The organism is Neorhizobium galegae (assembly GCF_021391675.1).
GTDB lineage: Bacteria > Pseudomonadota > Alphaproteobacteria > Rhizobiales > Rhizobiaceae > Neorhizobium > Neorhizobium galegae_B.
This window is the reverse complement of sequence record NZ_CP090095.1, coordinates 2,141,234-2,197,679: the sequence shown is the minus strand read 5'-3', so window position 1 is coordinate 2,197,679 and position 56,446 is coordinate 2,141,234. Positions and strand designations below refer to the sequence as shown.

Genomic DNA, 56,446 nt, shown 5'->3' with positions numbered 1-56,446 from the left:
GCGCACTGGCAGCCATGGACCGCAAGGACGGAACGGGCGCCCATTGGCACGCGGGCGGTGGCGCGCTGGAAGCCCGCGCCATCGAGATCACTTTCCCGATTTTCGTCCCGGCCTTCGCCTCGAAACCGTCTTCCCATCCCGCAACCTCCCCGTTCTGGCATGGTTCGCTGCCGCGCGCGCCGCCGGCCGGCGTCTGAGATATCGCGCCCCAGGCGCTTGAACGACATCAGCATTCTGCCCTAACCGCTCCAGAGCGTGGCCTGGGCCCAGCAGGATTAAACATATGAGAAATTCTCCATGGTTGGTGGCGAGCTATGCCGTCATCATCATTCTCGGTATTCTGGTCGCACTGCCGAACGTGATTCCCCAGTCGGCGCTCGACCGCATGCCGTCGTGGCTGCCGCATAGCCGCGTGGCACTCGGCCTCGACCTGCGCGGCGGCTCGCATCTCGTGCTCGAGGTGGACCGTCCCGACCTGATCAACGAACGCGTCCAGAGCCTGCTGCAGGACGCCCGCCGCGTGCTGCGCGACAAGAACATCAACACTTCGGCGATCCGCCGGTCCGGCGATACCATCACCGTTGCGGTGCGCGACGCGGCCCAGCGCGCTGCTGCCGTGACGGAACTCCAGACGCTCGCCAACCCGATCGGCCTCGGCACGAGCGTCGGCGGCAGCGATCTCGCGATCACCACGCCGACCGACAACACGATCTCGATCGCCCAGACGGAAGCCGGCATCAACTCGCACATTACCGCAGCTGTCGAGCAGAGCCTTGAAATCATCCGCCAGCGCGTCGACCAGGTCGGCGTCGCCGAGCCGACCATCCAGCGGGTCGGTTCGGACCGCGTCCTCGTGCAGCTTCCGGGCGAGCAGGATCCGTCGCGTCTTCGCCAGCTCCTCGGCTCGACTGCCAAGATGAGTTTCCATCTGCTCGGCCAGCAGGGCGAGGCCGGCGTCACCATGCTCGCCGACGAGCGCGGCAACCAGTATCCGGTCCTCGACCGCGTCGAACTTTCCGGCGACCGCCTGACGGATGCCCGCGCCGCCTTCGACCAGCAGACCAACGAACCCGTCGTCAACTTCCGCTTCGACTCGGCCGGCGCCAACCGCTTCGCGCAGATCACCCAGCAGAATGTCGGCCGTCCCTTCGCGATCGTGCTCGACAACAAGGTTCTCAGCGCGCCGGTTATCCGCACGCCGATCACCGGCGGTTCGGGCCAGATCTCCGGCGGCTTCTCGGTTTCGGAAGCCAACACGCTGTCTGCGCTGCTGCGCGCCGGCGCCCTGCCCGCCAAGCTGACCGTCATCGAGGAGCGCACCGTCGGTGCCGACCTCGGCGCCGATGCCATCGAGATGGGCATTTTCACCGGTATCATCGGTTTCGGCCTGGTCGTCGCCTTCATGCTGTTTCTCTACGGCACCTGGGGCATCCTCGCGAACGTCGCGCTGTTCATCAACGTCATCCTGACCTTCGCCGGCCTGACGCTGATCGGCTCGACGCTGACCTTGCCCGGCATCGCCGGCGTCGTGCTCGGCATCGGCCTTGCGGTGGACGCCAACGTCCTCATCAACGAACGTATCAAGGAAGAGACCCGCAAGGGCCGCAGCGCCTTTGCGGCGATCGACGCGGGCTTCAAGCGCGCCTATTCGACCATCGTCGACAGTAACGTCACCAGCTTGATCGCCACGGTCCTGCTCTTCTGGTTCGGCTCCGGTCCGGTGCGCGGTTTCGCCGTCACCATGGGCCTCGGCATCATGATCTCGATGTTCACGGCCGTGTCCGTTGTTCGCGTCGCGATGGTGTTCATCACCGCCCGCAGGAAGCTGAAGAAGATCGACATCAGGCCGCTGCTGCCGATCAAGCTCGTTCCGGACGGCACCCATATCCACTTCATGAAGGGCCGCTTCCTCGGCATCGGCGTCTCGGTCATCCTGTCGATCGCCTCGGTCGTGCTGTTCTTCACGCCGGGCCTCAACTACGGCGTCGATTTCCGCGGCGGCATCCAGATGGAAGTCACCACCACGCAACAGACCGACCTTGCAGCCTTCCGCTCCGGCCTCGGAGAACTCGGCCTGGGCGAAGTGGCCCTGCAGGAATTCGGTGGCAACAACCGCGTGCTTGTCCGCGTCGAGCGCCAGCCCGGCGGCGAGCAGGCCCAGACGGAAGCCGTCGAGAAGCTGAAGGCGGAGATCACCAAGATCGACCAGACCGCCAAGGTGGAACGCACCGAAGTGGTCGGCCCGAAGGTCAGCGGCGAACTCGCCACCGCAGGCTTCCTGTCGGTCGGCCTCGCCTCGATCGCCATGATGATCTACATCTGGGCGCGGTTCGAATGGCCGTTCGCCGTCGGCGCGATCGCGACGCTCGTCCTCGACGTGACGAAGACGATCGGCTTCTTCGCGCTGACCGGTCTCGACTTCAACCTGACGGCTATCGCGGCGTTGCTGACGCTGGTCGGTTATTCCGTCAACGACAAGGTCGTGGTCTACGACCGCATGCGTGAAAACATGCGGCTCTACAAGAAGATGTCGTTGCGCGACGTCATCGACCTGTCGATCAACGAAACGCTCGCTCGAAGCCTCTATACCTCGGCAACCGCCTTCCTGGCTCTGCTGCCGATGGCGATCTGGGGTGGTAGTGCTGTGGAGAGCTTCGCGGTGCCGATGGTCTTCGGTATCGCAGTCGCAGCACTTTCGTCGGTCTTCATCGCAGCGCCTATCCTGCTCTTCCTTGGCGACTGGCGCACCCGCCACAAGGCGCAGGCCGAAGCCGCCGGTGAAAAGGCGGTCGGCGACGGCGAGCGTCCCAGCCAGGCCTGAGCCTGCTTGGCATGAAACAGAAAGGGGCGGATTTTCATCCGCCCTTTTTCATTTGGCTCGGCTATAGCTCCATCATGTTCGATTTCGCCGCCTATGCAGGACTGTTCTCCGCCGCCTTCATCGCCGCCACGATCTTTCCGATGCAGTCGGAAGCGATCCTGGTCGGGCTTATCCTGGCCGACCGGTATTCGCTCATCGCCCTGCTGCTGGTTGCTTCGGTCGGCAACACGGCGGGCGCTGCGGTCAACTGGCTGCTCGGGCGCGGTGTCGAGCGATTTCGCGACAGCCGCTGGTTTCCGGTCAGCGAGGACAAGCTGGACAAGGCTCAGGCCTGGTATCGAAAATACGGGAAATGGTCGCTGTTGCTGAGCTGGCTGCCGATCGGCGGTGACGCCATCACGGTCGCGGCCGGCGTGCTCAAGGAACCGCTGCCGACCTTCCTGATCCTGGTGTTCATCGGCAAGGCGCTACGCTACGTGGTGCTTGCGGTGGCTACGCTCAGCCTGATCTGATCAGCGCCCCTGCCCCTCGTTGCCGAAATCGGCAAGCGTCTTCCAGAAATCGCCGAAGAACTGATGCGCGAAGGTTTCGAGCGAGGTGCCCGGCGGCTGTTCGTTCCAGAGTTCTCCCCCGCCCGCAAGGCGCCTATGACGACAGCGGCGAGCAGGCGCACGCGCAACCGCTCCTCGTCGCTTCGGCTTCGGGCCTTCAGCGCTTCCGTGAGTTTCAGCTCGAGTTTGGCATATTTGAGCTGGTCGCGGGCCTTCAGCGTCGGCGTGCGACGGATCAGTTCTCCGAGCGCCATCGCTCTTTCGTCGGCTGCCGAGACGATGGCGCTGACGAGGCCGTGCTGCACGGCCTTGACCGCCGGCTCGTCCGCTGGCCTAGACGCGATCGCCGCCATCAGATGGTCGGCAAAGCCGTCCTGCCACGCGAACACGACCTCTTCCTTGGACGGAAAATAGTCGAAGAAACTGCGTTTCGAAACCTCAGCGCGTTCAGCAATTTCCTCAATCGTCGCGGCGTCGAAGCCGCGCTCAAGGAACAGGCTCATCGCCGCTTCCTCGATGCGTTGCCTGGTTTGCCGGCGCTTGAGCTCCCGCCGGCCTTCCTTGGCGCCATCAGTCGTCCTGGTCATTGCATCCGATTTTGTTCAGCCACCCGTTTCGTCGGCATTGTGGACCGAACCGGCTTCTGCCTCGGCACGAGGTCTGGAACGCTCCCGCGTCAGGTCCAACGGTTTGCGGCGGGAAATCCGGTAGACGGCAGCCGGTGGCAGGTTGCGCACGGTGTGGCCGATATGCACGGCCTTCAGGCCCAGCCGGTCGAGGATCGGCCGCGGCACCGGGCAGCGCGGGCCGTAGGTGAACTGATAGAAGGAACCGCCCGGACGAATATAGGTAAAGGCGCCGCCGAGGATCGCGGTAATCTTGCGCGGAGACATGGAGAGCAGCGGCAGGCCGCTGATGACTGCGCCCACCGGTTCGCCCTCGAAAATATCTTCATGGGCGAGCTTTGCCGCGTCCATCTGCAGAACCCGCGCTTCCGGAAACCGCCGCTGCAGGCCGGGAACGAATTCCGGACCGTATTCGATCAGGGTAAGGTCGGATTGGGCAACGCCGCGCGCAAGCAGCGCACGGGTGAACACGCCGGTGCCCGGACCGAGTTCGATGACCGGACCGTCGAGGGGAGCGATCTCCTGGGTCATCAGCCGCGCGAGCGAATCCCCCGAAGGCGCCACCGCCGCAACCCGCAATGGATTGCTGATCCAGGAACGGAAAAAATGCAGGAAATCGGAGAATGCGGCATCTGCTGTCATGGTCAGAGACTCACCGGTTTGAAAATGCAATCGAGTATTCCGCCGACCTTGACAGCCCGCATGGCAATTCCAAGGCATGGGAACCTCCGCTCAAGAAAAATACGCATATCGGCCGCAGAATTGTGCAGTGCAGCGCCTACGCCGTTACATTTAAGAGATATTTGCACCGAGTGCAAGATTTTAACGAGAATTTTGCGTTACGCCCTGGGTTGGGACGGAACGATTTGAAGCCCCTATATTTTTTCGGGAACAACCGGCGCTTGTTCCCATTGAACAATCTCCCGGAAGAAGTCGACAACATCAGGAGGAGTTTATGAAAAAGCCGGTCACTGAATTGGGCGAACAGAAAACGGAACTCCACCGTGTCATGGGACCCGGATTGCTGCTGCTGTTCATCGTCGGGGATATTCTCGGGACGGGCATCTATGCCCTGACAGGCCAGGTGGCCGCGCGGGTCGGAGGGGTGGTCTGGCTGCCCTTTCTGATCGCCTTCGTCGTCGCCCTCCTCACCGCTTTCAGCTATCTCGAACTGGTTACCAAATATCCGCGCGCTGCCGGCGCCGCCCTTTATACCCACAAGGCCTTCGGCATCCACTTCGTCACGTTCCTCGTCGCCTTTGCGGTGATGTCGTCGGGCATCACCTCGGCGGCGACCGCATCGCGCGCCTTCGCCTCCAACTTCGCGACCTCGCTCAGCCTCGATCTCGGCACTTGGGGCGTACCGCTGATCGCGGTCGGTTTCATCGCTCTGGTTGCCGCCATCAATTTTCGGGGCGTCGGGGAAAGCGTCAAGATGAACGTGGTTCTCACCGTCGTGGAACTCACCGGCCTGCTGATCATCATCGGCATCGGCTTCTGGGCGATCGCCGGCGGCCAGGGCGACGTTTCCCGCGCCTGGACCTTTGCGGCGCCCGACAATGGCGGCGTCTTCTGGCCAGTCATCGCAGCAACCACCCTCGCCTTCTTCGCAATGGTCGGCTTCGAGGACTCGGTCAACATGGCCGAGGAATGCAAGGAGCCGAGCCGGATGTTCCCGAAGGTGCTGCTGACCGGTCTGGCGGTAACGGGCCTGATCTACGTCCTGGTGGCGATCTCGGCGATCACGCTGGTACCGGCCAATGAACTCGGCCAGGGCGAAACCCCGCTGCTGAAGGTCGTGCAGGCCGGCGCACCGGGCTTTCCGATCGGCATCTTCGCGGTCATCACCATGTTCGCGGTGGCCAATTCCGCGCTCATCAACATGATGATGGCGAGCCGCCTGATCTATGGCATGAGCCGCGAGGGGGTTCTGCCGCAGGTGCTTGGCAAGGTCCATTCGGGCCGCCGCACGCCCTATATCGCGATCGGCTTCACGTCGCTGCTTGCGGTCGGCCTGATCCTGTTTGCCGGGGGCGTCCCGGCGCTCGGCGGCACCACGGCGCTGCTGCTTCTCTGCGTCTTTGCGATCGCCAACGTCGCAGTGCTGGTCCTGCGCAAGGACACGGTCGAGCACAAGCATTTCCGCACGCCGACCATCCTGCCGGTACTCGGTGCGATCTCCTGTGCCTTCCTCGCCGGCCCCTGGACCGGCCGCGATCCGGTCCAGTATCTGATCGCCGCCTGCCTGCTCGGCCTCGGCGTCGTGCTTTGGCTCGCAACCATCGGCATCATGCGGGCGTCGACCCAGCCTGCTTGAGGCTCAGTCCTTGCGGCGAATCGAAAGCCGTCCGTCCGCGCCGATATGCGGCACCACATCGAGATAGCCGGGTATTTTCGAATGCCCGGTTTCGATCGGATGGGAATGGGTGGCGGTGATGACCATGACGTCGGCCCCTGCCGCCTCGCCCGCCTGGATGCCGGCAGGCACGTCCTCGAATACCAGCACGTCCGACGGGCTGACGCCGAGCCGTTCCGCACCCAGGATGTAACCTTGCGGATTGGGCTTGCCGACGGTGACGTCTTCAGCGGTCACCATGTAGCGCGGCTGCGGAATACCGGCAGCGGCAAGCCGGACCTTAGCGAGCTCGATCGGCGACGACGTGACGATCGCCCAGCGTTCAGGCGGCAGCGCGGAGAGGAATTCCACTGCGCCGGGGATAGACACGACCCCTTCGACATCCTCGATCTCGCCGCGCAGGATGCCCTCGGCTTCAGCGGCCGGATCGACGCCCGGCAGGTTCAGTGCGCTGATCGTGTCGATCCCGCGCTTGCCATGCATGGTCGGCAGGAATGCTTCCACGTCGAAACCCATCTTCGCCGCCCAGCGTCCCCAGACGCGTTCGGCGGATGCGATCGAATTCAGGATCGTGCCGTCCATGTCGAACAGGAAAGCAGCATAGGTTTTTTCGGGAAGGGAGAGGTCGGCGGCGGGAAGAGGCACGGAACGTTCCTTTAGCGTCGGATTCCGACTCGGGGATATGGCCGGAACTGCCGCATTCCGAGTAAATGCAATGATGTCGAAAGGCAATTGCCGGCAAAGAACCGGTGATCTCGTTCGGGCTATTTCGATCGCGAACGCAGGAACTGAGACAGGGCAACGCCGATCGCGATGCCCACGGCAACACCGATGCCGATATTGTCGAAAACGGCTGTCCCGAGCACCGTGCCCAGCCCGACGCCGACGGCTATTCCTGTCGCAATGGTCATCGCGAGACCATTGCGCGCCCAAATGGCGAGAGTTTGTCGTGCATCCTTGTCTTCCCGCATCGAAGCGATAGAACTTGGCGACCAAGCCGGACAAGGAGGGTGTTTTGGCCGATATTTCTGTACGGCATGCGGACCTTGCCGATCGCGGCGTGCTGATCACCGGTGGCGGTTCCGGCATCGGCGCCGCCTTGGTGGAAGGTTTTGCGGCACAGGGTGCCAAGGTCGCCTTCATCGATATTGCGGACGAGCCGAGCCTCGAACTGGTGGAACGTCTCTCCGAGACCGCCCGGCATCCGGTCCTCTACCTGAAAGCCGATCTGCGCAACGTCGCGGAGACGAAAGCCTCCGTCGACAGGGCCGCGCAAGAACTCGGGTCGCTGTCGGTGCTGGTCAACAATGCCGGCTGGGACGACCGCCACGAATTCGAGACGGTGACCGAGGAATACTGGGACAACGCCCAGGCGATCAACATCAAGCAGATGTTCTTCGTCTCCCAGGCGGCGGTCCCGCACCTGCGCGAGGCCGGCGGCGGCGCGATCGTCAATTTCTCCTCGATCGCCTATCTGCTCAACATGGGCGGGCTGCCCGCCTATGCGACAGCCAAGGCCGGGATCATCGGCCTGACGAAGAGCCTCGCCGGAAAGCTCGGGCCGGAAAACATCCGCGTCAACGCCATCCTGCCGGGCATGATCGTCACCGAACGGCAGAAGAAACTCTGGCTGAATGACGACAGCATCACGGCGATGGTCGCGCGCCAGTCCTTGAAGCGGGTGCTGATGGCTGAGGACCTGGTTGGCCCCAGCCTGTTCCTTGCCTCGAATGCATCCGCGGCCATGACGGCCCAGACAATCATTGTCGACGGCGGTGCCCTCTAGACACAAAAATACCGCGCGGGTTCCCGGTGGAAAGAACCCGCGCGGCGCCGGAGGTAGACCTTACTCCGCTGGAGAGAGAGCGGGAGCCGCCTCCTCCGTACCGTGCTGCCGCAGAGGGCGGCTGCCGGTGAGCAAACGTGCCAGCATGTAGAAGACCGGTGTCATGAAGATACCGAAGAACGTCACTCCGATCATGCCGGAGAACACCGCGATACCCATGGCGGAGCGCATTTCCGCACCCGCACCGGTCGAGACGACCAGCGGCACGACACCCATGATGAAGGCCATCGACGTCATCAGGATCGGACGCAGGCGCAGCCGGCTTGCCTCGACCGCCGCCTGGAACGGCGTCCTTCCCTGGAACTCCAGTTCCCGGGCGAATTCCACGATCAGGATCGCGTTCTTCGCCGAGAGACCCACAAGGACCACGAGCCCGATCTGGGTGAAGATGTTGTTGTCTCCACCGGTGAGCCAGACCCCGGTCAAGGCGGCAAGCACACCCATCGGCACGATCATGATGATCGCAATCGGCAGCGTCAGACTTTCATACTGGGCAGCGAGCACGAGATAGACGAGCAGCAGCGCCAGCGGAAAGACCACGATGCTGGAATTGCCGGCGAGGATCTGCTGGTAGGTCAGGTCCGTCCATTCGAACTCGATGCCGGAAGGCAGCGTCTCGTCGAGGATCTTCGTAATCGCAGCCTCTGCCTGGCCGGACGAGAATCCCGGTGCCGGACCGCCATTGATATCGGCGGACAGGAAGCCGTTGTAACGCGTCGTGCGTTCCGGACCGGTCTGGGCATCCACCTTCAGGAGAGCCGAAAGCGGTATCATCTGGCCGGACTGCGAACGGACCTTCAACTGGCCGATATCTTCCGGCTTGGCGCGGAATTGCGCATCCGCCTGCACCCGGACGCTGTAGGTGCGGCCAAACGCGTTGAAGTCGTTGACATAGAGCGAACCCAGATACACCTGCAGCGTTTCGAAGACATCGGTCACCGAGACGCCGAGCTGTTCTGCCTTGGCGCGATCGAGGTCGGCATAGAGCTGTGGCACGTTGATCTGGAAGCTCGAGAAGATGCCGGCGAGTTCCGGCGTCTGGTAGGCCTTGGCGATGACTGCCTTGGCCGCCTCGTCCAGTGCCTGGTTGCCCAGGCCGGCACGATCCTCGATCTGCAGCTTGAACCCGCCCGTCGTTCCGAGGCCGTTGACCGGCGGCGGCGGGAACATGGCGATATAGGCGTCCTGGATGGCGCCGAACTTCTGGTTCAGCTGCATGGCAATCGCACCGCCCGAAAGCTCCGGTGTCTTGCGGTTTTCGAAGTCGTCGAGAACTGCGAAGACGATGCCGGCATTCGAGCCGATCGTGAAACCGTTGATCGACAGGCCCGGGAACGCGATGGCGTGCTCGACACCCGGCTGTTCCAGGGCGATGTCGCTCATCCGCTTGATCACCTCTTCCGTGCGGTCGAGGGTTGCGCCGTCCGGAAGCTGAGCGAAACCGATCAGGTACTGCTTGTCCTGCGCCGGCACGAAGCCGCCCGGCACCGCGTTGAACATGCTGTAGGTCATCGCCACAAGCGCGAAGTAGATGATCATCACCAGGCTCTTGCGGGAAAGCAGCCCGCCGACCGTGCGTCCGTACCCATTCGAGGCGGCCCCGAAGGCACGGTTGAAGCCGCGGAAGAACCAGCCCAGGATCGCGTCCATGAACCGCGTCAGCCAGTCCTTCTTGGCGTGATGGTCCTTCAGCAGAAGGGCTGCCAGCGCCGGCGACAGGGTGAGCGAGTTGATCGCCGAGATGACAGTCGAAATGGCGATCGTCAGCGCGAACTGCCGGTAGAACTGACCGGAGAGGCCGGTGATGAAGGCGAGCGGCACGAAGACCGCGACCAGCACGAGCGCGATTGCGATGATCGGGCCGGAGACTTCCTTCATGGCCTTGTAGGTCGCATCACGCGGACTGAGGCCGTTCTCGATATTGCGTTCGACATTTTCGACCACCACGATTGCGTCGTCGACGACGATACCAATCGCCAGAACCAACCCGAACAGCGTCAGCGCGTTGATCGAGAAGCCGAAGGCGTACATGACCGCAAACGTGCCTATGATCGAGACCGGCACGGCAATCAGCGGAATGATCGACGCCCGCCAGGTCTGCAGGAACAGAATGACAACGATCACGACGAGCGCGATCGCTTCAAGCAAGGTCTCGATGACCTTCTCGATCGAGGCGCGCACGAACTTGGTCGTATCGTAGACAATCTCGTATTTGACGCCTTCCGGCATCACTTTCTGAAGTTCGTCCATCGTCGCACGGACGTTATCGGCGATTTCGATCGCGTTGGAACCGGGTGCTTGAAGGACGGCAACGGCGACGGCCGGCTGGCCATCAAGCAGCGAGCGCAGGGTATAGTCCGCCGCGCCGAGCTCGATACGGGCGACGTCGCGCAACCGCGTGATCTCGCCGTTTTCGCCGCTCTTGACGATGATGTTGCCGAACTCCTCCGGGGTGCGCAGGCGCCCCTGGGCATTCACGTTGAGCTGCAGGTCGACGCCGGGCCGGCTCGGCGATGCGCCGATGATGCCGGCGGCAGCCTGGACGTTTTGGCTACGGATCGCATTCGAGATGTCGCTTGCGGCGAGCGAGTGTTCGGCCGCCTTCTGCGGATCGATCCAGACGCGCATGGAATAGTCGCCGGCGCCGAAGACCTGAACCTGTCCGACGCCCTGGATGCGGGTGAGCCGATCCTTGACGTTCAGCGTCGCATAGTTGCGCAGGTAGGTGATGTCGTAACGATCGGTGTCGGAGACGAGATTGACGACCATGATGAAGTCGGGCGAGCTCTTGACGGTCGTAACCCCAAGCGCACGCACTTCCGCCGGCAGGCGCGGTTCCGCCTGGCTGACGCGGTTCTGCACCAGCTGCTGCGCCTTGTCCGGGTCGGTGCCCAGCTTGAACGTCACAGTCAAGGTCAGCACGCCGTCGGACGTCGCCTGGCTCGACATGTAGAGCATGTCCTCGACGCCGTTCACCTGCTCTTCGAGCGGTGTTGCGACGGTCTCGGCGATGACCGTCGGGTTGGCGCCAGGATAGACGGCACGCACGACGATCGAAGGCGGGACCACATTGGGATATTCGGAAATCGGCAGCGACCGCATGCCGATCAGGCCTGCGACCACGATGAGGATCGACAGCACGGCCGCAAAGACCGGTCTGTCGATGAAAAACCTGGAAATATTCATGTCAAAGCCCTCTCTCCGGGGTTGAACAAGAGGCGAAACGGCCCCGGCTCGCGGCCGACAAGGCCGCAAGCTCCACGAACCGGAACTGGATGAGTGTTGGAAAGCGGCGGACTAACCGCCGCTCAGAGCGTTACTTGTTGGCGACTTTCGCCTCTTCCTGGGGCTGGACAACCGCGCCCGGACGGATGCGCTGCAGGCCATTGACGACGATCCGGTCGCCCGGATTGAGGCCCTTCTCGACGATCCGCATGCCATCGACCGCCGTGCCCAGCTCCACCTGCCGGTACGCAACGGTATTGGCCGCATCGACCACGAAGACGAACTTCTTGTCCTGATCGGTGCCGACGGCCTTTTCGCTGACCATCAGGTGATCCTGCGCCTTCGGCTGGCCCATGCGGACCCGCACGAACTGGCCCGGGATCAGCTTGCCACCCGGATTGTCGAAGACGGCGCGCACACGGATCGTGCCGCTCGAGGCGTTCACCTCGTTGTCGATGAGCTGCAGCTTGCCGCGGATCGGCGTGCCGTTGGCGGCGAGCGTGCTCGCCTCGACCGGCACCTGTTCGATCGCCGGTACGCCGTCCACGAGCGGAAGGTCGGCGAGCGTGCTGGACACCAGGTCTTCACCGGCATCGAAGCTCGCATAGATCGGATCGGAGGAAACCAGCGTCGTCAGCGGGGCGGAGGCGGAACCCGCCGCCACCAGATTGCCGACCGTGATTTCCAACTTGCCGGCCCGGCCTGCGATCGGTGCCCGGATCTCGGTATAGTCGAGATTGAGCTGCGCCGTCTTCAATGCCGCCTTGGCGGACTGGAGATTGGCCAGCGCCTCACTCTGGGCGCTCTGGCGCTGGGCGAGATCGCTCTGAGAGATGGTGTTCTTGGAGACGAGGTTCTTGCCGCGCTCGAGTTCCGTGTTGGCAAGTTCCACCCTCGCCTGCGCCGAAGCCACCTGACCTTCGGCCTGAGCGACCGCCGCCTGGTAGGGCTCCGGGTCAATGCTGACGAGCAGGTCGCCCTGCTTCACCAGTCCGCCTTCGCGGAAATGCACCGACTGGATGGCGCCGGTGATGCGCGGCCGGATCTGGACGCGGTCGACGGCTTCCAACCGCCCGGAAAATTCCTGCCAGGTGGAAACGTTGCGCGGCTCGACGGTGGCGACCGTCACGGGGACGGCCGGAGCAGCAGCAGCCGTCGCAGGCGCGGCATGGGCGCCCTGCGGCAGATCGAGATAAACCGAGGCACCGGCAATCAGTGCAGCCGTGCTCAGTCCAGTGCCCCACAGGGCCCAGCTTTTGATCTTCGAGGTCATCTGTAATCTCCTTACGGCCTTGGGAGTCGGCCGTTATTTACCTTCAAATATGCTATGCTTCGAACTTAATTCTTGGACGAAATCGGTGAATTCGGCGCAGAGCGTCTTCATCCACTTGCCGTCGCCTTCTCTGTAAATGCCCGTCCAGCCGCAGCTGGCCGGGAAAATCTTCCGCCTGACCGAAACGCCGGCCTCACTCAGACGCGCCGCATAACCGAGCGTTTCGTCGCGCAACGGATCGTCTTCCGATGTCACGATGAGAGCCGGCGCGACACCCGAAAGCCGCGAACAGAGGCAGGGTGCCGCATAAGGATGCTGGAACCCGCAATGGGAGCCGAGATAATGGCTCCAGCCCTCGGCCCAGCGTTCGCCCATGCCGATCTCGTCCGCCTTGCGGAAGGATTGCGTCGTCATCATCGGGTCGATCATCGGCGACAGCAGGATCTGGCCGCTCAGTTCGCCCGGCATCAGATCGCGCGCCTTCAGCGCCACGCCGGCCGCGACATTGCCGCCCGCCTCGTCGCCCGCGACGAAAAGCAGAGACTTCGCGCTGCCGAACTGCTTGCGCCGGCCGGCCAGGCATTGAAGCGCCGCAAAAGCGCATTCCATCGCTTGCGGAAACATGTTCTGCGAGACACTGCTGTAATCAGCTTCGAGTACCACGGCCCCCGACTCGGCCAATGCCTTTGCAACTGGCCGTTCGTTTTCGCCGCGCTGCTCATTGAGAAACGCCCCGCCTCGCAGATAAAGTACCAGCGGCGGAGCCTTAGCCTTGGCTGCTCCTTCATAGACACGCATCGGCACAGCCGGCATGGCCGACTTGTCAAATGCGATGTTTTCCCACTGCGCGGTCATTGAAAAATCCTCGGACAAACCCCTAGTAAAAGCGGGGTACTTGCCGTCAATCTTGAACCTGATATTATTATTCGGGTGAAAACACACAAGCTCACGGCATTCGACAACACTATTCCATATTTCGGAACAATGTTGCGACGCAGCAGGAATCAGGACAATGGATCAGCTTTCGGCAATGCGCGTATTCGTCCGCGTCGTGGAAACCGGCAATTTTACCCGGGCTGCAGCGACCCTCAACATGCCGAAAACGACGGTGACCAATCTCGTCCAGAGCCTCGAGAGCCATCTGCGCACGACGCTGCTCAACCGGACGACCCGCAAGGTGATGGTGACGACCGACGGCGCGCTCTATTACGAGCGGGCGATGCAGATAATCTCCGAGCTCGACGAACTCGACGGCAGCATCTCGAATTCGCAGCGGCAGCCGTCCGGGCGGCTGCGGGTGGAAATGGCCGGCGCCTTTGCCGATTTGCTGGTCATTCCGAATTTATGCGATTTCCATACGCGTTTTCCGCAGATCAGGCTCGATATCGGCGTCGGCGACCGGCTGGTCGATTATATCGCCGAAAACGTCGATTGCGCGCTGCGCGCCGGCACCCCGACCGACCAGTCGCTGATTGCCCGCAAGGTCGGCGAGATCAGCATGTCCGCCTATGCGGCACCACTCTACATCCGCAATTTCGGGGCGCCCGAACGCCCGCAGGACCTGCAGGAAGACCATTTGGCCGTCGGTTACCTGAGTGCCCAGTCCGGCCGGGTGAGGTCCCTGGAATTCCATCGCGACGACGAAAACGTGGAAATCACACCCCGTTACGTAGTCTCCGTCAACGATGCCCGGACCTATGTGAACGCGGCCATATCCGGCATGGGCATCGTGCAATCGCCGCGCTTCATGGTGAGGGAGGCGGTGGAGAAGGGCGAACTTGTCGAAGTGCTCTCCGATTGGCGCTGCGGATCCCTGCCCCTCTACATCGTCTATCCACAGACCCGCCACCTCTCCAACAAGGTGCGGGTCTTCGTCGATTGGCTCGCCAAGCTGGTTCAGAACCTCAAGGTCGAGGAAAGCCGCGAGCAGATGCGCAAGGCGAGTTAGCTCTGGCTTGCCAATGAGGCGACGACCGCCCTGATGTCGTTCGGCGCCTTCCTGGATTGGACGCCGTTGTCCCGGCACGGCGTCGTTCGGCGCTCCGACAGCCAAAAAATCATGCCCTCCGCAAAGGAATTTATGCCTGAGCTAGTACGGGGATGATAAAGCGCTCGGACGTTTGTTCGATGAATGGAATACCGACAGCATGACTCGTTGGGGACATGTCACAATCGCTGTTCTGGGAGGAATCGCGGCGGCCCTGCATGTGGGCAAGGTGCCGCCCGCCATCCCCCTGCTGCGCTCCGAGCTCGGGATAGACCTCGTGGCCGCCGGCTGGCTGATGGGGCTTTCAAGCGCTCTCGGCGCCGCCTGCGGCATCCTGATCGGCCGGTTCACCGATTACCTGACCCATCGCCGTGCGATGATCCTCGGTCTTGCCCTTCTGATCGCCGGCAGCCTGATCGGCGCCCTCACCCATTCGGAAACCGTGATCTTCGCCAGCCGCGTGCTCGAAAGCGTCGGCCTCATCATGGTCTCGGTCGCCGCCCCCGGCCTGATTGCTGCTTCAGTCGAGCTGCGCGACACCGGCCTTGCTTTTGCTCTCTGGGGTATCTGGATGCCGGTCGGCGTCGCGGTGATGATGATGATCTCGCCCTTCCTGCTGCCGAGCTTCGGCTGGCAGGGGTCATGGATTTTTGCCGCCATGCTCAGCGTCATCCCGATGGTCGCGCTGCTGACGATGAAGGTGCCGAAGCCGCAGGCTACGGGACATCCGACAACCTCGCTGCTGACAGCCGTCAGCCTCACAGCCTCCCGGCCGATGTCCTGGATACTGTCGGGTATTTTTGCCGCTTACAGCGCCAGCTTCATGTCCGTCTTCGGTTTCCTGCCGACACTGCTGATAGAGGAAATGGGAACAGGCCTGACGGCGGCGTCCATCATGACCGCGCTCGCGGTGCTCGCGAACGGCGTCGGCAACTTGGTCGGCGGCGTATTCGCGCGTTGGGGCGCCCCGCGCTGGGTGCTGATCGCCGGCCCCTGCGTGATGCTGACGCTGACCGCCTTCGTCGTCTTCGGCCATGGCTTTCCGCTCTGGACGCGCTACGGAGCCTCGGTGCTCTACGCGGTGTCTGGCGGCGTCCTGCCGGCCACGATCATGGGGGCACTGCCCGTCTATGCACCGCGCCGCGACCTCGTCGGAACGTTCAGCGGCTTCGTCATGCAGGGGTCCAATATCGGCCAGGTCTTCGGACCCATGCTGCTCGCCTCGATCGTTGCGGCATCCGGCTGGCAGGGCGCGCCGTTCTACATCGCCGCAGCAACGGGCCTCGGCCTAATCCTGGCGCTCTGCCTGCGCCAGACCGAACGCCGCATCGCAGCGACGAGACCGGAAACCGCCAGAACGATGTGAGCCAGAAGGGTCGAGAATGGCTCATCCACCAAGGCGCGGCGAGGAAGCCGGGCTCGATTTGCGGGCTGGCGTGCAAAGTAAAATCGGCTAGTCTCTCCCGGATCAGACAAGCGAGCCCGGCCATGAAACATCACGTCTCCGCCTCCTCCAAAACCTGCGCCTGGGGTTATTTCGACGCCGCCCGCGAGCCGGTGCTGACGATCGACAGCGGCGACACGGTGGTGATCGACACGGTCTCCGGCCCTGCGGAAGTTCTGCCCAAGGAAGGGTTCACCATCCTTCCCGAACATCTCGAAATTCACGAGAACTGCCGGCCGATCATGCAGGGCCATATCCTGACCGGCCCGGTCGCCGTGCGCGGCGCCAGTCCCGGCCAGGTGCTGGAGGTGAAGATCCTCGATGTCGAGCTGCGCCAGGACTGGGGCTATAACGTCATCCGTCCGCTTGCCGGCACGCTCCCTTATGATTTCGAGACGCCGCGGATGATCACCATTCCGCTCGACAAGCAGAGGAATGTCGGCCGCCTGCCCTGGGGTCTCGACCTGCCGCTGGCGCCCTTCTTCGGGGTGATGGGCGTCGCTCCACCGCCGAACTGGGGCCGCATCACCTCGATCATGCCGCGTTCGCACGCCGGCAATATCGACAACAAGGAACTGGTCGCCGGCACCACGCTCTATCTGCCGATCTTCAACGAGGGCGCGCTGTTTTCCTGTGGGGACGGTCATGGTGCCCAGGGCGACGGCGAAGTCTGCATCACCGCGATCGAGACGGCACTGCGCGGCACCTTCCAGCTGACCGTGCGCGGCGATCTCGATTTCGTCTATCCACGGGCTGAAACCCCGACGCATTACATCACCATGGGCATGGATCCGGATCTCGACCAATGCGCCGTCATGGCGCTGCGCGACATGATCGTGCTGCTCGGCGAAAAAGGCGGCCTGTCGCGCGAAGACGCCTATACGCTCTGCAGCCTCGCCGGCGATCTTCGCATCACCCAGACCGTCAACGGCTGCAAGGGCGTGCATATGATGATGGCGAAGAACCTCGTCGAGCGCACCGCCTGAGCTGGTGGTCAGCCGAAAGGCGATTGGCATTGGCGGCGCGGGCCGCCGGCGAAGGGCTGATAGCTGTTGTCCTCGGCCTGGTAGGACCGGTAACGGGCAAAACACCATTCCTCATGGGATCCGGCCGGAACGCCGGCATCGACTGCCTGCGACTGTGCATAGCCCGCCACAGCGTTGTCGGCTCGCTGGTTGGCGCGGGCAGCCGGTGTCTCCGGAAGCGGCTGCAATTCGTCCTGCATCTGCGGGGCTTGCGCCTGGTCGGGAACCGGTGCGGCGGCAACAGTCTCAATCGCGGGCGCGCCCGGTGCCTGGCACTGCCGACGGGGGCCGCCGCTCAAGGGCTGGTAACTATTGTCTTCGATGCGATAGGACTTGTATCGCGCGAAGCACCAGTCCGCCTGGGCGGGATCGACCATGGCTTTCCGCTCTTCGGTCGGCTGCGGCAATATGGGCGGCTGCTGCGGATTGAGAGACCCGGTCACCGTATTGTCAACGGCTCCCCCCGAGTCGGTCTGCTGAACAGCAGGCGTTTCCCGCGTATCGGCTGCAACTGAAGCCGGAGGCGTCGCGGTGGGCAGGCGCTGATAATCCTGGCCGACGGTGTCAACGGCCTTCGGTTTGGAGGTCCACAGATCCGGCGTATCCATATGGGCGAACTTATGGGGTTCAGGTTCGGCGATCACGTTCGCGGTGATGATCACGCCGCTCAGGAACACCAGAACGAGCAGGACAAGGCTGCCCAAAAGCAAGAGGATTGGCTTCATGACCGCTCTCCCATTTCGTTTTGCAGACCAAATGCGGATCAGGCGCCGGAGTTCCCGTCGAGGGAGCAAAAGAAGCAGGATTGGAGATCACGGATGATGACAGGGCGACATGCGCCCCCGTCTTCGTCCAACTCTTCGAAAGAGGAGATGGTGGGTGATGTAGGGCTCGAACCTACGACCCGCTGATTAAGAGTCAGCTGCTCTACCAACTGAGCTAATCACCCAAGAACCATCTGTGCGAGGCGTGCTCGCCAGCGGTGTGAGGGGCGTATAAAGGGGATCGTTCGGCTTGTCCAGCGGCTCGGCTAAAATTATTCGCCCGACCGGGCAAAAAATCCATCGGGCCCCATTTTGCGCCTGATGGAAACCTCTCCGCAGCTCAACAAGCGATGCAAAAACGAAAAGTTTCAAAGTCTTAGTGCGTCACAATATCGCAACCTTCGACAAGACGGCGAAATTCAAAGATAGAGCGTGCCTTCCGCAACCTTGATTGCCTGGCCGCCGATGCGGGCCCTGGCGATCTCTCCCTCCTTCACGTCGATATGCAGATGGATCAACGACGGACGCCCCATCTCCACCCCCTGCTCCACCAGCACCGGGTGATGGCCGTCCGGGAGCGCATCGAAATGCCGGATCGCGCCGGAGAGTGCGGCAACGGCAGCGCCCGTGGCCGGATCCTCGGAAATCCCCATGTCCGGCGAGAACATCCGGGCATGGAACTTTGCCTGATGGTTCACGCCGCTGCGGCAATAGACGTATGCCGATGCAAGCGATCCCTCGACGAACGGCGCTGCCTTTTCCCACAAGGCCGTGTCGAATTCGAGATTCTGGACCGTCGCCAGATTGTGCAACGGGATCATCAGGAAGGGCACGCCGGCACTCCAGATGGAGGCGGCATGGTTCTCGAAACCGATATCCGTCGATTTGACGCTCAGCGCATCGGCCAGCCCCTGCCGGTCGAGCGGAAGCTCGATCTGCACCGGCTTTCTCGGCAGGTCGAACTCGGCAAATCCGGCCTCGCCGGCACGAAGCCGTACGGCGCAGCGCACAGGGCCGACATTTTCCTCCAGCACGCAGACAAGATCCATGTCGGGCTGCCCGGCCCCGGGTCCGGACCCATGATTGAGTTCGGCGAGCGCCACCGCCGTTCCGACGGTCGGATGCCCCGCAAAAGGCAACTCCCGGCCCGGCGTGAAGATGCGCAGACGGGCTGCATAGGCTGCATTCGCGGAAGACTGAACGAACACCGTTTCGGAGAGATTCATCTCCCTGGCGATCGCCTGCATTTTGTCGTCGGCAAGGTCGTCTCCATCGAGAATCACCGCCAGCGGATTGCCAGCAAGTCGTCTGTCGGTGAAGACGTCATAGATGCTGTAGCGACGGGCCAACCACACCTCCCCGTGTTTCGATGGCGCCAAACTGCCCGACCAGTCGGCTCAAAGCAACCCTGTTCAGCGCATCGACCGGCCGAAAAACAGGTCGAGAATCGGGAACATCAACGGGCTGTAGGGATGCGCGCCGCGATCGGCCGAACGGATCGCCACCGCTCCGGCAATCTCCTTTTCCTCGTCATGCACCATATGGTCGGCAATCCGCGCCAGCATCTCCTGCGCCGTAAGGTCGAAGCGATAGAAGCGGAAGCCGACGACCCGGTGCCCGCCGTAGCTGGCGAAGAGTTGCCGGTCCGCCTTCGCTTCGGCAAGGTCGAGGCCGGTTTCCTCCCGAACTTCACGGTACATATTGGCCTCGAGATCGAGCTTGCCGTCGACGATGTCCAGGAGATCGAGCGAGCCGGCGGCGCAATAGACCTGACCCGGATTGGCGGTCCTTTCGCTCATCCGGACGGCGATGATCGCCCCATCGGACGAAACGGGCACGGCAAAGCCGAAGAGATGGAAGGCGCCGGCGGGATCAGGCTGTCTCCGCCACCATAGAAGCGTCGAATAAGGGATGACATGCGCCTCGCCGATGATCACGCCGTCCCGGAACGAAAGCCTGTTCTGCAGCACCATCTGGCCGTTGAAGAGATGTGGATTGGCCGCCGCTTCGCGCGCCCAATTCTCCTCTATCTCGTCCCGGTGCGCGACATAGATGGGATGCGCTCCGGGCAGGACCGAAAGATCGAAAGCCTCGACCTCGAAGACGGTATTTTCGGCGGGCCAGCCACTGATCGTCTGGATGGTCATCGAAGCTCCAGCGACATCACGACGGGGCAGTGGTCCGATGCCTTCGGCCGGTCCCAGCCGATGCGCGGAAACCGTTCCACTTCCTGTCCCGGGGGAAAGACGGTGCGATAAGGTTGGCCGCCGCGGATGATCTCCGGCACGCTCTCGGGGTTGTGCTCAGCGAGCGCCGGCGACAGCCAGATATAGTCGAGCTGGCAGAGATGCTGCTCCTCCGGCCCGCGCGCATGATAGAGCGTCCAGCGATCCATCACCTCGCGGCGCGTAACCGCGTTGACCACGAAGCCGTCGTCGGTGAAGACATTCAGCGCACTCACCTCTTCGCTCCGCGGCTCGAAGAGGTAGCCCTCGCGGCGTGTGCCGATCACTTGCACCTTTTCCTGATAGTCGTTCATGTCCCCGCAGATGGCGAAGTTCTTGTCGGCGGTTCGTCCCTCGCCGAAACGGCGTTCGACGATCTGGCGCACCGCTTTCGCCTCCGCCATGCGGACCGCCATCGTGCCGGTGCGGCCGTCCTGGCCGTCGCGGGCATTGCCCATGGATTTGAAATGCACGACGAACAGCGAGAAGGGCTTGCCCCCGATCGTCAGCTCCAGTTCCAGGCAGTCGCGCTTGAAGATCTTGTCGTGGGCCTGGTTGCTGAGCGCCAGTTCGTCGTTGAAGAGGCCGAGGTCCTGATAGGTCAGCATGGCGTGGCTGCGCACGTCCTGCACCTCGATCTTCTCGCCGCTGCGGGTCTCCTCGCGCATCAGCACGGCGACATCGATGCCACGTGAATCATTGCCCTCGACCAGATATTTCTGGCGGTAGCCGTTGCCGACCATGCGGTAGAGATAGCCGTATTCGAAGGCCTGCAGCGCCGGCATGTTGTCGACCTCCTGCAGGCAGAGGATGTCGGCATCCGCATCGGCGATCGCCAGTGCCGAAAGCTGCCGCGTGTCGTCGGTCTCGGCGATCAGGCGGGCCTGTTCGAGCTGCTGGTAGACGGCCTTGTCCTGCACGTCGTAGAGCCGCAGCACGCGGTCCTGCCGGAGCTGGTTGCGCCAGCCGGAAAAATCGAAGCGCGTCATCAGGTTTTCAATGTTGAAGGTGCCGAGACACAGCGACATGAGAGGGATTCCTTTTCTTGGCGAACAGCATAACCATGGCGACGCCTGGCTACAATCTCCAGGCCGCACGGATGACGATCGACAGACGATCGCCGACCTTGACCGGCTGGCGGCTGAAAGCGCGCAATGCCTGTCCGTCCGGCAGAGCGAGACGCAGCGCATAACGCTCGCCCTCGAACAGCACCGAGAGGACGGTGGCCACCTGTCCTTCCGCCGCGATTTCGACGTCCTGCGGACGGACGAGGATATCGGCACGCGCTTCACCTGCCGGTCCGGTGAGGATCTCCTGCATGGCGGGCCAGTCGAAAAGCCGCCTATCACCGAGCGGTGACGGAAGTGAGAGGATAGCCCCCTGCCCCACGAGGCCGCCGACCAACCGGCCCTCCGGCCGGGCATAGATTTCCTCCGGCGTCGCCACCTGCAGCAGCCGGCCCTCGGACATTACCGCGACGTCGGTCGCAAGCGCCATCGCCTCCGACTGGTCATGGGTGACATAGATCATCGTCGCACCGGATCGGGCGTGAAACTCGCGAAACGTCTCTTCCATCTCCTGGCGCAGGTGCCGGTCGAGATTGGCGAGCGGCTCGTCGAGCAGCACGACGTCCGGTTCGGTAACGAGACAACGGGCGAGCGCCACGCGCTGCCTCTGGCCGCCGGAGAGATCCGCCGGACGGCGGTCCGCGTAGGCCTCGAGGCGGACGGCGGCAAGCGCCTCCCTGACCTTGCGTGCACGTTTCTCGCGCGAAATGCCGCGCACCTTCAAAGGGTAGCCGACATTTTCCGCGACGCTCATATGCGGCCAAAGCGCATAGGACTGAAAGACCATAGCCATGTTGCGATGTTCAGGCGACACCATCTCGCCTGCGTTCGCCAGAACGCGCTCGCCGAGCAGGATCGAGCCGTCGCTTGGCTGTTCGAAGCCGGCGATCATCCGCAGCACCGTCGTCTTGCCGCAGCCGGAGGGCCCAAGCAACGCCAGGAAGCCGCCTTCGCGCACCGTCAGCGACACGTCGTTGACGGCCGCACGGCCGCCGGTGTCGAATGTCTTGGAGAGGCGGTTGAGGATCAGCTTCGCCACGGTACCACACCTTTCGGCAGTCGTTTCGCCATCAGTTCCAGCACCACCATCATCGCGATCACCATGATGACCACGAGGACGGACAGTGCCGCAGCGATGTTGAAACTGCCGCTGTCATCGAGATTGTAGATCAGCACGCCGAGTGTCTGGGTGCCCGCCGACCATAGGAGTGCCGAGACGGTCAGCTCGTTGCAGGCAATCAGGAACACGAGGATCACCGAGGCGCCCGCAGCCGGTGCCACCAGCGGCACGAGAATATCGACGAGCCGGCGCGCGAACCCTGCTCCGGAAAGCCGCGCCGCCTCCTCGAGAGAAGGATCGAGCTGGCGGAAGGCGCTCACCACCGGTTTCAGGCTGACCGCGAAGAAACTTGAGAAATAGGCGATCAGGATGATCCAGATCGTCCCGTAGATCGAGATGCCGATCACCGGAATGGGTGCGGCGAACAGCAGGATGAAGGCAACCGCCAGCACGATGCCCGGCAGCGCATAGGGGATCTCCGCGAGCGCCGAAATGAGGCCCACAAGGCGACTCTTGCTGCGCACCAGGAAATAGCCGGTCAGCACCGTCACCACCAGGAGACCGAAGGCGGTGGCAAGCGACAGCGAGAGGGAATTGGTGAACGCGATGCGCGTCGCCGCCTGGCGCAGGAGGATTTCCTCATAGGCCTTGATGGTGACGGTCGCCGGGCTGAGCCGCACGCCATAGGCAGGTGCCAGCGAACTTGCGACGAGCGCGATCAGCGGCATGGCGAGGATCAGGAAGATGGTCAGCCACAAAAGCAGTTCGGCAAGCCACCGCCACGCGCCGAGCCGGAACACGGCGACCTGCCCCGACAGGCCGATGACGCGATAGTCGCGGCCGCGCAGTACCCGGGCCTCGACCATCAGCCCTATGACCGACAGGATCGCAATCAAGCCGGACAAAACCGAGATGTCCGCGAACGTGCGGGGACCGAAAGCGGCGAATTTGGAATAGATCAGGGTCGGCAATGTATAGATCCCGGCGGGGATGCCAAGGATCGCCGGAATGCCGAAATTGCCGACGCAGGAGACGAAAGCGATGGCCGCACCCGCTGCAAAACCCGGCAGTGACAAGGGCAAGATGACGTCCTTCAACACCTGAAAGGACGACGCGCCGGAAAGCCTCGCCGCCTCCACCGCATCGCGCGGTAGCGCAAGCAGCCCGGCCCGGAGCGACAGGTAGACCAGGGCCGCATTCTGTACGCCGTAGAGCAGCGCGATGCCTCCGATCGAATAGAGCGGCTGCGGTGAACCGAGCGGCGGCGCAAGCCCCAGCGCCTTCAGGAGCGCGCTCGAAGGCCCGGTCATGCCGATCCAGGCAAGCGCCGTCACCTGCGGCGGGATCATCGTCGGCAGCATGAACAGGAAACCGAGAAGAGCCTTGCCTCGGATGTCAAACAGCGTCAGCAGCAGCGCGAAACCGCCGCCCAGGACGACCGCTGCGATCATGCCGAAGAAGGAGGTCGACAGCGTGTCGTAGACCGAGCACCACAGGCCCGGGTCTGACAGCAACTCGCTCGCCCCGCCCCGGAAGGCGGACATGATGCCGGTCGCGGCAAGCCGGCCGAGCGGCAGCACGCTCAGGCAGAAGATCACGGTTACGACAAAAGGAAACAGCCAGCGTGGCTGGCTGTTTCCCTGTTTTTGAGGTCGCGTCATATGGCGCTTATATCAGCCTTTGATGCCGAAGATATCCGCGAAGCCCTTGACGTCCTTCTCGGAGTTCTTGAGCGCATCGGGAGCATTGATCGGCAGGACCTTGATCGTCTCGCGCGCCGGGAAGCCGGCCGGCACGGCCATGCCGTTGCGGGCCGGAATGTAGCCGAGCTTCAGGAAGCCTTCCTGGCCCTTCTGCGAGAGGACGTAGTCGATGAACTTCTTGGCATTGTCCGCATGTTTGGTGGAGGCAAGGATCGCTGCCGGCTCAGTCACCGCGGACACGCCTTCCTTCGGGAAGACGAACTCGACGGGAGCGCCCTTCGCCTTTTCGCGGATCGGCAGGTAATCGACGACGAAGCCGTAGGCCTTCTCGCCCGAAGCAACGGACTTCAGGATCGCGCCGTTGCCGCCGGCGGCTATCGCGCCGTTTGCCTTGAGGTTCTTGTAATAGTCCCAGCCGAGGCTGGGGATGCCGGAGAGCGTCTGTGCGTGGATGAGGGCGGCACCCGAGGCGAGCGGGCTCGGCATGGTGACGAGGCCCTTGGCTTCCGGCTTGGCAAGGTCTGCCCAGCTGGTCGGCTTCATGGCGGCCTGGGTGTTGTAGATGATGCCGGTGGTGATCAGCTTGGTCGAATAATAGAAGCCGTCGGCGTCATAGAGAGCCTTGTCGTAATTGGCGGCTTCCGGGGACTTGTAGGCCATCAGCTGGCCTGCCTGCTTCATGCGCTCGAGCGTCACCGTGTCGGCGATCAGGAGAACGTCGGCCGCCGGATTGCCGGCCTGGATCTCGGCATTGAGCTTGGCCATGATCTGCGGCGTCCCGTCACGCACCCACTGCACGTCGAGCCCCGGATTGGCAGCCTTGAAACCGTCGACGGTCGCCTGGGCGTCCTCGTTCGGCTGGCTGGTATAGAGCACGAGATCGGCGGCCTCAGCGGCGCCGACAATCATGCCAATGGCCACGAGGGCGGTGAAAGCGGAAAGAAGGTTCTTCATCGGAGCATCCTGTTCGAACATAAGCTGGGGACGATAAGCATCCCAGCTTGACAGCCATGTGACAGGCAGGCGGGCAACGCCGATCTTGCGGCGTGTTTTACCAGCGGCGACCGAAATTCGAAGACTAAATTTACTGTGCTCAGATCATTCCGGCACAACAACGGCGCAAAACCCGCCCCTTCAATTGTTTCGCAACCTAATCCTGCCATCCCGTGCACCAGGGTATAGTTCGGGGACACAAGATGAAAAAACGGGAAAACTGGGGCGCGCGACTGCGCTATGGGTTCGACAAGAGCATGGCAGGCGGCGCGATTGCGCTGATCGGCTGGCTGGCGGTGATATCGCTGATCGTCATCATGATAGCAGGCGCGATCCTTGCGGTCACCGGCATTGCGCCGGAGGGCGCCGAACCGCTCGGCTTCGTGGAAGGAACGTGGGAATCGCTGATGCGCACCTTCGACGCCGGCACCATGGGCGGCGACCAGGGTTGGAGCTTCCGCCTGATCATGCTGCTGGTCACGGTGGCCGGCATCTTCGTCTTCTCCGCGTTGATCGGCGTCATCTCGTCCGGCCTCGAGGAAAAGCTGGACGAGCTGCGCAAGGGCCGCTCGCGCGTGCTCGAAACCGAACACACGATCATCCTCAACTGGTCGCCCTCGATCTTCGACGTCATCTCGGAGCTCGTCATCGCCAACCAGAGCCGCCGCAATCCCCGCATCGTCATCATGGCGAACAAGGACAAGGTGGAGATGGAAGACGAGATCGCCACCAAGGTCGCCGATCGCAAGAACACCAAGATCATCTGCCGCAGCGGCGACCCGACCGATCTCTACGACCTCGGCATCGTCAACCCGCAGACCTCGCGGTCGATCATCGTGCTGTCACCGGAAGGTGAAGACGCGGACCCGCAAGTGATCAAGACCGTGCTGGCGCTGGTCAACGATCCGAACCGCCGGGCGGAGAAATACATGATCGCTGCGGAAATCCGCAACGCCGACAATGCCGAAGTGGCAAGGATCGTCGGCGGCGGCGAAATGCAGCTCGTGCTCGCAGACGATCTGATCGCCCGCATCGTCGTCCATACCAGCCGGCAGGCGGGCCTGAGTGCGGTCTATTCCGAACTGCTCGATTTCGACGGCTGCGAGATCTACACGCTCGAACAGCCCGGCCTCGTCGGAAAGTCCTTCGGCAATGCCGTCCTTGCCTACGAGAACAGCACGCTGATCGGCCTCTGCGACAAGGATGGCGCCATCCACCTCAATCCCAACCCCAACCAGGTGATCGTCGCCAGCGATCGCGCGGTCATCATCGCCGAAGACGATGGTGCGATCAAAACCTGGTCCGGCGACATGGGCATCGACAAGAATGCCATCAAGGCGATCGTCAAGCGCATCAAGACTGCGGAGCGCACGCTGATCCTCGGCTGGAACCGCCGCGGCCCGATCATCGCCACCGAGCTTGCCCGCTACGTGGCGCCCGGCTCGCGGCTGACGATCGCCGCCGACACGCCGGAATTCGAAGGGGAAGTCGCAGCGCTCAACCTCGACAAAGCCCTGCTTGTCGTCGATCACCGCGTGATCGACACCAGCAGCCGCTCGGCGCTCGACGCACTCGACATTCCGTCCTACGACCACGTCCTGGTTCTCGGCTACAGCGACAGCATGATGGCGCAATCGGCCGACACGCGCACGCTGATCACCCTGCTGCAACTCCGCAAGATCGGCGAGACGGCTGGCAAGCACATCAGCGTCGTCAGCGAGATGATCGACGTGCGTAACCGCGAGCTTGCGGAAGTCACCCGCGCCGAGGACTTCGTCGTCAGCAACAAGCTGGTCAGCCTGATGCTCGCCCAGGCATCCGAAAACGAATCGATGGCGGCGATCTTCGACGAGCTTCTGGATGAGGCCGGTTCCGAAATCTACATGCGGCCGATGGGCGACTATGTCGATATCTCAAAGCCGGTGAACTTCTTCACCGTGGCGCTCGCAGCCCTTCGCCGCGGCGAAATCGCCATTGGCCACCGCCGCCAGCGGCCGGGCGATGCCGATGCCAGAAACCTCGGCGGCGTGGTCGTCAATCCGCCCCGCACCGAAATGACCACCTATGCCGACAGCGACATGCTTATCGTCCTGGCCGCCGACTGACGGACAGCCGAACAGGCAAGTCCGGCAAACAAAAAAGCCTGCCGTTCTGCGGCAGGCTTTTTTATGCTCGAATGTTTTGACAGCTCAGGCAGCCGCGCGGATCGCGTTGGAGATCAGGCGGCCGAGCCGCTTGATGCCCTCGTCGATCATCGCCTCGTCGGCGCAGGAGAAGCTCATGCGCAGCGTATTGGCATTGCTGCCGTCCGCGTAGAATGCCCTGCCCGGAACGAAGGCCACCTTTTCCGTGGCGATCGATTTTGCCAGCAGTTCGGCGCCGTCCATGCCTTCCGGCAAGGTCACCCACACGAACATGCCGCCTTCCGGGCGCGTCCAGGTGGCATTCTTCGGCATGTACTTGTCGAGTGCCGCCAACATCGCATCGCGGCGCTTGCTGTAGACGGACTTGATCTTGGCGACCTGGGCGTCGAAACCGCGCGAGGCGACGTGCTCGATGGCGATCTGGTTGATCGTCGAGGAGTGCAGGTCGGCGGCCTGCTTCATCAGCACCAGCTTGCGGATGACCGGCATCGCTGCGACGACGAAGCCGACGCGCAGGCCGGGCGCCAGCGTCTTCGAGAAGCTGCCGCTGTAGATGGTGCGGGTGTTTTCGATGCCGCCCCGGCGGGCGATGTCGAGCGCCAGGATCGGGGGAATGGCCTCGCCGTCATACCGCAGGTGCTGATAGGCGGCGTCCTCGAGGATTGCGATGTCGAGCTCGTCGGCAAGTGCCAGCAGCCTTTCGCGGGCCGCCAGGTCGATCGTCTCGCCGGTCGGGTTGGAGAAATCGGCCGAAAGATAGGCGAACTTGACGCTGCCGCCGGTCTTTGCCGCGGTGTCGCGATAGGCCTCCGGCGTGCGGTTGCCGTTCAGCGACAGCTGGTCGTAATTCGGCTCATAGGCATTGAAGGCCGAAAGCGCGCCGAGATAGGTCGGCCAGGTGACCAGCGCCGTATCGTTCGGCGACAGGAACAGCTTGCCGAGATAGTCGAGCGCCTGCTGCGACCCAGAGGTGATGAACACGTTGTCGGGCGTGCAGTCGATGCCGATCTTGGCGACGTCGCGGGCGATCCACTCGCGCAGCGGCTTGTAACCCTCGCTGACGGAATACTGCAGCGCCGCGTTCACCTGTGCGCCGGAAAAAATATCCGAATAGGCTTCCTTGAACGCCACATCCGGAAACAGCGCGGGATCCGGAATGCCGCCGGCGAAAGAGATGATATCGGGCTGGTCGAGCAGCTTCAGCAGTTCACGGATTTCAGACGCGCGCATGCGGCTGGAGCGCGTCGCGAAGATATGTTCCCAATCAAGCACGGGATGTTTCCTCTTGTTTCAATTTTCTATGCCCAATCTTTACACAAAGACCGATAGGTCAGCAAGACTGACCTATCGGTCTTTTCCGATTTCGATTTATTTAGCACCACCCGGACAGGCTTGCCAGAAGACTGAAGAAAAGACAGGTTCGGCACGAAGCGACGCAGAGCACCTGAGGAGGAAACATGCTCAAGAATATCGATCCGACATTGAACGCCGACGTCCTTCATGCCCTGCACTCCATGGGCCACGGCGATACGTTAGCGCTCGTCGACACCAATTTTCCAGCCGATGCGGTGGCCCGACAGACGGTGCTCGGCAAGCTGCTGAGGACGGACAACATCTCCGCGGCACGGGCGATGCGCGCGATCCTATCCGTACTGCCTCTCGACACGCCTCTTCAGCCCTCCGTCGGCCGGATGGAAGTCATGGGGAAGCCTGAGGAAATTCCCCTCATTCAACAGGACGTTCAGGCTGAGATCGATGCCGTCGAAGGAAAATCGGCGCCGATGTACGGCATCGAGCGTTTTGCCTTCTACGAAGAGGCAAAGAAAGCCTATTGCGTCATCGCAACCGGGGAAACCCGCTTCTACGGCTGCTTCCTCCTCACCAAGGGCGTAATTCCCCCGGAAACGTGATATCGATGTCCAACGGCCAAAAGATCGCGGATATAAACAAAAGCCTCAGCAAACATGCATACTCGGACGCCGTGGAGGCGATAACCGGGTCGCTTGTTTTACCACTTCGAGAAACCTACAGTTTCTTGGACGCGGAGAATATTACACCATCGCGGAGGAACTATTTAGAAAGGACCTACTGGTTTTTTTTGAAAATCGGTAAGGCGATTGGCAGAACTTACAAAAATCCAAAGTATGCTTCAATCGAGAACAGTTAAAAAAGGCTCGGGAATTCGCCCGAGCCTTGTTTCATTTCGCTGTATATTTGAGGCTTAGTTGACGCTCTTGTCGACCAGCTTGTTCTTGCCGATCCAGGGCATCATGCCGCGCAGCTTGGCGCCGACTTCCTCGATCTGGTGGCTGTCGTTCATGCGACGGATGCCCTTGAAGCGCGAGCCGCCAGCGCGGTATTCCTGCATCCAGTCCGAAGTGAACTTGCCGGTCTGAATGTCCTTGAGGACGCGCTTCATCTCGGCCTTGGTTTCTTCGGTGATGATGCGCGGACCGGTGACGTATTCACCCCACTCGGCGGTGTTGGAGATCGAGTAGTTCATGTTGGCGATGCCGCCTTCATAGATCAGGTCGACGATCAGCTTCACTTCGTGCAGGCATTCGAAATAGGCCATTTCCGGCGCGTAGCCGGCTTCGGTCAGGGTTTCGAAACCGGCGCGGATCAGTTCCACGAGACCGCCGCAGAGAACGACCTGTTCGCCGAAGAGATCGGTTTCGCATTCTTCGCGGAAGTTGGTTTCGATGATGCCCGAACGGCCGCCGCCGACGCCGCAGGCGTAGGAGAGCGCGAGTTCAAGCGCATTGCCCGAAGCGTTCTGGTGAACGGCAACGAGGCAGGGAACGCCGCCGCCCTTCTGGTATTCGCCGCGAACCGTGTGGCCCGGGCCCTTCGGCGCGATCATCACGACGTCGACCGAGGTCTTCGGCTCGATCAGGCCGAAATGGATGTTGAGGCCGTGCGCAAAGGCGATTGCAGCGCCGTCGCGGATGTTGCCGGCGATTTCGGCCTTGTAGATGTCCGCCTGCAGTTCGTCCGGGGTCGCCATCATCATCAGGTCGGCCCACTTGGCGGCTTCGGCGACGGTCATCACCTTGAAGCCGTCGGCTTCGGCCTTCTTGATGGTCCCGGAACCGGCCTTGAGTGCGATCACGACGTTCTTGGCGCCCGAGTCCTTGAGGTTCAGCGCATGCGCACGACCCTGGCTACCGTAGCCGATGATGGCAACGTTCTTGGACTTGATGAGGTTGATATCGGCATCCCGATCATAATAAACGCGCATCGTTTTTTCCTTCCCTATGCGTGAGGTCTGTTGATGATTGTCATCGTCCAGCGGAGACGCCGAGCGCGTCCGCCGATTGCTTCTGCGTGCCGTGCAGCGAGAGAAAGGCGCCGACCGCCCTCTCCGCCTGGCGCGCATTATCCTTGAGGCCTGGCTCGCCGAGCAGCATGCGCACATGCAGGTCGGAAACGATCAGGCCGTAAAGCGTGTGATAGGCGGCGTCCGCATTGTCGAAGCGCAGCAACCCTGCCCTTTTCCCCTGATCGATCAGCGCCATGGCACGGCGATCGATCTGCCGGCGGCCGTGTTCGAGCAGAAGCTTCCCGAGCTTCGACCCTTCCCGGGTCGCCTGGCCGATCGCCAGCCGGTTCAGCGCCAGCGAAACGTCGCCGGCCAGAACTTCCAGCAGATCGCGGGCAAAAAGTTCGAGATGGTCACGCAGGAGATCGGCGGTCAGCCGTTCGCCCGAACGCTCGAAGGTGCGCACCTTGCTCGCCTGATGGGCAATCATCGCCGCCAGCAAACCTTCGCGATCGCCGAACCACTTGTAGAGGCTTTCCTTGGAGCAATTGGCGGCGCGGGCCAGACCGGACGTCGTCAGCGCCTTCTCGCCGCCTTCCACGAGCAGCCGAAGCGCCTGTTCCAGAACGGCGTTCTGGCGCGGCGAAAATTCGGGCATGTCGGTGGTATCGGCTCTCACGATCAAATCCTCTATCGTACCGTACGGTACGGTTCTGCTCGTATAAAGCATCGGATATGGGCGTCAAGTCTATTTTTACGGCAACTTTTCCTTCAGTGAAAGCGGATATGGTAGCCGCCGTCTCGTCGAGGGAATCAATCATGACCCGAATATCCGGCGCTCTTGCCGTCTTCGCTCTTCTCCTCCTTCCGGCTCTGGCACAGGCGGCCGAAAACCGCTGCGGCTGGATCCAGAACCCCACCCCCGGCAACTGGTGGCTGGATGATGCCGAGGATACCTGGACGATCCGCACCCAGAGAAGCGAGGACGGACCGGAAGGCATGGATCTGATCACCGATATTTCCGAGCGCGACTATGTCCGCACCAATGGCAGCTACGGTTACGCCTGCGCCTGCATGAAGGTCGATACGGACGGCGACGGGCAGATCACCAGGATCTATTCGTTCAAGCAGCTCAAGCTCGCCCGGTGCAGCAACGACAAGGCGCTGAAATTCCCCGGTTGATCGTCAGGCCTTTCAGGTGCCGTTATTCCGCAGCAGCAAGGATCGCATCTACGTCACGCAGCGGTGACACGCCGTAGAGCCGGCTGTATTCGCGGCTGAACTGCGACGGGCTCTGGTATCCGACGCGGTGGCCGGCGCTGCCGACATCGAGCCCTTCCAGCAGCATCAGCCGCCGCGCCTCATGCAGGCGCAGCTTCTTCTGGAACTGCACCGGCGTCATCGCCGTCACCGACTTGAAATGGTGATGCAGCGAAGACGGGCTCATGCCTACATGGTCCGCCAGGTCCTCGATCCTCAGCGTCCGGTGGAAATTCGCGCGCAGCCAGGCGACAGCGCGGGCGATCCGGTTGCTGCGGCTTTCCGATGTCGCGATATGCAGAAGCCGCGGGCCATCCGGCCCGGAGAGGATGCGGTAGAGGATTTCCTGCTCGATCAGCGGCGCCATGGCCACGATATCCGCCGGCTGGTCCAGGAGCCGAAGCAGCCGCGTGGCGGCGTCGAGCAATTCCGGAGGCGCGACATTGACGACGATGCCGCGCATGGCATCGGTGTCGGAATTCGGTCGCGGGACCTCCACCCTTTCCAGAAGCGCTGAAAGCCTGTCCGGATCGATGGCGAGGGCGAAACATAAGTGCGGCATGTTCGGGCTTGCGGCCGTGACCCGCGACGTCACCGGCAATTCGATCGAGGTGAGAAGATAATCGCCGACGCCGTATGCGATCGTCTCATCCCCGAGCTTGACGCTCTTGGTGCCTTGCAGGACCAGGCCGACGCACGGCCTGTAGTCCATATAGAGCGGCGCGGTCGGGATCGACCGCCGGCTGAGCATCAGGTTTCCGATGGCCGTGAACACTTCCCCATCCTTCTGAATGTGGCGAGCGGCAATCGAGGCCGCCTCGTCATAGGGATTGAACGGCAAGGTCATGGAGCCTCCGGGATGAGCAAGTGACTGCTTTTCCTATGCCGACTTGCGCCTGAAACCAACCGGTGGACGATCACTTTTGCAGGATCGTGCAAAAAGCTAGCAGGATCGCTCTAACGCTGTTGTCAAGCCCGAGGGCATAGTCCGCCCGTCCAATTCCCTCCCAACCCAACAGATGAATGGAGCTCCCATGGCTATTGCAAAAGGCTATGCCGCGACCGACGCGTCGAAACCTCTGACGCCGTTTACCTTCGAGCGCCGCGAACCGAATGCCGACGACGTCGTCATCGCCGTACAATATTGCGGCGTCTGCCACTCGGACATCCACCAGGCCCGCAACGAATGGGGCAATTCCCGCTTTCCGATGGTGCCGGGCCATGAAGTGGCCGGCGTCGTTTCGGCCGTCGGCTCTGGCGTCACCAAGTTCAAGGTCGGCGACCGCGTCGGCGTCGGCTGCTTCGTGAACTCCTGCGTCGGCTGCGCCACCCGCGATCTCGACTACGAACATTTCCTGCCGGGCCTCATCCAGACCTATAACGACGTCGAGGCCGATGGCACGACGCCGACCTATGGCGGTTATTCGGACCAGATCGTCGTCAAGGAAGGTTATGTCCTCTCCTTCCCGGACAATATTCCGCTCGACGCCGGCGCTCCGCTGCTTTGCGCCGGTATCACGCTCTACTCGCCGCTGCGCCACTGGAAGGCCGGCCCCGGCATGAAGGTCGCAATCGTCGGCATGGGCGGCCTCGGCCACATGGGCGTCAAGCTCGGTGCGGCCATGGGAGCCGACATCACCGTGCTCAGCCAGACGCTGTCGAAAAAGGAAGACGGCCTGAGGCTCGGCGCCAAGGACTATTACGCCACCAGCGACGCCGAGACCTTCACCAAGCTCGCCGGCACGTTCGACCTGATCATCTGCACGGTCGGCACGACGATCGACTGGAACGCCTATCTCGGCCTTCTGAAATTCGACGGCTCGATGGTCTTGGTCGGTGTTCCGGAACATGCGGTCCCGGTGCATGCCTTCTCGGTCATCGGCGGCCGCAAGAGCCTTTCGGGCTCGATGATCGGCTCCATCAAGGAAACCCAGGAAATGCTGGATTTCTGCGGCGAGCACGGCATCACGTCCGAGATCGAGAAGATCAATATCCAGGATATCAACGAAGCCTACGAACGCGTCATCAAGAGCGACGTGCGCTACCGCTTCGTCATCGACATGGCCTCGCTGGCTGCGTGACAGCCAAAAAGGCCGAAACAGAAAGGGCGGTCCACGGACCGCCCTTTTTATTGCGCCGACCATTGCCGGTCGCTGAGATGAGCGCGCCGTTCGAAACGATATCGTGATCGCTTCCGGCCGTTTTCCCTACTTCGGCAGCTTGTCGTCCACGCCTTCGACGTAGAAATTCATGCCGAGCAGGACGCCGTCCTGCGCCTTTTCGCCGGCTGCGAGCCACGCGGTGCCGTCCTGCTTGTTGATCGGGCCGGTGAACGGATGCAGTTCGCCCGACTTGATCTTGGCTTCCGTCTCTTCCGCCATCGCCTTCACGTCGTCCGGCATGTTGGTATAGGGCGCCATGGTCAGGATGCCGTCCTTCAGGCCATCCCAGATCTGCTCGGACTTCCAGGTGCCGTCAAGAAGAGCCTGGGTGCGCTTGATGTAATAGCTGCCCCAGGTGTCGACGATCGCGGTCAGCTGCGTCTTCGGGCCCGCCGCAATCATGTCGGAGGCCTGGCCGAAGGCGAGGATGCCGCGCTCGGAGGCGACCTGCATCGGAGCGGTCGTGTCGGTGTGCTGGGTCAGGATATCGACGCCCTGGTCGATCAGCGCCTTGGCGGCGTCGGCTTCCTTGCCCGGGTCGAACCAGGTATTGGCCCAGACGACCTTCAGCTTGAAGTTCGGGTTGATCGACTTCGCGCCGAGTTCGAAGGCGTTGATGCCCATCACCACTTCCGGGATCGGGAAGGAGGCGATGTAGCCGGCGACGCCCTTCTTCGACATCTTCGCGGCGATCTGGCCCTGGATATAGCGGCCCTCGTAGAAGCGCGAATTGTAGGTCGCAAGGTTCGGCCCAGCCTTGAAGCCGGTCGCATGCTCGAACTTGATGTCCGGGAATTTGGCGGCGACCTTGACGGTGGCATCCATGAAGCCGAAGGACGTCGTGAAGACCAGCGAGCAGCCGGAGCGGGCCATGCGCTCGATGGCGCGTTCTGCATCCGGGCCTTCCGGCACGTTTTCGAGGAAGGGTGTTTCGACCTTGGCGCCGAGTGCCTTGTCGAGCTGCTGGCGACCGAGATCATGCGCCTGGGTCCAGCCGCCATCCGTCTTCGAACCGACGTAGATGAAACAGACCTTCTTCTTCTCCTGAGCAACGGCGCCGGTCGAAAAACCGCCCATCAGGGCGGCCGATGCGGCAAGGGCGATAATCAGTTTCTTCATTTCCTAACCTCTATTGGCTTGAAGACGTTTTGTTTTTGGTTCCGCGGTCAGCGGTCGGGGACAAAGGGTTTCCCGAGCGAGGCCGGCGTATTGATGAGCGTCGTGCGACGATTATGCGAAATGATGATCAGCACGACAATAGTCGCCGCATAAGGAAGTGCGGACAGGAACTGCGACGGGATGACGATGCCGAGGTTCTGCGCCACGATCTGCGCGTGCAGCTGGCCGATCCCGACGGCGCCGAAAAGGTACCCGCCGGCCAGAATCCGCCATGGCCGCCAGGAGGCGAACACGACGAGCGCGAGCGCGATCCAGCCACGGCCGGCCGACATGTTCTCCACCCATTGCGGCGTGTAGACGAGCGAAAGCTGAGCGCCGGCAAGGCCGGCACAGGCGCCCCCGAACATGACCGCCAGGTAGCGCGTGCGGATGACGTTGATGCCGAGCGCATGGGCGGAGGCATGGCTGTCGCCGATCGCCCGCAGCTTCAATCCGGTCCGGCTCCTGAACAGGAACCAGTTGATGCCGACGACAAGCGCGATCGATACGTAGAAGATCAGGTCCTGGCGAAAGAGGACGCGACCGAAAAACGGGATGTACGAAAGGAACGGAAAGACGATCGGCTGCAGCTTGATGCCGGGCTGGCCGACGAAGGCCTCGCCGATCTGCCCGGAAAGCCCGAGACCGAGGATGGTGAGCGCAAGGCCGGTCGCGACCTGGTTGGCCACGAGAGTCAGCGTCAGGAAACCGAAGAGCAGCGAAAAGATCCCGCCGCCCAAAATGCCGGCGAGGATGCCGATATAAGGGGAGCCCGTCAGTTGCGCGGCCACGAAGGCGCAGGCCGCGCCCATGATCATCATGCCCTCGACACCGAGGTTCAGCACGCCGGAGCGCTCGGTCACCAGTTCGCCGAGGGCTGCGAGAACCAGCGGGGTCGATGCGGTGATGACGGTGAGAAGGATTGCCTCGAACATCAGGCCTTCACCTCCGCCGTTTTCGCCACAAAGATCAGCCGGATCCTGTAGTGGATCAGCGTATCGCAGGAGAGCACGAAGAAGAGCAGCAACCCTTGAAAGACACGGCTGACCTTGTCCGAAATGCCGATCGAAAGCTGTGCCGCCTCGCCGCCGAGATAGGTGAGAGCCAGAACGAGGCCGGAGGCGATGATGCCGAGCGGGTTGAGTCGTCCGAGGAAGGCGACGATGATCGCGGTGAAGCCATACCCCGGCGAGATGACCGGCTGGAGGTGGCCGATCGAGCCGGAGACTTCCGAAATGCCTGCAAGACCCGCAAGGGCGCCCGACAGCAGCATCGAGAACCATACCATGCGGCGGGCGGAGAAGCCGGCAAAACGCCCTGCCCGCTCCGACTGACCGAGCACCGACACCTCGAAGCCCTTCAGCATGAAGCGCATCATGAACCAAAGCGCCACGGCCGCGACGATCGCGAAGACGAACGCCCAATGGGCGCGGCCTGACGAGGAAAGAATTTCCGGCACGACGGCCTCGATCTGGAAACTCTTCGTGATCGGGAAATTATTGCCCTGCGGGTCGCGCCAGGGGCCGCGGACCAGCCAGTCGAGATAGAGCTGGGCGATATAGACCAGCATCAGGCTGGTCAGGATTTCATTGGTGTTGAAGCGGGTTTTCAGCAGCGCCGGTATGCCGGCATAAAGCGCGCCGCCGAGCATGCCGAGGATCAGCATCAGCGGCAGGATCATCGGCGAATGCCAAGTGGGATAGAGAACCGGCAGGATCGAGCCGGTGATGGCGCCGATCGTGAACTGGCCTTCGGCCCCGATATTCCAGTTGTTGGACCGGTAGCATACCGACAGGCCGACCGCGATCAGGATCAGCGGCGCCGCCTTGATCGCCAGTTCGTGCAGCGACCAGACTTCCAGCAGCGGCTCGATAAAGAAGCTGTAGAGCGCGCTGACCGGGTTCTTGCCGAGCATCCAGAACATGATGGCGCCGAAAAGCAGCGTCAGCGCCAGCGCCAGCAGCGGCGAGAGGACCGAGAACAGCGTCGAGACGCGGGCGCGCTTCTGGAGCTCAATGCGCATGCGCCGTCTCCGGAATGGAATGGCCTTCGTGGATACCGCCCATCAGCAGACCGATGCGTTCCAGCGTCAGCGTACCGGCCGGATAGGCCTCGGAGAGACGGCCTTCGCAGATGACCGCGATATTCGTCGCCACTTCAAAAATCTCGTCGAGATCCTGGCTGATCACCACGACCGCCGAGCCGGACCTGGCGAGATCGATCAGCGCCTGGCGGATGCGGCTTGCGGCCCCGGCATCGACGCCCCAGGTCGGCTGATTGACGACGAGCACGGAAGGCTGCCGGTCGAGTTCGCGCCCGACGATGAATTTCTGGAGATTGCCGCCGGAGAGCGAGCCTGCCTGCGGATCCTCGCCGCTCTTGCGGACATCCATCGCCTCGCAGATCCGGCGGGTGGCGGAGCGGATCGCGTCGAAGCGGATGACGGAAAAGGCGCCGCCGGACAGAAAGGCCTTCTTGTCCGACTGGCTGCGGGCGAGCAGGAGATTGTCCGAAAGCGCCATGGCGGAGACGGCGGCGTGGCCGTGGCGCTCTTCCGGCACGAAGCCGGCGCCAAGCAGCCGGCGGCCGTTGATGCCGGTGCGGCCGACCGCCTTGCCGCGGATGCGGATCGCCTCGTCTTCGGCGACCGGATATTCGCCCGAGAGCGCATCGAAGAGCTCACCCTGGCCGTTGCCCGCAACACCGGCGATTGCCAGCACCTCTCCGGCGCGGACCTTCATGGCGATGTTCTTCAGCGAGACCGCAAAAGGCGTGCGCGCCGGAACCGAAAGATTGCTGACCTCGATGCGGATATCGCCGAGTGCCGCTGCATTGTCCCGGTGGACTTCGGCGACGTCGGAGCCGACCATCATGCGGGCGAGCGACGCCGGTGTTTCTTGGCTCGGATCGCAGGCGCCGGTGACCTTGCCGTGGCGCAGGACCGTGGCGCGATCGCAGATGCGGCGCACTTCCTCCAGCCTGTGGCTGATATAAAGAACCGACCGCCCCTCGGCCTTCAGCTTGAACAGCGTCTCGAACAGCCGGTCGGCCTCCTGGGGTGTCAAGACCGACGTCGGCTCGTCGAGGATGATCAGCTTGGGATTCTGAAGCAGCGCCCGGACGATCTCGATACGCTGGCGTTCGCCGACGGAGAGGTCCGCCACATGCGCCTGGGGATCGAGCGGCAGGCCGTAGGCCTTGGAAAGCGACGCCGCCTCGTCCGAAATCCGGGCAAGCGAAATCTTCGGGTCGAGCGACAGCGCAATGTTCTCCGCGACAGTCAGTGCCTCGAACAGCGAGAAATGCTGGAAGACCATGCCGATACCCAGCTGGCGGGCCTCGCCCGGCGAGGCGATCGTCACTGGTGCGCCTTGCCAGAGGATCTGGCCGGCGCTCGGTTGCAGCACGCCGAAGAGCATTTTTACGAGCGTCGACTTGCCGGCGCCGTTTTCTCCGAGCAATGCGTGAATTTCACCGGGCGCGATATCCAAATCGATCGCGTTGCAAGCCGCGAAGCTGCCGAAAAGCTTGGTCAAACCTCGAACCGACAGAAGCGGAACGGTCGCCGGACCCTCGGATAACGTCACTGAACCCCCTCGTTCACCACGGGCCTACCTTCTTCGAGGTTTTTCAGGGCGACGCAGCGTATTGACTTTGACGACATCCGGCGATCACTCCGGACATTCGACTGATATTGATACCGTATTTGTTGCTTCGCACAACACTAAAGAAAGGGGGTTGAAGCAAGGTCCAACTATTTTCCGAGGCTGGGGAAAAGCTGTAGCACGCCGCCGATGCAATAGAGATAGATGCCGCTCAATACGACACCGTAGACGACCCAGTCGGGTGTATCGAAATGCAGGAGCAGCGAGTAGCCGCCCAGCGCACACCAGATGAGGCAGACGGCCAGATTGAGCGGGCGGAGCCGCTTGACGCGGACCGGGTGCAGAAAATTGATCGGCAGGAAGGTGAGAACGACCGATACGGAGACCAGGATCAGAGCAGCCGTGGCGCTCGCGTCGACGACGAACAGCGTGAAGATCACCATGTTCCAGACGACTGGAAAACCGGAGAAAAAGTACTCGTCCGTCTTCATGCCCATGTCGGCATAATAAACCGCGCTCGAGACGACGATCGCGCCTGCGGCAACAAAGGACCAGGGTTCGCCGATCATACCGCTCTGGTAAAGCGCAAACGCCGGCAACAGCACGTAGGTCACGTAGTCGATGATGTTGTCGAGCGTATCGCCGGACCAGTTGGGCAAGACTTCCTTGACCCGAACCTTGCGGGCGATCGGTCCGTCGATGCCGTCCACGAGAAGCGCAAGGCCGAGCCACCAGAACATGTCGACAAAACGATGCTCGGCTGCCGCCACGACGCCGAGGAAAGCAAGAAACGAGCCGGACGCCGTCAGCAGATGAACCGAGAAGGCGCGGATTTCAGCATACGGGACTTTTTTGTAATTGAAGATTCGTCTGATCACGCGTCAGTCCCGCCTTTCCCTTATCCGGCGAGATATGCGGCCAATCACCGCGCATTGCAACCGGCTTGGACCCGCCGCAAGACATAGAGCATTGCTTTTTCCATGCTGCGCTGCCGTGCCCCATGGATATGCACGCCGCGAAGCTCTAGATAATCCATCGTACATTTGCAGCGCAGGACGACGGACATGCAGCATTTCGAGATTGCGGTGGTGGGCGGGGGACTTTCCGGATCGGTTGCCGCTCTGGCACTCGCGCGTGCCGGCCGCAAGGTAGCGCTGATCGCACCGCCATCCGAAAAGGCCGATGAACGCACGACCGCGCTGATGGACCAATCCATCCGTTTTCTCGAACGGCTTGGCGTCTGGGAGGACATTGCGCCTTCTGCCGCCCCGCTTTCGGTCATGCAGATCATCGACGGTACCAAACGGCTGCTCCGTGCACCGACGGCGCAATTCCGGGCGCAGGACGTCGGGCTCTACGCCTTCGGCTACAACATTCCCAACCGCGCGCTGTCGGAAACGCTGGATGCCGCCGTTGCCGCCGAATCCAATATCAGCAAAATCGCGCAAAGCGTCGAGACCTTCGACTTCTCGGCCGAACGAGCCATGCTGACGCTGTCGGACGGCGCCTCGATCAGTGCCGACTTCGTCGCCGCCGCCGATGGGCGCAATTCGAAGGCCCGTGAAACCGCCGGCATCGGCGTGCGCCGCTGGTCCTATCCACAATCGGCGGCAGTGTTGAATTTCGCCCATAGCCTGCCGCACGGCAATATCTCGACCGAATTCCATACCGAAAGCGGGCCGTTCACGCAGGTTCCCCTGCCGGGCCTGCGTTCCAGCCTCGTCTGGGTCGTGAAGCCGGATGAAGCCCGCCGTCTCGTCGAGCTTCCAATCGAGGAACTGTCGCGGCTGGTCGAAGACCGCATGCAATCGATGCTCGGCAAGGTGAAGGTCGAGGGCAAGGCGCAGGCATGGCCGCTTTCCAGCCTGATGGCGGAGCGGTTCGGCAAGGGTCGGCTGGCGCTGATCGGCGAGGCAGCGCATGCCTTTCCGCCGATCGGAGCGCAGGGCCTCAACCTGTCGCTGCGCGACATCATCGCGCTTTCGGAATTGCTTGTCGCCACCAGCGACCGCCCGATTGCAGCCGATGCCGGCGATCGCTTCAACCGGCGCCGCGGGCCGGATATCGTCAGCCGCACGGTCGGCGTCGATCTCCTCAACCGTTCGCTGCTGTCGGATTTCCTGCCCGTCCAGATGCTGCGCGCCGCCGGCCTGCACATCCTCACCAATGCGCCGCCGCTGCGCAATCTGCTGATGCGGGAAGGTATCGAACCGGGTCGGGGCCTGCGCGCCGTCGTCGATGCCTTACGGAAAGAGATCCGGCGGTAACGTTCCGGAGTTGATGAGGTAGAGCAGCACCGGCAGTGTCGCCACTGAGGCGCCGGTGATGATCAGGATGCTGGCCGACGCCCTCTCCTGCCAGACGCCGTATTGCTGGCTGATGACAAAAACGTTGGTCGCCGTCGGCAGTGCCGAAAGCAAGGTCGCGGAATAGATCCACACGGGATCGAAATTGCCGATCAGCGACAGGACCGTATAGGTCGTCATCGGCAGCAGGATCAGCTTGGAGACCGCGATATAGCTGATCTCCACCGGCACACGCTTGATCGGCCGGAGCGCCAGCGTCACCCCCATGGCAAACAGCGCGCAAGGGGCCGCCGCCTGAGCGAGGTAATCGATGAGCCGCTGGAAGGCAGCAGGCGGCTGCACGGCAAATGCCGCGAAGCAGAATCCGAGCGCCGTCGAGATGATGAACGGGTGCAGTACGACTTTCCGGACGATATCGCCGGCCACCTGGCTGGCTGGGCGTTTGTCGCCGCCGGCCACCGCCATCATCGCAGGCGCTACGATGAAATGCGCGGCGTTCTCGAAGCAGACGATCAGCGCCACCGGCACCGCTGCCGCCTCGCCGAAAGCGAGCAGCGCCAGACCCGGTCCCATATAGCCGATATTGCCGTAGGCGCCGGCAAACGACTGGATGGTGCAATCGGCGAACGAATTGCGACGCAAAAAGAAGCCTATCAGGAAGAGAACGAAGAAGACCAGGTAGGTTGCGCCGATCTCGCCGAAGATGAAGTCGGCCCGGGTCAGCTGCTCGACCGGGGTGCGGGAAACGAGCTTGAAGAACAGCGCCGGCAGGGCCGCGTAGATGATGAACGTATTCATCCAGCCCAGCGCTTCAGCGGGCTGTTTCGTCACTCTCGCGGCCAGATAGCCGATCAAGATCAGGCCGAAGAAGGGCAACAGCAATGCAATGATATCGGCCATCGGTACCCTGCCCGCTGACCGGGCCGTATTGGAAGACGCTTTTCCGTTAGCCGATTTGCATCAGGATTGGAAAGGTCTGCTGGAACCAGATTGCGGCCGAAGTGACGAAACCGAAGATGAAAGCGAGCCCGGTCAGAACCAGGAAGGCTCCCATGACCTTCTCGACCATGCCCAGATGGCGGCGGAAGCGGGTGAGGAACCGCATGAACGCACCGGAGAAGCCGGCGGCGATCCAGAACGGCACGGCCAGGCCCAGCGAATAGATGGCGAGCAATGCCGCTCCCTCGCCGACCGTATCGCGGGATGCGGCAACGCCGAGGATGGCGCCAAGCACCGGGCCGATGCAGGGGGTCCAGCCGAAAGCGAAGGCAAGTCCCATGACATAGGCGCCGGAGAGCGTCGCCGGCTGGCCACCGCCCTGGAAGCGTGCCTCGCGGGCGAGAAGGCCTATCCGGAAAACACCCAGAAAATTCAGTCCCATGACGATGATGATCAGGCCGCCGAGTTTGGACAGCAGATCGAGATGCTGGCGCAAGAGCACGCCGATCGTCGACGCGCCGGCCCCGAGTGCCACGAAGACGGTGGCGAAACCGAGCGTGAAGAACAGCGCCGACTTCAGTACCGCCCGGCGGGTGCCGCTCCGCGATTCGATAACCGCCGCACCACCGCCGCCGCGGAACTGCTCGACCGAAATGCCCGCCATATAACAGAGATAAGGCGGCACGAGGGGCAGCACGCAGGGAGAGAGAAACGATAGGGCGCCGGCAAGAAGCGCGCTCAGCAGGGATATTTCGGCAATCGACACGTGTGGCTCCGGATGGCAGGCCGTTCGGGGGCCCTGCGTCTTGCGCTTGAGGTAATGGCCCGAGGCAGCGAATGCCAATCACCTTTTCGCATGGCCAAGCAAAAGCGTCAGATAGCCGCATTTTTGCTGTTTTTGCGGGTTGACCGCAAGAGGTCACCTGCCTATGTTCCGCGCACTTTCAAGGACGCGCTCATCCGCGGCCGCGGGAGAGCGTAGCTCAGCTGGTAGAGCAACTGACTTTTAATCAGTAGGTCTCGGGTTCGAACCCCGACGCTCTCACCATAAATCAACTAAATCACACATTTAAACGGATACCAATGCGATTGCAGTGGCTTGATGCGCTTGGGCCAAGGCTACGCGCGCTATCTCGTTTGCCGTGGTGGGTAGAATCGGTGCGCCTGCTTCGTCACAATGTGGGTGGACGAAGTCCAGCCGGTCTGTCACAAGCCGATCAGGACGCGACTGCCGTTAACTTTAGAACGGGGTCGGGCGACCGATTGACGTCACGTCGCTGCCACGAGATCACGTCGGCCGTCCATTTTTAGATTCGGTCTTGGATCCGGGTCGCTCAATCGCATCGCAAAAAGCCCCGCCTCACCCATTACAATTTGCTCATCTTCAGAGCGAACGCCAATCATTACAGCCAGGTCACGTTTGCGGCGGCAGGGCGAAAACTCTGGGTGCGGCGCCAAGCCCTTGAAATATCTTATTTCGTGAGATCAAGGACATCTCTCGGGCGGAGCATTTGGCCTAAAATTCGGCAGATGAAGGCTTTCAAACCTTATTTATTGTTAAGCTGACCTTCGACGCTTTGGGGCGTAATTCTATCTTCAAGACTGAATGACGCCGACGGCCGGAGAGGCCGTGACGGCAGAGCCAGTTTCACAACCGTTTGCCGAAGGTGGAGCTCAGATATGCGCTCGCTCGTCTCAATAAACCAGCCTTCCCCCGTGTCGCCGGCGCCCTGCCCGGTCATGCACCTCACCGGACCGCCCGGCGATCGACTTCGATAGCCAGGCGGTCGAAGCCGCTTCACCCGCCTTCCCGTGAACCGGTTTTCTGATGCAACGGCTTGCCCGCAAAGCCGGCTTTTCAGCTTCGCAAATCTCCAGAACCACAACCGATCGGCCGCGCTCATCGCGCGGCTCCGATCCCCTTCGCCCCAATGCGCCGCCTCCCGGCTCAAGGGCTGCAGATTGAAAGGAAGACCTCCATGTCAAATATCCTTCGCAAACATCGGATCGCGGCACTTCTTAGCGCCGCCATCGTTGCGGTCCCGCTCTCCGTGCCGGTCATTCTCGGCACCAATGCGGCGCATGCAGCAACCACGGCAACAACTGCTGCCGGCTCCGTTTCCGGCATCGTCGCTCCGGGTGGTTCGTTCGCACCGATCGTTTCCGCCGACAAACCGGCCGTCGTCACCATTACCACCACGATGAAGGCGCAGAACGTCGCTTCGGATGACAGTTCGTCCTTCGACGACAATTCGCCATTCGACGAGCAGTTCCGGCAGTTCTTCGGCCAGCAGGGCATTCCCATGCCGCGCCATATGCCGCAGCAGCGTCAGGCTCCCCGGACCGAAGCTCTCGGCTCCGGCTTTGTCGTCACTGCCGACGGTTACATCGTCACCAACAATCACGTGATCGACAACGCGATCGATATCAAGGTGACGCTCGACGACGGCACCGACGTCCCGGCCAAGCTGATCGGCGCCGACGCGAAATCCGATCTCGCCGTCATCAAGATCAACGCGCCGAAGCCGCTGGCGACGATCGCCTGGGGCGATTCGGACAAGCTCAATGCCGGCGACCAGATTCTCGCGATCGGCAATCCGTTCGGCATCGGCACGACCGTCACCGCCGGCATCGTTTCGGCCCGCGGCCGCGATCTTCACAGCGGCCCCTATGACGATTTCATCCAGATCGATGCACCGATCAACCATGGCAATTCCGGCGGCCCGCTGGTCGATCTCGAGGGCAAGATCGTCGGTATCAACACGGCGATCTATTCCCCCAACGGCGGCAGCGTCGGCGTCGGCTTCGCCATCCCTTCCGACCAGGCCCAGAAGGTCGTCGCCAAGCTGATGAAGGACGGCTCGATCGAGCATGGCTTCATCGGAGTGCAGATCCAGCCGGTGACGGCGGATGTGGCGAGCGCCATAGGTCTCGACAAGCCGGAAGGCGCGCTGGTCGCCAATGTCAACGACGACACACCGGCAGCCAAGGCCGGCATCCGGACCGGCGACGTCATCACCGCGCTCGGCGGCCAGCAGATCAAGTCGCCGCGGGATCTGTCGCGCATGGTCGCCGACCTGACGCCCGGCGCCAAGGAGGGCCTGACCGTCTGGCGTCAGGGTCAAAGCCGCAATCTCAGCATCACGGTTGGCGGCAACGAACCCGACCAGCAGCAGGCTTCCGCCGACAATGGCGACAAGTCCACGCAGGGCGCCCAGCGCGTTCCGACCATCGGGATCGGTCTTGCCGACCTCACGCCGGATATCCGCGAGGCGCTCAACCTGCCGCGTCGGGAAAACGGCGCGGTAATCGAGAGCGTCGCCCCCGACAAGCCGGCTGCCGACGCCGGCCTACAGCCCGGAGATATCATCGTCTCGATCAACCAGCAGCCCGTCAAGTCGGCGAAGGAAGCCAAGGCGGCGGTCGCGGAAGCCGGCAAATCCGGGCACAAGTCCGTCCTGTTCCTCATCCAGCGTGGCGAGAACCAGACCTTCGTCGCCGTCCCCTTCTCGATCGGCTGAACATCGGCCTTGCCTTATCTTCTCGGCGCCGCCCGGTTGTCGCGACCGGGCGGCGGTCGTTTGGTCCCGCCCACACTCCCCTCCAACGCGGCGACGAGTTCCGCAAACCTTGCCCTCGCCCGCGCAAGCACCAGCGCATCGGCGATCGGTTTGTCCACAACGTCCTCCAGAGCCTTAGACACCCTACGGGCCGCTCTCTTCAATTCGCCGGGAGCGGCTTGGCTGCTCACGATCTCGGCCGCCAGGATATACATTCGCCGATAGCTCCTTGCTTCAGCGGCCGCCCTCATCCACGTTCTATGGAACTCAGTCATCCGGGCTTAGATGGGAGCCGCCTGCCGAAAGTCAGGCGCGTCGTAACGGTAGAGTCAATCTCGCCTTAACCAAAACTTAAGCGTGAATTACCGCTTCCTGATGAAACCCGCGCCGGAACCTTCGTAGGCAAAAGACGTTTGCCCGGCCGAAGGAGCATCTTTATGCGCATTATATTCGTGGTCATGATCGTTTCGGTCCTCAGCATCCTGGCATTCAAATATGCCGACCAGTCGCTCGGCGGTGGCGACATCATGGCTTCTCCCACGGAACTCTCAGCCCAGAACTGACACGATCGCGTGAGGCGGTCGATCTTTCCGGCATGCCCCTGGGATCTGCTTGACCGCTCCGGCCCTACCGCCATATTCCTGCTGCCCCACCCAATCCATTTTCCAAAGCGAGAGGTTTTCATGGCCAGGCCAAAGATTGCGATCATCATCAGCAGCACGCGTGACGTCCGGTTCGGCGACAAGCCGGCACAGTGGATTTATGAGACGGCATCCAAGCGCGACGATATGGAATTCGAGATCGTCGACCTGCGCGATTTCCCGCTGCCGTTCTTCAACGAAAAAGCTTCGAACGCCTGGGTCCCCACCGAGAACGAAGTCGGTCAGCGCTGGCAGAAGAAGGTCGCCGAATTCGACGGCTATATCTTCGTGATTGCCGAGTACAACCGCTCGATCACGGCCGCGCTCAAGAACGCGCTCGACTATTCCTATCCGGAATGGAACCGCAAGCCCGCGGCAGCCGTCGGTTACGGCAGCGTCGGCGGCGCCCGTGCGGTCGAACACTTCCGCACGATCGCTGTCGAGCTGCAGATGGTTCCGACCCGTCCGGGCGTGCATATCCAGGGCGCCGATTTCTTCGCGGTCTGGCAGCAGGGCAAGGCGCTGTCGGAACTCGCCCATCTGGAACCCGGCGTGAAGACCATGCTGGACGACCTTTCCTGGTGGGCAACGGCCCTCAAGACGGCCCGCGAAAAGGCCTGATCGCCTGTCACGCGACATTGATCTCAAGGTTCCGGTTCCGGCCGGAACCTTCCTGTTTTCCGGGGGTTGTCAGGCTATAGAGGAGCCGTAGCCATGAGCGCCCAGAATGTCCTGATTGCGTTGGGATCCGCCATCGCCGGCGGCCTTATCGTCGCCCTTCTGATGCATCCCGCCGGACCGACCGCCAGCACGAAGTCGGATCGCCTCAGCGGTCCTCCGGCGGAGACCGCCTTCCTGCCGGAACGCTTCGGCGTTCCAGGTTCGACGCAGTGATCTCGACGCGGTAGGATTGGGATCGAAAATACGAAAAGGCCGGCGCCTCTTTCCAGGCGCCGGCCTTATTTATATTGAACCGATCAATGAACGGCCTTGCCGCCCTCTTCCTCTTCGAATGTCACCGCGACATCGCCGGCTGCCGAAAGACGAACTCTGTCGCCTTCGATATCGGCGACCAGTTCCAGCGGAATGAAGTGATGGTGGCCTCGATGGCCGCCCTCGCCACTGTCCTTCCTGGTCAGCTTGATACGGCTACCTTCGACGCGGTCGACCGTTCCAACATGGGCGCCATCCGCGCCAATGACTTCGGCGTGTTCCTTGATTCTTGCAGCATCGATCATGGGAAATTTCCTTTTCTGCGTTTCGACAACGCATGAACGGGGATATCGATGCATGCTCTTCGAAAATGCGAGGCTTTCACAAAACAGGCCACTCGCGAGGAACGTCCGGAACTGCTGTCCACGCCCTCCGGTCGAGTGTGCCTTGGGTTTTATTGGTCAGGGTGAACACAAGATCATCAGCGGCGTGGCAGGCGCCGCGGGTCGTCAGAATAGCTGCGAAAGCGCAAGCCAAAATAGAGACTTTTCTAACAGCAATACTGAAAGAACACCCTTATTTTTACGCTCCATTACTACTATCAGGCCTTCAATGCAGGACGAAGCGGCAATTATTCCTTCACTCCCCAGGTTACCGATATTTAAGTTTTATCGATTCCGGTTTTATGTCATTGAGAGAGCAGAAGAATTCCGTCCAGCGACCATGCTTCCGGCGGATTTACGCCGCAGGACGGCGCTGCGGGAGATTTAGTCCCGGTTGTATCGCACCCCAGCAAAGGACAGACCGTTGAACGTGCAGAACACCCCCGACCCGGCAACAAAGACCAGCGGCACGCCCGATCTCGCCGCGATCCTGGCCACTTCGGGAAACCAGCGCAAGAAGCGCCGCTGGGTCTGGCCGACGGTCCTTATCGTTGTCGTTGCCGCCGCGGCAGGCGCCTACAGCTATTTCGGCAGCAGCGGCCCACGCTACGACTACACCACCCAGCCGGCAAAGCGCGGCGGCCTCTCGGTCATCGTCACGGCGACCGGCTCGGTCCAGCCGACCGATCAGGTGGACATATCGAGCGAACTGTCCGGCACCGTCCGCAAGGTCCATGTCAGCTATAATAGCGCCGTCAAGCAGGGCGATGTGCTCGCCGAACTCGACACCAACAAGCAGGAAGCGGACGTTCAGAGCGCCCGCGCCCAGCTCGCTTCGGCAAGGGCCAACGTGCTGAAGGCCGAAGCGGAAGCCGCCTCGGCCAAAAACTCCTTCGACCGCCTGACCGGTCTCGTCAGCAACCGCATTTCCACCCAGCAAGAGCTCGACGCCGCGAAATTCACCTATGATTCGGCACTCGCCACCAAGGCCGTCAACGAGGCGTCGGTTCTTTCCGCCGAAGCCAATCTGCGGCTCTCGGAGCTCAACCTTCTGAAGCTCAGGATCGTTTCGCCGATCGATGGAATCGTGCTGACCCGCGACGTGGATCCGGGCGCCACTGTCGCATCCTCGCTCAATGCGCCGGTGCTCTTCACCATCGCCGGCGACCTGAAGCGCATGGAACTGCAGGTCGCCGTCGACGAGGCGGATGTCGGCCACGTCCAGGAAGGCCAGTCGGCGAAATTCTCGGTCGACGCCTATCCCGATCGCAACTTTCCGGCCACCATCCAGGCGGTGCGCTTCGCCTCCGAAACCGTCTCCAACGTCGTCACCTACAAGGCAATCCTGACGGTCGACAACGCCGATCTGCTGCTGCGTCCCGGCATGACGGCAACTGCGGACATCACCGTGCAATCGGTCACCGACGCGCTCCTCGTGCCGAACGCGGCGCTGCGCTACTCGCCGCCGACGACGGCGCGCAGCCGCGGCAATTTCCTCACCCGGCTCTTCGCACCGCCCCGTCCGCGCGGCAATCGCGGTGGCGACAGTACCTCGAGTGCAGGCCGTGCCGTCTGGGTCTTGCGCGCCGGCGTGCCGACACGGGTTCAGGTCGAGACCGGCCCGACCGACGGACAGTTCACCGTGCTGAAATCCGGCGAGGTCAAGCAAGGCGATCTGCTGATCACGGACGCCGTCGCCCGCGCGAGCTGAGGAGGGTTTTGATGCCGCTCCCTCCCATCATCGCCTTCAGACAGGTCTCGAAGTTCTACGGGCACGGCGAAGCGACGATCCGTGCTCTCGATCATATCGACCTGTCGATCACGGCGGGCGAGTTCGTATCGATCATGGGGCCGTCCGGTTCCGGCAAGTCCACTGCAATGAACATCATCGGCGGGCTCGACATGCCCTCATCCGGTGAATATCTGTTCCAGGGCATTCCGACGAGCGGCTTCGACCGCGCGCAGCTGACGCTGCTGCGGCGTCACATGCTCGGCTTCGTCTTCCAGGGGTTCAACCTGCTTGCCCGCACATCCGCGGTCGAGAATGTCGAACTGCCGCTCGTCTATCGCGGCATGGATCACCGCGAGCGGCGCAAGCGCGCACTCATCGCGCTGGAACAGGTGGGCCTCAAGGGGCGCGAGGGCCACACGACCCAGGAACTGTCGGGCGGCCAGCAGCAGCGCGTGGCGATCGCGCGTGCCATCGTCACCGATCCCGCCGTGCTGCTCGCCGACGAACCGACCGGCAATCTCGACACCAAAACCAGCGCCGAGATCATGGAATTGATCACCCGGCTCAATCGCGACAACGGCATTACCGTGATCATGGTCACCCATGAGGAGGATATCGCTGCCTATGGCAAGCGGCTCCTGCGCTTCGTCGACGGACGCCTCGCCTCCGATCAGGCGCAGGTGAAGGAGCACGACCATGTTCTTTGAGACGGCGAAACTGGCGTGGCGGGCGATCAGCCGCAACATGCTGCGTTCCTTCCTCACCGTGCTCGGCGTGGTCATCGGCGTGGCAGCGGTCATCGCCATGGTGACGGTCGGCAACGGCACGACGGCGAAGGTGCAGGCCGAACTTTCTCGCCTCGGCACCAACACGCTGTTCGTCCGTCCGGGTCAATGGGGACCGGGACGCGCCAGCAGCGAGGCCAAGCGCTTCAACGACAAGGATGTCCTGGCGATCCAGGAACAGGTGACCGGGCTTCGCGCAGTGGCGCCCGTGAACCGCGGCACGGCGACCGTGATTGCAGGAGGCGCCAATCATTCGTCGAGCGTGATCGGCACCAACAACGATTATCTCATTGCCCAGGATTGGGACCTCTCGCTCGGCCGGTCGTTCCTCGCCAACGAGGACCGCGGCAGCCAGGCTGCCTGCATCATCGGCGAGACCGTGCGCAAGGAACTCTTCGGCGCGGCCAACCCGGTCGGACAGAATATCCGCGTCAGCAATGTCGCCTGCCCGGTGGTCGGCGTGCTCGCCGTCAAGGGCCAGTCGGGCATGGGCGACGACCAGGACGACACGGTCATCATGCCCTTGAAACTGCACCAGCGGCGGATCGGCGGCACGACGACGATCAGCAGCATCATCCTGTCGGCGCAGGACGGCGTGGCGACCACAAAAGTCCAGTCGGACGTCGAAAGCCTGCTGCGCGAACGGCGCAGGATCGCCATCGGCCGCGAGGATGACTTCTCGGTCAACGACATGTCGCAGATCGCCGCCGCGATGACCGGCACGACGGTGCTGCTGACCGGCCTGCTCGGCGCTGTCGCGGCCGTGAGCCTGCTGGTCGGCGGCATCGGCATCATGAACATCATGCTGGTTTCGGTCACCGAACGCACCCGCGAGATCGGCATTCGCCTGGCGATCGGCGCCCTTGAGCGGCAGGTGCTGACGCAGTTCCTCGTCGAAGCGGTGATGCTGTCGATCTTCGGCGGCGTCAGCGGCATCATTGCCGGCCTTGCGCTTGCCTATGGCGTCGTCAGCTTCCTCGGCGTGCCCTTCGTCGCCAGCCCGACAATCATCCTGCTTGCTTTCGCCTTCTCGGCGGCGATCGGCATGGTGTTCGGGTATTTCCCGGCCCGGCGCGCGGCGCAGCTCAATCCGATCGAAGCGCTCCGCCACGAATGAGCAAAGCGGCCTCTGGCCGCCAGGGGCGCCGACGAACAACTGTATACTGCAGACTGATATATCAACTCGGCTTGCCATTCCAAATGCGACATGTCACTTTCTGATATATCAGAGAGGATCACCATGGCAGCCGAAGCAGAATTGCTCAGCAGACAGGCCTACCGTCGGCTTGAAACCCTGATCGTCACCATGAAGCTGCCGCCCGGCGCGCTGGTTACGGAAAAGCAGCTCATCGGCCTTGCGGGCCAAGGCCGCACGCCAGTGCGCGAAGCGATCCAGAAACTCGAATGGCAGGGATTGATGCGGGTGCGCCCGCGCGTCGGGCTGCAGGTCACCGAGATCATCGAGAGCGACCACGACAGCATCATGCAGGTGCGGCGCCAGCTCGAACCGGTTGCAGCAGCCTTGGTGGCGGAACATGCCAGCGATGAGCAACGCAGCGCCCTGCTCGACTGCGCCAAAGCAATGGGTGCCGCAGCGGCGACCGGTGACATTCACGGCTTCCTGGATGCCGACAAGCGTTTCGACGAAGCCCTTGAGGAGGCCTGCCCCAACCGGTTCCTGACCTCGGCGCTGGCACCGCTCCAGACCCATACGCGGCGGCGGTGGTTTTCGACGGCCTCTATCGAACGGCTGGATCAGGCGGTGACCCAGCATGTCGCCGTTATCCGCGCCATCCGTGCGGGCGACGTCGACGCTGCGCGAAGAGCGATGGAGACGCTCCTCGACTATATGACGAATTCATAAGGTAATCAGGCGTGGACTTCGGCTTCGCGCTGCTTTGCGAGCGCAGCGAGATCCGCAGGCTTCAGCTCGACCGACTCGCCGCAGCCGCAGGCAGACGTCTGGTTTGGATTGACGAAGGTGAAGCCCGAACGCATCTGCGTGACTTCGAAATCCATCTGGGTGCCGAGGAGATAAAGCACGGCGGAAGGCTCGATCCAGACGCTCGCGCCGTCGTGCTCGATCCTGTCGTCCTTGGCATTGGGTTCGGCGACGAGATCGACCGTGTATTCCATGCCGGCGCAGCCGCCCTTCTTGATCCCGACACGCAGGCCCTTGGCCTCCGGTCCGGAATTGGCGACGAGCTGCTTGACGCGGGTCGCGGCGGCATCGGTCATGGTCATAATGGCGAAGCCCATGGGCTCATTCTCCTTCCGCACACGGATTCAAGGTCCGGTGTTTCACGATTCAAATGTAGTACCGACCGATTAACCGATCAATACCAGCCGACAGCCACCTGGGCCTCTTCGGACATGCGCTCCGGCGTCCACGGCGGATCGAAGGTCATCTCGACTTCGACGCCGGACACGCCTTCGACGGCGCCGACGGCATTTTCCACCCAGCCCGGCATTTCGCCGGCGACCGGGCAGCCGGGTGCCGTCAGCGTCATCATGATCTTCACCATGCGGTCGTCCTCGATGTCGATCTTGTAGATCAGACCGAGTTCGAAGATGTCGGCAGGGATTTCCGGATCATAGACCGTTTTCAGCGCTCCGATCACGTCGTCGCTCAGTCGCGCCAACTCATCGGCCGGGATGGCGGATTGGATCAGTCCTTCGCGGGCATCCCACTTCAATTCCGTTTCATCGGCGGCCATGGCAATAGTCCTCAAGCAAAGAAATTTCGCGCGTAGTCGAGCGCATCGGCCAGCGCATCCACTTCGGCACGGGTATTATACATGCCGAACGATGCCCTGCATGTGGAGGTGACGCCGAACCGCTTCAAGAGCGGCATGGCGCAATGGGTGCCGGCGCGGACCGCCACGCCCTTGCGGTCGATCACCATCGAGACATCATGGGCATGGATGCCAGCAAGTTCGAAGGAGAAGATTCCGCCCTTGCCCGGCGCATTGCCGATGATCCTCAGCGAGTTGATGGCGCGCAGGCGTTCCGCGGCGTAAGCGGCGAGATCCGCCTCGTGGCGGGCGATCGCGGCGCGGCCGATCTTGTCCATGTAGTCGAGCGCATAACCGAGCCCGATCGCCTGGACGATCGGCGGCGTACCCGCTTCGAAACGGTGCGGCGGGTCGTTATACGTGACGATATCTTCCGTGACATCGACGATCATCTCGCCGCCGCCCTGGAACGGCCGCATCTCTCTCAACCGGTCCGACTTGCCATACAGCACGCCAATGCCGGACGGGCCGTAAAGCTTATGGCCGGTCATCACGTACCAGTCGCAATCGATGTCGCGGACATCCACCGGCATGTGCACGGCGCCCTGGCTGCCGTCGATCAGAACCGGGATGCCGCGCTCATGGGCGATGCGGCAGATTTCCTTGACCGGAACCACCGTGCCGAGCGCGTTCGACATATGGGTGATGGCGACGAGCTTGGTCTTTTCGGTAAGAGACTTTTCAAAATCCTCGATATGGAAGGCACCCTCGTCGTCGACCGGCACCCAGACCAGCTTGGCGCCCTGCCGCTCGCGGATGAAATGCCAGGGCACGATGTTGGAATGGTGCTCCATGATCGTCACGACGATCTCGTCGTCGGCACCGATATTCGGCATGCCCCAGCCGTAGGCGACCGTGTTGATCGCCTCGGTCGAGTTCTTGGTGAAGACGATCTCGTCTACCGAACCGGCATTCAGGAACCGGCGCACCTTTTCGCGCGACGCCTCATAGGCTTCGGTCGCCGCATTCGAGAGAAAATGCAGGCCGCGATGGACGTTCGCATATTCGCTGGAATAGGCGTGGCTGATCGCGTCGATCACCACCTGCGGCTTCTGGGCCGAGGCGCCGTTGTCGAGATAGACCAGCGGTTTGCCGTGCACCATCGTCGACAGGATCGGAAAATCCCGGCGGATCGCTTCCACATCGTAGGTCGTCGAGGGTGCACTCTGGTCCATATCAAGCCCCTTATCAGGCGTGTCTTTCAAGCCAGGCCGAAATGACGCCTTCCAGCGCTTCGACCAGCTTTTCTTCTTCGAGTTCCTCGACGATCTCGGCGACGAAGGCGTTGACCAGCATGGCCCGTGCCTTGTTTTCCGGAACGCCGCGCGCCATCAGATAGAAGAGGTGGCTGCTTTCGATATCGGCAACCGTCGCGCCATGGCCGCAGACGACGTCGTCGGCGAAGATTTCGAGCTCGGGCTTGGCCGAGAACCCGCCATCGTCTGTCAGAAGCAACGTATTGCAGGACATCTTGGCATCGGTTTTCTGGGCATCCGGAGCGACCCGGATCATGCCCTGGAAGACGCCGTTGGCGCGGTCGAACACGACGTTGCGGATGATTTCCGTCGAATTGGTGTTCGGCACGTTGTGGCCGAGAACCAGCGTGACATCCGTGTGGCTTTCGGCGCCGAGCAGGTTGACGCCACGCAGCGTCAGTTCGGCGCCCTCGCCTGCCACGTCGATCCGCAGTTCCTGGCGCACCAGCTTTCCGCCGGCATTGATGACGAAAAGGCGCAGCTTGGCATCGGTGCCGAGCTGGACGCGGATCTGGCCAAGATGGGTGTCAGCCGCGCCTTGAGTCTGCAGGATGATCCAGGTGATATCGGCGCCGTCTTCCAGCGTGATGTCACTGATCGAGGACACGAGCGCGGCATCTTCCGTCACCGACCGGTGACGTTCGATGATCGTCGCCCTGGATGCGGCCCCGAACGAAACCGCGAAGCGCGTATGGACCTGGCCCGCGGCATGCAGGGCCTGCAGTTCGATCGGCGCGTCCAATTCCGTATCGGCCGGAACCGTGATCGCATAACCATCGCGCACGAAACTGCCGTTGATGCGGCCGATCGCGTCATCCTTGTCGAGCGCCGTCAGACCGGCAGCGGCCGAACCATCGGCGAGCCTGTCCTTGAAGAGCGCGATCTCGACGCCGTCAACGGCGGCCTTCGCATCGGCAGCACCCTGCAGGATCGAAAGGACCTTAGAGCCCTCGACCAGAGGCGCGATCGGATCGATGGCGGAAACCAGCGTCACGTCGGGGACGCTGCGCAGCAGGTTCTTGAGGTCGGTATAATGCCAGGCCTCGACGCGGCGGGTCGGCAGGCCGGCCTTCTTGAGCTCGTCCAGAAGCCGATCCCGTGTGCCGATGACGGCGCCATTGCCCGGCAGTTCGCCGATCTGGGCGCCGAAAGCTTCGACCAACGCGGTTTCGGCAGCCGTGAGACGGCTTGTCGTCTGCATGTTCATGACAACATCCTTCCCTGGGGCCGCTTAAGCCGCTTCCCCGATGATATCGGCATAGCCGTTCTCTTCCAGCTCAAGCGCAAGCGCCTTGTCGCCGGAGCGGATGATCTGGCCCTTGTAGAGAACGTGGACCGTGTCCGGCACGATGTAATCGAGCAGGCGCTGGTAGTGGGTGATGACGATCGTGGCGCGATCCGGCGATTTCAGCGCGTTGACGCCGTCGGCGACGATCTTCAGCGCATCGATGTCGAGGCCGCTGTCGGTTTCGTCGAGGATGCAAAGTTTTGGCTCGAGCAGCGCCATCTGCAGGATCTCGGCGCGCTTCTTCTCGCCGCCGGAGAAACCGACGTTCAGCGGACGACGCAGCATCGCCTGGTCGATCTTCAGCTTTTCGGCGGCATCCTTGACGCGGCGGATGAAGTCCGGCGTCGTCAGTTCCGCTTCGCCGCGCGCCTTGCGCTGCTCGTTCATCGCGACCTTGAGGAACTGCATGGTGGCGACGCCCGGAATTTCGAGCGGATACTGGAAGGCGAGGAAGATGCCCTTGGACGCACGCTCGGCCGGGTCGAGTTCCAGAATGCTCTCGCCGTTATAGAGAATGTCGCCCTCGGTGACTTCGTAATCCTGGCGGCCTGCGAGGATATAGGACAGCGTCGACTTGCCGGAACCGTTCGGGCCCATGATGGCAGCAACTTCGCCGGCCTTTACGGTGAGGTTCAGGCCGCGGATGATTTCGGTGCCGTCTTCGGCGATACGGGCGTGCAGGTTCTTGATCTCAAGCATGATCTCGTCTTTCGATTTTCATGGGGAGCCGGGGAGGAGTTAATCCACCAGGTCCAATCTATTCTCGATGCGGTCCAATCGGACCTTGATAGCAGCGATATCGCCGTGGTCGTGATCCTGAAGACTTGCGACACCAGCCATATGCGCGCGCGTCGCGGTCATTTCCGCACGGAGCGTATGGATGTCGTCAGCCATTTTGCGCATGTCCGCGCGCATGGCACGTAGATGCTCCAAGATCAGGTTTTCGACCTTCTCGTTCATCAGCCGACGCTCCCCTCAAGCGAAATGCCGATCAGCTTCTGGGCCTCGACGGCGAATTCCATCGGCAATTGCTGGATGACGTCCTTGACGAAGCCGTTGACGATCAGCGCGATGGCTTCCTCTTCGGGAATGCCGCGCTGCATGACGTAGAACTTCTGGTCGTCGGAAATCTTCGAGGTCGTCGCTTCGTGCTCGATCTGCGCCGAGGCGTTCTTCACATCGATATAGGGCACGGTATGGGCGCCGCACTTGTCGCCGATCAGGAGCGAGTCGCAGTTGGTGAAATTGCGCGCATTCGCGGCCCGGCGGTT

At 62.3% G+C, this 56,446-nt stretch carries 55 protein-coding genes, 2 tRNA genes and 1 pseudogene (2 of these 58 cut by a window edge); 23 read left to right on the top strand and 35 right to left on the bottom strand.

Features of this window, described 5'->3' with window-relative positions; genetic code table 11:
* The 3 genes from LZK81_RS10975 to LZK81_RS10965 form a co-directional block, all read left to right on the top strand.
* Positions 1-197 carry the 3' portion of a hypothetical protein gene (locus LZK81_RS10975; RefSeq protein ID WP_233956274.1) on the top strand. The gene continues 211 nt to the left of window position 1, outside the view, so the window shows 197 of its 408 coding nt (coding positions 212-408); its start codon lies off the left edge, out of view; its stop codon occupies positions 195-197.
* Between the two features lie 86 nt (positions 198-283).
* A complete protein-coding gene (secD, locus tag LZK81_RS10970; RefSeq protein ID WP_233956272.1) occupies positions 284-2,821 on the top strand; it encodes a protein translocase subunit SecD in 2,538 nt (845 codons plus the stop codon).
* 74 nt (positions 2,822-2,895) lie between these two features.
* On the top strand, positions 2,896-3,333 hold the full coding sequence (locus LZK81_RS10965; protein WP_046606918.1) for a YqaA family protein: 438 nt from the start codon (positions 2,896-2,898) through the stop codon (positions 3,331-3,333).
* Here LZK81_RS10965 and LZK81_RS10960 read toward each other — a convergent pair.
* Positions 3,334-3,959 (bottom strand): annotated as a pseudogene (locus tag LZK81_RS10960) (TetR family transcriptional regulator).
* Positions 3,960-3,974: 15 nt separating this feature from the next.
* Positions 3,975-4,640 (bottom strand): class I SAM-dependent methyltransferase, encoded by a 666-nt coding sequence (locus LZK81_RS10955; RefSeq protein ID WP_046611359.1) that lies wholly within the window; start codon positions 4,638-4,640, stop codon positions 3,975-3,977.
* Between the two features lie 313 nt (positions 4,641-4,953).
* On the opposite strand from LZK81_RS10955, the gene LZK81_RS10950 reads away from it, so the two are divergent.
* A complete protein-coding gene (locus tag LZK81_RS10950; protein ID WP_233956271.1) occupies positions 4,954-6,315 on the top strand; it encodes an APC family permease in 1,362 nt (453 codons plus the stop codon).
* A 3-nt stretch (positions 6,316-6,318) separates the two neighbouring features.
* On the opposite strand, the gene LZK81_RS10945 is transcribed toward LZK81_RS10950, so the two are convergent.
* Entirely contained in the window at positions 6,319-6,999 is a 681-nt protein-coding gene (locus LZK81_RS10945) for an HAD family hydrolase (RefSeq protein WP_418936488.1), read from the bottom strand.
* Positions 7,000-7,118: 119 nt separating this feature from the next.
* Complete coding sequence (locus LZK81_RS10940; protein WP_172717028.1) at positions 7,119-7,265, bottom strand: hypothetical protein; 147 nt, start codon at positions 7,263-7,265, stop codon at positions 7,119-7,121.
* A 104-nt stretch (positions 7,266-7,369) separates the two neighbouring features.
* Here LZK81_RS10940 and LZK81_RS10935 point away from each other — a divergent pair, with 104 nt between their 5' ends.
* Positions 7,370-8,140 (top strand): SDR family NAD(P)-dependent oxidoreductase, encoded by a 771-nt coding sequence (locus LZK81_RS10935; RefSeq protein WP_233956269.1) that lies wholly within the window; start codon positions 7,370-7,372, stop codon positions 8,138-8,140.
* A gap of 60 nt (positions 8,141-8,200) precedes the next feature.
* On the opposite strand, the gene LZK81_RS10930 is transcribed toward LZK81_RS10935, so the two are convergent.
* The 3 genes from LZK81_RS10930 to LZK81_RS10920 all read right to left on the bottom strand — a co-directional run bounded on the left by LZK81_RS10930 (position 8,201) and on the right by LZK81_RS10920 (position 13,553).
* Positions 8,201-11,386 (bottom strand): efflux RND transporter permease subunit, encoded by a 3,186-nt coding sequence (locus LZK81_RS10930; protein ID WP_233956268.1) that lies wholly within the window; start codon positions 11,384-11,386, stop codon positions 8,201-8,203.
* A 130-nt stretch (positions 11,387-11,516) separates the two neighbouring features.
* On the bottom strand, positions 11,517-12,698 hold the full coding sequence (locus LZK81_RS10925; RefSeq protein ID WP_233956266.1) for an efflux RND transporter periplasmic adaptor subunit: 1,182 nt from the start codon (positions 12,696-12,698) through the stop codon (positions 11,517-11,519).
* A gap of 33 nt (positions 12,699-12,731) precedes the next feature.
* Positions 12,732-13,553: an alpha/beta hydrolase fold domain-containing protein gene (locus tag LZK81_RS10920; protein WP_233956264.1), complete on the bottom strand. Its 822-nt coding sequence runs from the start codon at positions 13,551-13,553 to the stop codon at positions 12,732-12,734.
* Between the two features lie 157 nt (positions 13,554-13,710).
* On the opposite strand from LZK81_RS10920, the gene LZK81_RS10915 reads away from it, so the two are divergent.
* The 3 genes from LZK81_RS10915 (at position 13,711) to LZK81_RS10905 (ending at position 17,115) form a co-directional block, all read left to right on the top strand.
* Positions 13,711-14,646, top strand: a complete 936-nt coding sequence (locus LZK81_RS10915) for a LysR family transcriptional regulator (protein WP_046606844.1) — start codon at positions 13,711-13,713, stop codon at positions 14,644-14,646.
* 199 nt (positions 14,647-14,845) lie between these two features.
* The gene (locus LZK81_RS10910; RefSeq protein WP_233956262.1) at positions 14,846-16,051 is read left to right on the top strand and encodes a CynX/NimT family MFS transporter; all 1,206 of its coding nucleotides are present in this window, start codon (positions 14,846-14,848) and stop codon (positions 16,049-16,051) included.
* Positions 16,052-16,173: 122 nt separating this feature from the next.
* Complete coding sequence (locus LZK81_RS10905) at positions 16,174-17,115, top strand: acetamidase/formamidase family protein (protein WP_046606843.1); 942 nt, start codon at positions 16,174-16,176, stop codon at positions 17,113-17,115.
* Between the two features lie 8 nt (positions 17,116-17,123).
* Here LZK81_RS10905 and LZK81_RS10900 read toward each other — a convergent pair whose 3' ends face one another.
* The 8 genes from LZK81_RS10900 to LZK81_RS10865 all read right to left on the bottom strand — a co-directional run bounded on the left by LZK81_RS10900 (position 17,124) and on the right by LZK81_RS10865 (position 24,927).
* On the bottom strand, positions 17,124-17,879 hold the full coding sequence (locus LZK81_RS10900; protein ID WP_233956260.1) for a BA14K family protein: 756 nt from the start codon (positions 17,877-17,879) through the stop codon (positions 17,124-17,126).
* Between the two features lie 148 nt (positions 17,880-18,027).
* Positions 18,028-18,103 (bottom strand) — tRNA-Lys (locus tag LZK81_RS10895).
* Positions 18,104-18,337: 234 nt separating this feature from the next.
* The gene (locus LZK81_RS10890; protein WP_233956258.1) at positions 18,338-19,267 is read right to left on the bottom strand and encodes a PhzF family phenazine biosynthesis protein; all 930 of its coding nucleotides are present in this window, start codon (positions 19,265-19,267) and stop codon (positions 18,338-18,340) included.
* Positions 19,268-19,330: 63 nt separating this feature from the next.
* Positions 19,331-20,065, bottom strand: coding sequence for an NUDIX hydrolase (locus LZK81_RS10885; RefSeq protein ID WP_233956256.1), 735 nt, complete (start codon positions 20,063-20,065; stop codon positions 19,331-19,333).
* Positions 20,062-21,171 carry an endonuclease/exonuclease/phosphatase family protein gene (locus LZK81_RS10880; protein ID WP_233956255.1) on the bottom strand — a complete coding sequence of 370 codons (1,110 nt, stop codon included), beginning with the start codon at positions 21,169-21,171 and terminating at the stop codon, positions 20,062-20,064. The genes LZK81_RS10885 and LZK81_RS10880 overlap by 4 nt, the downstream gene beginning before the upstream one ends.
* 49 nt (positions 21,172-21,220) lie before the next feature.
* Entirely contained in the window at positions 21,221-22,249 is a 1,029-nt protein-coding gene (locus tag LZK81_RS10875; RefSeq protein ID WP_233956253.1) for an ABC transporter ATP-binding protein, read from the bottom strand.
* Positions 22,237-23,931 (bottom strand): ABC transporter permease, encoded by a 1,695-nt coding sequence (locus LZK81_RS10870; RefSeq protein ID WP_233956251.1) that lies wholly within the window; start codon positions 23,929-23,931, stop codon positions 22,237-22,239. Before LZK81_RS10870 ends, LZK81_RS10875 begins: the two co-directional genes overlap by 13 nt.
* Before the next feature lie 12 nt (positions 23,932-23,943).
* A complete protein-coding gene (locus LZK81_RS10865; protein WP_233956249.1) occupies positions 23,944-24,927 on the bottom strand; it encodes an ABC transporter substrate-binding protein in 984 nt (327 codons plus the stop codon).
* 242 nt (positions 24,928-25,169) lie between these two features.
* Between LZK81_RS10865 and LZK81_RS10860 the strand changes: the two genes are divergently transcribed.
* Positions 25,170-27,071 (top strand): CASTOR/POLLUX-related putative ion channel, encoded by a 1,902-nt coding sequence (locus LZK81_RS10860; protein ID WP_046612950.1) that lies wholly within the window; start codon positions 25,170-25,172, stop codon positions 27,069-27,071.
* 84 nt (positions 27,072-27,155) lie between these two features.
* Here the strand turns inward: LZK81_RS10860 and LZK81_RS10855 are convergent, their stop codons facing one another.
* Entirely contained in the window at positions 27,156-28,382 is a 1,227-nt protein-coding gene (locus LZK81_RS10855; RefSeq protein WP_046606834.1) for a PLP-dependent aminotransferase family protein, read from the bottom strand.
* A 185-nt stretch (positions 28,383-28,567) separates the two neighbouring features.
* On the opposite strand from LZK81_RS10855, the gene LZK81_RS10850 reads away from it, so the two are divergent.
* Positions 28,568-29,020 (top strand): RbsD/FucU family protein, encoded by a 453-nt coding sequence (locus LZK81_RS10850; protein ID WP_046606833.1) that lies wholly within the window; start codon positions 28,568-28,570, stop codon positions 29,018-29,020.
* A gap of 311 nt (positions 29,021-29,331) precedes the next feature.
* Here LZK81_RS10850 and ilvC read toward each other — a convergent pair whose 3' ends face one another.
* Both ilvC and LZK81_RS10840 read right to left on the bottom strand, forming a co-directional pair.
* Positions 29,332-30,351 carry a ketol-acid reductoisomerase gene (gene ilvC / locus LZK81_RS10845; protein WP_037082110.1) on the bottom strand — a complete coding sequence of 340 codons (1,020 nt, stop codon included), beginning with the start codon at positions 30,349-30,351 and terminating at the stop codon, positions 29,332-29,334.
* Between the two features lie 40 nt (positions 30,352-30,391).
* Complete coding sequence (locus LZK81_RS10840; protein WP_046606912.1) at positions 30,392-31,030, bottom strand: TetR/AcrR family transcriptional regulator; 639 nt, start codon at positions 31,028-31,030, stop codon at positions 30,392-30,394.
* A gap of 161 nt (positions 31,031-31,191) precedes the next feature.
* On the opposite strand from LZK81_RS10840, the gene LZK81_RS10835 reads away from it, so the two are divergent.
* A complete protein-coding gene (locus tag LZK81_RS10835; protein WP_233956247.1) occupies positions 31,192-31,554 on the top strand; it encodes a DUF4087 domain-containing protein in 363 nt (120 codons plus the stop codon).
* A 22-nt stretch (positions 31,555-31,576) separates the two neighbouring features.
* Here LZK81_RS10835 and LZK81_RS10830 read toward each other — a convergent pair whose 3' ends face one another.
* On the bottom strand, positions 31,577-32,479 hold the full coding sequence (locus LZK81_RS10830) for an AraC family transcriptional regulator (protein ID WP_046606831.1): 903 nt from the start codon (positions 32,477-32,479) through the stop codon (positions 31,577-31,579).
* 187 nt (positions 32,480-32,666) lie between these two features.
* Here LZK81_RS10830 and LZK81_RS10825 point away from each other — a divergent pair, with 187 nt between their 5' ends.
* Positions 32,667-33,713 (top strand): NAD(P)-dependent alcohol dehydrogenase, encoded by a 1,047-nt coding sequence (locus tag LZK81_RS10825; protein WP_046608782.1) that lies wholly within the window; start codon positions 32,667-32,669, stop codon positions 33,711-33,713.
* A 126-nt stretch (positions 33,714-33,839) separates the two neighbouring features.
* On the opposite strand, the gene LZK81_RS10820 is transcribed toward LZK81_RS10825, so the two are convergent.
* The 5 genes from LZK81_RS10820 to pcsA all read right to left on the bottom strand — a co-directional run bounded on the left by LZK81_RS10820 (position 33,840) and on the right by pcsA (position 39,435).
* Positions 33,840-34,913, bottom strand: coding sequence for a BMP family ABC transporter substrate-binding protein (locus LZK81_RS10820; protein ID WP_037082106.1), 1,074 nt, complete (start codon positions 34,911-34,913; stop codon positions 33,840-33,842).
* A gap of 47 nt (positions 34,914-34,960) precedes the next feature.
* Positions 34,961-35,887 carry an ABC transporter permease gene (locus tag LZK81_RS10815; RefSeq protein WP_233956245.1) on the bottom strand — a complete coding sequence of 309 codons (927 nt, stop codon included), beginning with the start codon at positions 35,885-35,887 and terminating at the stop codon, positions 34,961-34,963.
* Positions 35,887-36,975: an ABC transporter permease gene (locus LZK81_RS10810; protein ID WP_046611763.1), complete on the bottom strand. Its 1,089-nt coding sequence runs from the start codon at positions 36,973-36,975 to the stop codon at positions 35,887-35,889. The genes LZK81_RS10815 and LZK81_RS10810 overlap by 1 nt, the downstream gene beginning before the upstream one ends.
* Positions 36,965-38,539, bottom strand: a complete 1,575-nt coding sequence (locus tag LZK81_RS10805) for an ABC transporter ATP-binding protein (protein ID WP_233956243.1) — start codon at positions 38,537-38,539, stop codon at positions 36,965-36,967. The genes LZK81_RS10810 and LZK81_RS10805 overlap by 11 nt, the downstream gene beginning before the upstream one ends.
* 167 nt (positions 38,540-38,706) lie before the next feature.
* Entirely contained in the window at positions 38,707-39,435 is a 729-nt protein-coding gene (pcsA, locus tag LZK81_RS10800; RefSeq protein ID WP_046606826.1) for a phosphatidylcholine synthase, read from the bottom strand.
* 186 nt (positions 39,436-39,621) lie between these two features.
* On the opposite strand from pcsA, the gene LZK81_RS10795 reads away from it, so the two are divergent.
* Positions 39,622-40,824 carry a UbiH/UbiF family hydroxylase gene (locus LZK81_RS10795; RefSeq protein WP_233956242.1) on the top strand — a complete coding sequence of 401 codons (1,203 nt, stop codon included), beginning with the start codon at positions 39,622-39,624 and terminating at the stop codon, positions 40,822-40,824.
* Here the strand turns inward: LZK81_RS10795 and LZK81_RS10790 are convergent.
* Positions 40,801-41,763 (bottom strand): AEC family transporter, encoded by a 963-nt coding sequence (locus tag LZK81_RS10790; RefSeq protein ID WP_233956240.1) that lies wholly within the window; start codon positions 41,761-41,763, stop codon positions 40,801-40,803. The two genes, LZK81_RS10795 and LZK81_RS10790, sit on opposite strands and share 24 nt — an antisense overlap.
* A 46-nt stretch (positions 41,764-41,809) precedes the next feature.
* Positions 41,810-42,568, bottom strand: a complete 759-nt coding sequence (locus tag LZK81_RS10785) for a cytochrome c biogenesis CcdA family protein (protein ID WP_046606911.1) — start codon at positions 42,566-42,568, stop codon at positions 41,810-41,812.
* Positions 42,569-42,774: 206 nt separating this feature from the next.
* Here LZK81_RS10785 and LZK81_RS10780 point away from each other — a divergent pair.
* Positions 42,775-42,850: transfer RNA gene (locus LZK81_RS10780), tRNA-Lys, on the top strand.
* 931 nt (positions 42,851-43,781) lie between these two features.
* Positions 43,782-45,323 (top strand): DegQ family serine endoprotease, encoded by a 1,542-nt coding sequence (locus tag LZK81_RS10775; RefSeq protein WP_233956238.1) that lies wholly within the window; start codon positions 43,782-43,784, stop codon positions 45,321-45,323.
* Positions 45,324-45,337: 14 nt separating this feature from the next.
* On the opposite strand, the gene LZK81_RS10770 is transcribed toward LZK81_RS10775, so the two are convergent.
* The gene (locus LZK81_RS10770) at positions 45,338-45,577 is read right to left on the bottom strand and encodes a hypothetical protein (RefSeq protein ID WP_233956236.1); all 240 of its coding nucleotides are present in this window, start codon (positions 45,575-45,577) and stop codon (positions 45,338-45,340) included.
* A 222-nt stretch (positions 45,578-45,799) separates the two neighbouring features.
* On the opposite strand from LZK81_RS10770, the gene LZK81_RS29255 reads away from it, so the two are divergent.
* From LZK81_RS29255 to LZK81_RS10760, 3 genes are all read left to right on the top strand, one after another.
* Positions 45,800-45,925 carry a hypothetical protein gene (locus LZK81_RS29255; RefSeq protein WP_255394352.1) on the top strand — a complete coding sequence of 42 codons (126 nt, stop codon included), beginning with the start codon at positions 45,800-45,802 and terminating at the stop codon, positions 45,923-45,925.
* A gap of 120 nt (positions 45,926-46,045) precedes the next feature.
* The gene (locus LZK81_RS10765; RefSeq protein WP_233956234.1) at positions 46,046-46,624 is read left to right on the top strand and encodes an NADPH-dependent FMN reductase; all 579 of its coding nucleotides are present in this window, start codon (positions 46,046-46,048) and stop codon (positions 46,622-46,624) included.
* Positions 46,625-46,717: 93 nt separating this feature from the next.
* Positions 46,718-46,897 carry a hypothetical protein gene (locus tag LZK81_RS10760; RefSeq protein WP_233956232.1) on the top strand — a complete coding sequence of 60 codons (180 nt, stop codon included), beginning with the start codon at positions 46,718-46,720 and terminating at the stop codon, positions 46,895-46,897.
* 83 nt (positions 46,898-46,980) lie between these two features.
* On the opposite strand, the gene LZK81_RS10755 is transcribed toward LZK81_RS10760, so the two are convergent.
* Positions 46,981-47,241: a DUF2171 domain-containing protein gene (locus LZK81_RS10755; RefSeq protein WP_046606819.1), complete on the bottom strand. Its 261-nt coding sequence runs from the start codon at positions 47,239-47,241 to the stop codon at positions 46,981-46,983.
* A 142-nt stretch (positions 47,242-47,383) separates the two neighbouring features.
* On the opposite strand from LZK81_RS10755, the gene LZK81_RS10750 reads away from it, so the two are divergent.
* From LZK81_RS10750 to LZK81_RS10730, 5 genes are all read left to right on the top strand, one after another.
* On the top strand, positions 47,384-47,707 hold the full coding sequence (locus LZK81_RS10750) for a hypothetical protein (RefSeq protein WP_233956230.1): 324 nt from the start codon (positions 47,384-47,386) through the stop codon (positions 47,705-47,707).
* A gap of 36 nt (positions 47,708-47,743) precedes the next feature.
* Entirely contained in the window at positions 47,744-49,030 is a 1,287-nt protein-coding gene (locus tag LZK81_RS10745) for an efflux RND transporter periplasmic adaptor subunit (protein WP_418936487.1), read from the top strand.
* A gap of 11 nt (positions 49,031-49,041) precedes the next feature.
* Positions 49,042-49,758 carry an ABC transporter ATP-binding protein gene (locus tag LZK81_RS10740; RefSeq protein ID WP_233956228.1) on the top strand — a complete coding sequence of 239 codons (717 nt, stop codon included), beginning with the start codon at positions 49,042-49,044 and terminating at the stop codon, positions 49,756-49,758.
* Positions 49,748-50,953 (top strand): ABC transporter permease, encoded by a 1,206-nt coding sequence (locus LZK81_RS10735; protein ID WP_046606816.1) that lies wholly within the window; start codon positions 49,748-49,750, stop codon positions 50,951-50,953. Before LZK81_RS10740 ends, LZK81_RS10735 begins: the two co-directional genes overlap by 11 nt.
* A 123-nt stretch (positions 50,954-51,076) precedes the next feature.
* Positions 51,077-51,700: a GntR family transcriptional regulator gene (locus tag LZK81_RS10730; RefSeq protein WP_233956227.1), complete on the top strand. Its 624-nt coding sequence runs from the start codon at positions 51,077-51,079 to the stop codon at positions 51,698-51,700.
* A 5-nt stretch (positions 51,701-51,705) separates the two neighbouring features.
* On the opposite strand, the gene sufA is transcribed toward LZK81_RS10730, so the two are convergent.
* The 7 genes from sufA to sufB form a co-directional block, all read right to left on the bottom strand.
* Positions 51,706-52,095, bottom strand: a complete 390-nt coding sequence (gene sufA / locus LZK81_RS10725; protein WP_233956226.1) for a Fe-S cluster assembly scaffold SufA — start codon at positions 52,093-52,095, stop codon at positions 51,706-51,708.
* 77 nt (positions 52,096-52,172) lie between these two features.
* Positions 52,173-52,553, bottom strand: coding sequence for an SUF system Fe-S cluster assembly protein (locus tag LZK81_RS10720; protein ID WP_038586774.1), 381 nt, complete (start codon positions 52,551-52,553; stop codon positions 52,173-52,175).
* A gap of 11 nt (positions 52,554-52,564) precedes the next feature.
* Positions 52,565-53,806, bottom strand: a complete 1,242-nt coding sequence (locus LZK81_RS10715; protein WP_233956225.1) for a cysteine desulfurase — start codon at positions 53,804-53,806, stop codon at positions 52,565-52,567.
* A 13-nt stretch (positions 53,807-53,819) separates the two neighbouring features.
* Positions 53,820-55,094 carry a Fe-S cluster assembly protein SufD gene (sufD, locus tag LZK81_RS10710; RefSeq protein WP_046611563.1) on the bottom strand — a complete coding sequence of 425 codons (1,275 nt, stop codon included), beginning with the start codon at positions 55,092-55,094 and terminating at the stop codon, positions 53,820-53,822.
* A 24-nt stretch (positions 55,095-55,118) separates the two neighbouring features.
* Positions 55,119-55,874 (bottom strand): Fe-S cluster assembly ATPase SufC, encoded by a 756-nt coding sequence (gene sufC, locus LZK81_RS10705; protein ID WP_046606811.1) that lies wholly within the window; start codon positions 55,872-55,874, stop codon positions 55,119-55,121.
* Positions 55,875-55,913: 39 nt separating this feature from the next.
* Positions 55,914-56,135, bottom strand: coding sequence for a hypothetical protein (locus tag LZK81_RS10700; RefSeq protein WP_046606810.1), 222 nt, complete (start codon positions 56,133-56,135; stop codon positions 55,914-55,916).
* Positions 56,135-56,446, bottom strand: the 3' portion of a protein-coding gene (gene sufB, locus LZK81_RS10695; RefSeq protein WP_046611565.1) for a Fe-S cluster assembly protein SufB. 1,158 nt of this gene lie beyond the right edge of the window; 312 of the gene's 1,470 nt are visible here — the last part of the coding sequence; its start codon lies beyond the right edge, outside the window; the stop codon is at positions 56,135-56,137. The genes LZK81_RS10700 and sufB overlap by 1 nt, the downstream gene beginning before the upstream one ends.

Coding starts and splice junctions, on each gene's coding strand:
- secD (WP_233956272.1), top strand. CDS start 284: ATGAGAAATTCTCCATGGTTGGTGGCGAGCTATGCCGTCATCATCATT.
- LZK81_RS10965 (WP_046606918.1), top strand. CDS start 2,896: ATGTTCGATTTCGCCGCCTATGCAGGACTGTTCTCCGCCGCCTTCATC.
- LZK81_RS10955 (WP_046611359.1), bottom strand. CDS start 4,640: ATGACAGCAGATGCCGCATTCTCCGATTTCCTGCATTTTTTCCGTTCC.
- LZK81_RS10950 (WP_233956271.1), top strand. CDS start 4,954: ATGAAAAAGCCGGTCACTGAATTGGGCGAACAGAAAACGGAACTCCAC.
- LZK81_RS10940 (WP_172717028.1), bottom strand. CDS start 7,265: ATGACCATTGCGACAGGAATAGCCGTCGGCGTCGGGCTGGGCACGGTG.
- LZK81_RS10930 (WP_233956268.1), bottom strand. CDS start 11,386: ATGAATATTTCCAGGTTTTTCATCGACAGACCGGTCTTTGCGGCCGTG.
- LZK81_RS10925 (WP_233956266.1), bottom strand. CDS start 12,698: ATGACCTCGAAGATCAAAAGCTGGGCCCTGTGGGGCACTGGACTGAGC.
- LZK81_RS10920 (WP_233956264.1), bottom strand. CDS start 13,553: ATGACCGCGCAGTGGGAAAACATCGCATTTGACAAGTCGGCCATGCCG.
- LZK81_RS10915 (WP_046606844.1), top strand. CDS start 13,711: ATGGATCAGCTTTCGGCAATGCGCGTATTCGTCCGCGTCGTGGAAACC.
- LZK81_RS10910 (WP_233956262.1), top strand. CDS start 14,846: ATGACTCGTTGGGGACATGTCACAATCGCTGTTCTGGGAGGAATCGCG.
- LZK81_RS10905 (WP_046606843.1), top strand. CDS start 16,174: ATGAAACATCACGTCTCCGCCTCCTCCAAAACCTGCGCCTGGGGTTAT.
- LZK81_RS10900 (WP_233956260.1), bottom strand. CDS start 17,879: ATGAAGCCAATCCTCTTGCTTTTGGGCAGCCTTGTCCTGCTCGTTCTG.
- LZK81_RS10885 (WP_233956256.1), bottom strand. CDS start 20,065: ATGACCATCCAGACGATCAGTGGCTGGCCCGCCGAAAATACCGTCTTC.
- LZK81_RS10880 (WP_233956255.1), bottom strand. CDS start 21,171: ATGTCGCTGTGTCTCGGCACCTTCAACATTGAAAACCTGATGACGCGC.
- LZK81_RS10870 (WP_233956251.1), bottom strand. CDS start 23,931: ATGACGCGACCTCAAAAACAGGGAAACAGCCAGCCACGCTGGCTGTTT.
- LZK81_RS10865 (WP_233956249.1), bottom strand. CDS start 24,927: ATGAAGAACCTTCTTTCCGCTTTCACCGCCCTCGTGGCCATTGGCATG.
- LZK81_RS10860 (WP_046612950.1), top strand. CDS start 25,170: ATGAAAAAACGGGAAAACTGGGGCGCGCGACTGCGCTATGGGTTCGAC.
- LZK81_RS10850 (WP_046606833.1), top strand. CDS start 28,568: ATGCTCAAGAATATCGATCCGACATTGAACGCCGACGTCCTTCATGCC.
- ilvC (WP_037082110.1), bottom strand. CDS start 30,351: ATGCGCGTTTATTATGATCGGGATGCCGATATCAACCTCATCAAGTCC.
- LZK81_RS10840 (WP_046606912.1), bottom strand. CDS start 31,030: ATGCCCGAATTTTCGCCGCGCCAGAACGCCGTTCTGGAACAGGCGCTT.
- LZK81_RS10835 (WP_233956247.1), top strand. CDS start 31,192: ATGACCCGAATATCCGGCGCTCTTGCCGTCTTCGCTCTTCTCCTCCTT.
- LZK81_RS10830 (WP_046606831.1), bottom strand. CDS start 32,479: ATGACCTTGCCGTTCAATCCCTATGACGAGGCGGCCTCGATTGCCGCT.
- LZK81_RS10825 (WP_046608782.1), top strand. CDS start 32,667: ATGGCTATTGCAAAAGGCTATGCCGCGACCGACGCGTCGAAACCTCTG.
- LZK81_RS10820 (WP_037082106.1), bottom strand. CDS start 34,913: ATGAAGAAACTGATTATCGCCCTTGCCGCATCGGCCGCCCTGATGGGC.
- LZK81_RS10815 (WP_233956245.1), bottom strand. CDS start 35,887: ATGTTCGAGGCAATCCTTCTCACCGTCATCACCGCATCGACCCCGCTG.
- LZK81_RS10810 (WP_046611763.1), bottom strand. CDS start 36,975: ATGCGCATTGAGCTCCAGAAGCGCGCCCGCGTCTCGACGCTGTTCTCG.
- LZK81_RS10795 (WP_233956242.1), top strand. CDS start 39,622: ATGCAGCATTTCGAGATTGCGGTGGTGGGCGGGGGACTTTCCGGATCG.
- LZK81_RS10790 (WP_233956240.1), bottom strand. CDS start 41,763: ATGGCCGATATCATTGCATTGCTGTTGCCCTTCTTCGGCCTGATCTTG.
- LZK81_RS10775 (WP_233956238.1), top strand. CDS start 43,782: ATGTCAAATATCCTTCGCAAACATCGGATCGCGGCACTTCTTAGCGCC.
- LZK81_RS10770 (WP_233956236.1), bottom strand. CDS start 45,577: ATGTATATCCTGGCGGCCGAGATCGTGAGCAGCCAAGCCGCTCCCGGC.
- LZK81_RS29255 (WP_255394352.1), top strand. CDS start 45,800: ATGCGCATTATATTCGTGGTCATGATCGTTTCGGTCCTCAGCATCCTG.
- LZK81_RS10765 (WP_233956234.1), top strand. CDS start 46,046: ATGGCCAGGCCAAAGATTGCGATCATCATCAGCAGCACGCGTGACGTC.
- LZK81_RS10760 (WP_233956232.1), top strand. CDS start 46,718: ATGAGCGCCCAGAATGTCCTGATTGCGTTGGGATCCGCCATCGCCGGC.
- LZK81_RS10755 (WP_046606819.1), bottom strand. CDS start 47,241: ATGATCGATGCTGCAAGAATCAAGGAACACGCCGAAGTCATTGGCGCG.
- LZK81_RS10740 (WP_233956228.1), top strand. CDS start 49,042: ATGCCGCTCCCTCCCATCATCGCCTTCAGACAGGTCTCGAAGTTCTAC.
- LZK81_RS10735 (WP_046606816.1), top strand. CDS start 49,748: ATGTTCTTTGAGACGGCGAAACTGGCGTGGCGGGCGATCAGCCGCAAC.
- LZK81_RS10730 (WP_233956227.1), top strand. CDS start 51,077: ATGGCAGCCGAAGCAGAATTGCTCAGCAGACAGGCCTACCGTCGGCTT.
- sufA (WP_233956226.1), bottom strand. CDS start 52,095: ATGGGCTTCGCCATTATGACCATGACCGATGCCGCCGCGACCCGCGTC.
- LZK81_RS10720 (WP_038586774.1), bottom strand. CDS start 52,553: ATGGCCGCCGATGAAACGGAATTGAAGTGGGATGCCCGCGAAGGACTG.
- LZK81_RS10715 (WP_233956225.1), bottom strand. CDS start 53,806: ATGGACCAGAGTGCACCCTCGACGACCTACGATGTGGAAGCGATCCGC.
- sufD (WP_046611563.1), bottom strand. CDS start 55,094: ATGAACATGCAGACGACAAGCCGTCTCACGGCTGCCGAAACCGCGTTG.
- sufC (WP_046606811.1), bottom strand. CDS start 55,874: ATGCTTGAGATCAAGAACCTGCACGCCCGTATCGCCGAAGACGGCACC.
- LZK81_RS10700 (WP_046606810.1), bottom strand. CDS start 56,135: ATGAACGAGAAGGTCGAAAACCTGATCTTGGAGCATCTACGTGCCATG.